General features: G+C 68.1%; 57 protein-coding genes (1 of these 57 running past the window's edge). 26 read left to right on the top strand and 31 right to left on the bottom strand.

All coding sequences use genetic code 11. From position 1 onward, the window contains the following. The 5 genes from FHR21_RS00285 to hisN all read right to left on the bottom strand — a co-directional run. Nucleotides 1-459, bottom strand: partial view of a helix-turn-helix domain-containing protein gene (locus FHR21_RS00285; RefSeq protein ID WP_184094161.1) — the 5' portion only. Its footprint begins 450 nt before the window's first position; only the first 459 of its 909 coding nucleotides appear in the window; the start codon lies at nt 457-459; its stop codon lies beyond the left edge, outside the window. 341 nt (nt 460-800) lie between these two features. Then, nucleotides 801-1,166: a 50S ribosomal protein L20 gene (rplT, locus tag FHR21_RS00280; protein ID WP_184094158.1), complete on the bottom strand. Its 366-nt coding sequence runs from the start codon at nt 1,164-1,166 to the stop codon at nt 801-803. Nucleotides 1,167-1,180: 14 nt separating this feature from the next. Next, entirely contained in the window at nt 1,181-1,384 is a 204-nt protein-coding gene (gene rpmI, locus FHR21_RS00275) for a 50S ribosomal protein L35 (RefSeq protein WP_089215951.1), read from the bottom strand. A 118-nt stretch (nt 1,385-1,502) separates the two neighbouring features. After that, nucleotides 1,503-1,853 (bottom strand): GFA family protein, encoded by a 351-nt coding sequence (locus tag FHR21_RS00270; RefSeq protein WP_184094155.1) that lies wholly within the window; start codon nt 1,851-1,853, stop codon nt 1,503-1,505. A gap of 11 nt (nt 1,854-1,864) precedes the next feature. Beyond that, nucleotides 1,865-2,662 carry a histidinol-phosphatase gene (gene hisN, locus FHR21_RS00265; protein ID WP_184094152.1) on the bottom strand — a complete coding sequence of 266 codons (798 nt, stop codon included), beginning with the start codon at nt 2,660-2,662 and terminating at the stop codon, nt 1,865-1,867. Nucleotides 2,663-2,781: 119 nt separating this feature from the next. Here hisN and FHR21_RS00260 point away from each other — a divergent pair, with 119 nt between their 5' ends. Beyond that, a complete protein-coding gene (locus FHR21_RS00260) occupies nt 2,782-3,324 on the top strand; it encodes a TetR/AcrR family transcriptional regulator (protein WP_184094149.1) in 543 nt (180 codons plus the stop codon). Between the two features lie 19 nt (nt 3,325-3,343). Here FHR21_RS00260 and FHR21_RS00255 read toward each other — a convergent pair whose 3' ends face one another. Then, complete coding sequence (locus FHR21_RS00255) at nt 3,344-4,279, bottom strand: ribose-phosphate pyrophosphokinase (protein WP_184094146.1); 936 nt, start codon at nt 4,277-4,279, stop codon at nt 3,344-3,346. Nucleotides 4,280-4,728: 449 nt separating this feature from the next. On the opposite strand from FHR21_RS00255, the gene FHR21_RS00250 reads away from it, so the two are divergent. The 6 genes from FHR21_RS00250 (at nt 4,729) to FHR21_RS00225 (ending at nt 12,223) form a co-directional block, all read left to right on the top strand. Further along, nucleotides 4,729-6,393 (top strand): NAD+ synthase, encoded by a 1,665-nt coding sequence (locus FHR21_RS00250; RefSeq protein WP_184094143.1) that lies wholly within the window; start codon nt 4,729-4,731, stop codon nt 6,391-6,393. Nucleotides 6,394-6,428: 35 nt separating this feature from the next. Then, entirely contained in the window at nt 6,429-7,739 is a 1,311-nt protein-coding gene (gene gltX, locus FHR21_RS00245; protein WP_184094140.1) for a glutamate--tRNA ligase, read from the top strand. A 434-nt stretch (nt 7,740-8,173) separates the two neighbouring features. Continuing rightward, on the top strand, nt 8,174-8,884 hold the full coding sequence (locus FHR21_RS00240) for an energy transducer TonB (RefSeq protein ID WP_184094137.1): 711 nt from the start codon (nt 8,174-8,176) through the stop codon (nt 8,882-8,884). A 345-nt stretch (nt 8,885-9,229) separates the two neighbouring features. After that, nucleotides 9,230-9,397, top strand: a complete 168-nt coding sequence (gene rpmG, locus FHR21_RS00235; RefSeq protein WP_003042331.1) for a 50S ribosomal protein L33 — start codon at nt 9,230-9,232, stop codon at nt 9,395-9,397. Between the two features lie 193 nt (nt 9,398-9,590). Beyond that, entirely contained in the window at nt 9,591-10,001 is a 411-nt protein-coding gene (gene msrB, locus FHR21_RS00230) for a peptide-methionine (R)-S-oxide reductase MsrB (protein ID WP_184094134.1), read from the top strand. Between the two features lie 53 nt (nt 10,002-10,054). Beyond that, on the top strand, nt 10,055-12,223 hold the full coding sequence (locus FHR21_RS00225) for a transglycosylase domain-containing protein (protein ID WP_184094131.1): 2,169 nt from the start codon (nt 10,055-10,057) through the stop codon (nt 12,221-12,223). 136 nt (nt 12,224-12,359) lie between these two features. Here the strand turns inward: FHR21_RS00225 and FHR21_RS00220 are convergent, their stop codons facing one another. From FHR21_RS00220 to FHR21_RS00210, 3 genes are read right to left on the bottom strand one after another with little or no spacing between them, the layout of a single operon-like run. Next, entirely contained in the window at nt 12,360-13,073 is a 714-nt protein-coding gene (locus FHR21_RS00220) for a M48 family metallopeptidase (protein WP_184094128.1), read from the bottom strand. A gap of 4 nt (nt 13,074-13,077) precedes the next feature. Then, nucleotides 13,078-13,524 carry a YcgN family cysteine cluster protein gene (locus FHR21_RS00215; protein WP_184094125.1) on the bottom strand — a complete coding sequence of 149 codons (447 nt, stop codon included), beginning with the start codon at nt 13,522-13,524 and terminating at the stop codon, nt 13,078-13,080. Further along, on the bottom strand, nt 13,512-14,153 hold the full coding sequence (locus FHR21_RS00210; protein WP_184094122.1) for an SCO family protein: 642 nt from the start codon (nt 14,151-14,153) through the stop codon (nt 13,512-13,514). Before FHR21_RS00210 ends, FHR21_RS00215 begins: the two co-directional genes overlap by 13 nt. Nucleotides 14,154-14,236: 83 nt before the next feature. Between FHR21_RS00210 and FHR21_RS00205 the strand changes: the two genes are divergently transcribed. The 4 genes from FHR21_RS00205 to FHR21_RS00190 are packed head-to-tail and all read left to right on the top strand — an operon-like array spanning nt 14,237 to nt 17,229. After that, complete coding sequence (locus FHR21_RS00205) at nt 14,237-14,854, top strand: ankyrin repeat domain-containing protein (protein ID WP_184094120.1); 618 nt, start codon at nt 14,237-14,239, stop codon at nt 14,852-14,854. Between the two features lie 56 nt (nt 14,855-14,910). After that, nucleotides 14,911-16,191 carry a 3,4-dihydroxy-2-butanone-4-phosphate synthase gene (gene ribB / locus FHR21_RS00200; protein WP_184094117.1) on the top strand — a complete coding sequence of 427 codons (1,281 nt, stop codon included), beginning with the start codon at nt 14,911-14,913 and terminating at the stop codon, nt 16,189-16,191. After that, the gene (gene ribH, locus FHR21_RS00195) at nt 16,191-16,616 is read left to right on the top strand and encodes a 6,7-dimethyl-8-ribityllumazine synthase (RefSeq protein ID WP_184094114.1); all 426 of its coding nucleotides are present in this window, start codon (nt 16,191-16,193) and stop codon (nt 16,614-16,616) included. The genes ribB and ribH overlap by 1 nt, the downstream gene beginning before the upstream one ends. Then, on the top strand, nt 16,609-17,229 hold the full coding sequence (locus tag FHR21_RS00190; protein WP_184094112.1) for a hypothetical protein: 621 nt from the start codon (nt 16,609-16,611) through the stop codon (nt 17,227-17,229). Before ribH ends, FHR21_RS00190 begins: the two co-directional genes overlap by 8 nt. Before the next feature lie 41 nt (nt 17,230-17,270). On the opposite strand, the gene FHR21_RS00185 is transcribed toward FHR21_RS00190, so the two are convergent. Beyond that, nucleotides 17,271-18,356 (bottom strand): alkene reductase, encoded by a 1,086-nt coding sequence (locus FHR21_RS00185; RefSeq protein ID WP_184094109.1) that lies wholly within the window; start codon nt 18,354-18,356, stop codon nt 17,271-17,273. 114 nt (nt 18,357-18,470) lie between these two features. Here FHR21_RS00185 and FHR21_RS00180 point away from each other — a divergent pair, with 114 nt between their 5' ends. The 6 genes from FHR21_RS00180 to FHR21_RS00155 all read left to right on the top strand — a co-directional run bounded on the left by FHR21_RS00180 (nt 18,471) and on the right by FHR21_RS00155 (nt 23,324). Next, nucleotides 18,471-19,382 (top strand): DMT family transporter, encoded by a 912-nt coding sequence (locus FHR21_RS00180; protein WP_184094106.1) that lies wholly within the window; start codon nt 18,471-18,473, stop codon nt 19,380-19,382. Nucleotides 19,383-19,387: 5 nt separating this feature from the next. Further along, on the top strand, nt 19,388-20,053 hold the full coding sequence (locus tag FHR21_RS00175; protein ID WP_420825257.1) for a COQ9 family protein: 666 nt from the start codon (nt 19,388-19,390) through the stop codon (nt 20,051-20,053). Between the two features lie 76 nt (nt 20,054-20,129). Then, nucleotides 20,130-20,399 carry a FeoA family protein gene (locus tag FHR21_RS00170; protein WP_184094100.1) on the top strand — a complete coding sequence of 90 codons (270 nt, stop codon included), beginning with the start codon at nt 20,130-20,132 and terminating at the stop codon, nt 20,397-20,399. Further along, nucleotides 20,396-22,267, top strand: a complete 1,872-nt coding sequence (feoB, locus tag FHR21_RS00165) for a ferrous iron transporter B (RefSeq protein ID WP_184094097.1) — start codon at nt 20,396-20,398, stop codon at nt 22,265-22,267. The genes FHR21_RS00170 and feoB overlap by 4 nt, the downstream gene beginning before the upstream one ends. 32 nt (nt 22,268-22,299) lie before the next feature. Then, complete coding sequence (gene ssb / locus FHR21_RS00160; protein ID WP_184094094.1) at nt 22,300-22,839, top strand: single-stranded DNA-binding protein; 540 nt, start codon at nt 22,300-22,302, stop codon at nt 22,837-22,839. Between the two features lie 11 nt (nt 22,840-22,850). Beyond that, on the top strand, nt 22,851-23,324 hold the full coding sequence (locus FHR21_RS00155) for an MmcB family DNA repair protein (protein ID WP_184094091.1): 474 nt from the start codon (nt 22,851-22,853) through the stop codon (nt 23,322-23,324). Nucleotides 23,325-23,467: 143 nt separating this feature from the next. Here the strand turns inward: FHR21_RS00155 and FHR21_RS00150 are convergent, their stop codons facing one another. The 5 genes from FHR21_RS00150 to FHR21_RS00130 all read right to left on the bottom strand — a co-directional run bounded on the left by FHR21_RS00150 (nt 23,468) and on the right by FHR21_RS00130 (nt 28,130). Beyond that, a complete protein-coding gene (locus tag FHR21_RS00150; protein WP_184094088.1) occupies nt 23,468-24,097 on the bottom strand; it encodes a riboflavin synthase in 630 nt (209 codons plus the stop codon). Nucleotides 24,098-24,102: 5 nt separating this feature from the next. Beyond that, nucleotides 24,103-25,047, bottom strand: coding sequence for a bifunctional diaminohydroxyphosphoribosylaminopyrimidine deaminase/5-amino-6-(5-phosphoribosylamino)uracil reductase RibD (ribD, locus tag FHR21_RS00145; protein WP_184095496.1), 945 nt, complete (start codon nt 25,045-25,047; stop codon nt 24,103-24,105). Nucleotides 25,048-25,076: 29 nt separating this feature from the next. Next, a complete protein-coding gene (locus tag FHR21_RS00140) occupies nt 25,077-25,553 on the bottom strand; it encodes a hypothetical protein (protein ID WP_246426980.1) in 477 nt (158 codons plus the stop codon). Between the two features lie 281 nt (nt 25,554-25,834). After that, nucleotides 25,835-26,296, bottom strand: coding sequence for an acyl-CoA thioesterase (locus FHR21_RS00135; protein ID WP_184094085.1), 462 nt, complete (start codon nt 26,294-26,296; stop codon nt 25,835-25,837). Between the two features lie 7 nt (nt 26,297-26,303). Next, on the bottom strand, nt 26,304-28,130 hold the full coding sequence (locus FHR21_RS00130) for an aminopeptidase P family protein (protein ID WP_184094081.1): 1,827 nt from the start codon (nt 28,128-28,130) through the stop codon (nt 26,304-26,306). A 150-nt stretch (nt 28,131-28,280) separates the two neighbouring features. Here FHR21_RS00130 and FHR21_RS00125 point away from each other — a divergent pair, with 150 nt between their 5' ends. Then, complete coding sequence (locus tag FHR21_RS00125) at nt 28,281-30,338, top strand: S9 family peptidase (protein ID WP_246426979.1); 2,058 nt, start codon at nt 28,281-28,283, stop codon at nt 30,336-30,338. Between the two features lie 187 nt (nt 30,339-30,525). Here FHR21_RS00125 and FHR21_RS00120 read toward each other — a convergent pair whose 3' ends face one another. The 6 genes from FHR21_RS00120 to FHR21_RS00095 form a co-directional block, all read right to left on the bottom strand. Next, entirely contained in the window at nt 30,526-31,137 is a 612-nt protein-coding gene (locus tag FHR21_RS00120; protein ID WP_184094078.1) for an HAD-IA family hydrolase, read from the bottom strand. A gap of 97 nt (nt 31,138-31,234) precedes the next feature. Continuing rightward, nucleotides 31,235-31,360 carry a type B 50S ribosomal protein L36 gene (gene ykgO / locus FHR21_RS00115; RefSeq protein WP_003046794.1) on the bottom strand — a complete coding sequence of 42 codons (126 nt, stop codon included), beginning with the start codon at nt 31,358-31,360 and terminating at the stop codon, nt 31,235-31,237. A 122-nt stretch (nt 31,361-31,482) separates the two neighbouring features. Beyond that, nucleotides 31,483-32,931: an RNA polymerase factor sigma-54 gene (rpoN, locus tag FHR21_RS00110; protein WP_184094074.1), complete on the bottom strand. Its 1,449-nt coding sequence runs from the start codon at nt 32,929-32,931 to the stop codon at nt 31,483-31,485. Nucleotides 32,932-32,945: 14 nt separating this feature from the next. Next, nucleotides 32,946-33,761, bottom strand: coding sequence for an LPS export ABC transporter ATP-binding protein (gene lptB / locus FHR21_RS00105; protein ID WP_184094071.1), 816 nt, complete (start codon nt 33,759-33,761; stop codon nt 32,946-32,948). A gap of 94 nt (nt 33,762-33,855) precedes the next feature. Continuing rightward, nucleotides 33,856-35,238, bottom strand: a complete 1,383-nt coding sequence (gene pgmG, locus FHR21_RS00100; protein ID WP_184094069.1) for a phosphoglucomutase/phosphomannomutase PgmG — start codon at nt 35,236-35,238, stop codon at nt 33,856-33,858. A gap of 31 nt (nt 35,239-35,269) precedes the next feature. Further along, nucleotides 35,270-36,091 carry a division plane positioning ATPase MipZ gene (locus tag FHR21_RS00095; RefSeq protein ID WP_246426978.1) on the bottom strand — a complete coding sequence of 274 codons (822 nt, stop codon included), beginning with the start codon at nt 36,089-36,091 and terminating at the stop codon, nt 35,270-35,272. Between the two features lie 83 nt (nt 36,092-36,174). Here FHR21_RS00095 and panC point away from each other — a divergent pair, with 83 nt between their 5' ends. Both panC and FHR21_RS00085 read left to right on the top strand, forming a co-directional pair. Further along, nucleotides 36,175-37,014 (top strand): pantoate--beta-alanine ligase, encoded by an 840-nt coding sequence (panC, locus tag FHR21_RS00090; RefSeq protein WP_184095487.1) that lies wholly within the window; start codon nt 36,175-36,177, stop codon nt 37,012-37,014. A 246-nt stretch (nt 37,015-37,260) separates the two neighbouring features. After that, the gene (locus FHR21_RS00085) at nt 37,261-37,575 is read left to right on the top strand and encodes a sel1 repeat family protein (protein WP_184094066.1); all 315 of its coding nucleotides are present in this window, start codon (nt 37,261-37,263) and stop codon (nt 37,573-37,575) included. Nucleotides 37,576-37,610: 35 nt separating this feature from the next. On the opposite strand, the gene FHR21_RS00080 is transcribed toward FHR21_RS00085, so the two are convergent. From FHR21_RS00080 to FHR21_RS00065, 4 genes are read right to left on the bottom strand one after another with little or no spacing between them, the layout of a single operon-like run. After that, on the bottom strand, nt 37,611-38,759 hold the full coding sequence (locus FHR21_RS00080; protein ID WP_184094063.1) for a GNAT family N-acetyltransferase: 1,149 nt from the start codon (nt 38,757-38,759) through the stop codon (nt 37,611-37,613). A gap of 8 nt (nt 38,760-38,767) precedes the next feature. Next, nucleotides 38,768-39,232: a RidA family protein gene (locus tag FHR21_RS00075; protein WP_184094060.1), complete on the bottom strand. Its 465-nt coding sequence runs from the start codon at nt 39,230-39,232 to the stop codon at nt 38,768-38,770. A 24-nt stretch (nt 39,233-39,256) separates the two neighbouring features. Continuing rightward, nucleotides 39,257-39,898 carry an HAD family hydrolase gene (locus FHR21_RS00070; RefSeq protein WP_184094057.1) on the bottom strand — a complete coding sequence of 214 codons (642 nt, stop codon included), beginning with the start codon at nt 39,896-39,898 and terminating at the stop codon, nt 39,257-39,259. Continuing rightward, nucleotides 39,895-40,203, bottom strand: a complete 309-nt coding sequence (locus FHR21_RS00065; RefSeq protein WP_184094054.1) for a DUF3572 domain-containing protein — start codon at nt 40,201-40,203, stop codon at nt 39,895-39,897. The genes FHR21_RS00070 and FHR21_RS00065 overlap by 4 nt, the downstream gene beginning before the upstream one ends. Before the next feature lie 53 nt (nt 40,204-40,256). Between FHR21_RS00065 and FHR21_RS00060 the strand changes: the two genes are divergently transcribed. Further along, on the top strand, nt 40,257-40,619 hold the full coding sequence (locus FHR21_RS00060; protein WP_184094051.1) for a response regulator: 363 nt from the start codon (nt 40,257-40,259) through the stop codon (nt 40,617-40,619). Between the two features lie 13 nt (nt 40,620-40,632). Here FHR21_RS00060 and FHR21_RS00055 read toward each other — a convergent pair whose 3' ends face one another. Then, nucleotides 40,633-41,295 carry a YggS family pyridoxal phosphate-dependent enzyme gene (locus FHR21_RS00055; RefSeq protein ID WP_184094048.1) on the bottom strand — a complete coding sequence of 221 codons (663 nt, stop codon included), beginning with the start codon at nt 41,293-41,295 and terminating at the stop codon, nt 40,633-40,635. Nucleotides 41,296-41,351: 56 nt separating this feature from the next. Between FHR21_RS00055 and FHR21_RS00050 the strand changes: the two genes are divergently transcribed. Further along, the gene (locus tag FHR21_RS00050; protein ID WP_184094045.1) at nt 41,352-41,978 is read left to right on the top strand and encodes a thiamine phosphate synthase; all 627 of its coding nucleotides are present in this window, start codon (nt 41,352-41,354) and stop codon (nt 41,976-41,978) included. On the opposite strand, the gene FHR21_RS00045 is transcribed toward FHR21_RS00050, so the two are convergent. Then, nucleotides 41,951-42,610, bottom strand: coding sequence for a hypothetical protein (locus FHR21_RS00045; RefSeq protein ID WP_338113048.1), 660 nt, complete (start codon nt 42,608-42,610; stop codon nt 41,951-41,953). The genes FHR21_RS00050 and FHR21_RS00045 overlap by 28 nt on opposite strands. 307 nt (nt 42,611-42,917) lie before the next feature. Here FHR21_RS00045 and FHR21_RS00040 point away from each other — a divergent pair, with 307 nt between their 5' ends. From FHR21_RS00040 to holA, 4 genes are read left to right on the top strand one after another with little or no spacing between them, the layout of a single operon-like run. After that, on the top strand, nt 42,918-43,379 hold the full coding sequence (locus FHR21_RS00040; RefSeq protein WP_184094039.1) for a DUF3576 domain-containing protein: 462 nt from the start codon (nt 42,918-42,920) through the stop codon (nt 43,377-43,379). 53 nt (nt 43,380-43,432) lie between these two features. Continuing rightward, nucleotides 43,433-45,997 carry a leucine--tRNA ligase gene (gene leuS / locus FHR21_RS00035; protein ID WP_184094036.1) on the top strand — a complete coding sequence of 855 codons (2,565 nt, stop codon included), beginning with the start codon at nt 43,433-43,435 and terminating at the stop codon, nt 45,995-45,997. A gap of 1 nt (nt 45,998) precedes the next feature. Then, a complete protein-coding gene (lptE, locus tag FHR21_RS00030) occupies nt 45,999-46,544 on the top strand; it encodes an LPS assembly lipoprotein LptE (RefSeq protein ID WP_184094033.1) in 546 nt (181 codons plus the stop codon). Further along, nucleotides 46,544-47,575: a DNA polymerase III subunit delta gene (holA, locus tag FHR21_RS00025; RefSeq protein WP_184094030.1), complete on the top strand. Its 1,032-nt coding sequence runs from the start codon at nt 46,544-46,546 to the stop codon at nt 47,573-47,575. The genes lptE and holA overlap by 1 nt, the downstream gene beginning before the upstream one ends. A 30-nt stretch (nt 47,576-47,605) precedes the next feature. On the opposite strand, the gene FHR21_RS00020 is transcribed toward holA, so the two are convergent. The 4 genes from FHR21_RS00020 to FHR21_RS00005 form a co-directional block, all read right to left on the bottom strand. Next, a complete protein-coding gene (locus FHR21_RS00020) occupies nt 47,606-49,420 on the bottom strand; it encodes a cation:proton antiporter (protein WP_184094027.1) in 1,815 nt (604 codons plus the stop codon). A gap of 105 nt (nt 49,421-49,525) precedes the next feature. Beyond that, nucleotides 49,526-52,363, bottom strand: coding sequence for a TonB-dependent receptor (locus FHR21_RS00015; protein WP_184094025.1), 2,838 nt, complete (start codon nt 52,361-52,363; stop codon nt 49,526-49,528). 161 nt (nt 52,364-52,524) lie between these two features. Further along, nucleotides 52,525-53,241, bottom strand: a complete 717-nt coding sequence (pdeM, locus tag FHR21_RS00010; protein ID WP_184094022.1) for a ligase-associated DNA damage response endonuclease PdeM — start codon at nt 53,239-53,241, stop codon at nt 52,525-52,527. Between the two features lie 58 nt (nt 53,242-53,299). Next, on the bottom strand, nt 53,300-54,364 hold the full coding sequence (locus FHR21_RS00005) for a retroviral-like aspartic protease family protein (protein ID WP_184094020.1): 1,065 nt from the start codon (nt 54,362-54,364) through the stop codon (nt 53,300-53,302). Between the last annotated feature and the right edge of the window lie 172 nt (nt 54,365-54,536).

Raw genomic sequence — 54,536 nt, 5'->3', positions numbered from 1 at the left:
GGCCGCCTCGGCATCCTCGATCGCGCGCAAGGCCTCTCCCAGCGGAGCGAGCGCGGCGAAGGCCGGATGCGCGGCGCCGTCGCAGAAGCGGTCGGCGAGCGCTTCCGCCGGAATCGGCACATAGCGGGCCCAGCCCGCCGGCAGGATGCCGATGCCCCAGGCCCGCATCGGGCCGGCGGCGAAATAGGTTGCGCGGCTGGTGGGGCCGGCGGCGATGAAAGCCGGCGCGGGCACGGGCGCCGCGTTACCGATCGCCGCCAGCGGCGCCTCGCCGGCGATGAAGCGCAGATTCGCCCATTCGGGATGCAGGACATCCTCGACCCGGGCGCCGGGCGGCGCGTCGATCTCGGTCAGATAGATGATGCTGGCGTAAGGGCGCAGCGCCGCGGACACCGGAAAGAAGCGCGTCGCCACGCGCGTCGCGGTGTCGGGCCCGCCGCTTCGATCCCCCACGGTCATCGCGCCGAGTCTGCAAGGCTTCGCGCAAAAAAACAACATGCTGGGATCGGCCGGTGTCGGCTTCTTACAATTTTTGTCATCGACATGACGCTATATGTCACCGTCTGTCGGTACCATCTTGTGCCACAGTGTGGGGACACTTCCGCCGGCCGTCAGCTTTCTGCGACCCACGGCTAACCGGTTCGGAGGGAGGGGACGGTGACTCCTTCGGATCACCGTCGAGACGGCGCGGGAGGCCTTGGCCGCCGGCGCCGTCTCTCTTTGCGGCCGGCCGGGCGGATACGAAAAAGGGCGGCGCTCCTTGCGGAGGCCGCCCCTTTGTCTGGTCGATGCCGGCGGCGTCAGGCGGCCTTGGGCAGCGCCTTCTTCGCCTGCTCGATGATCGAAGCGAACACGGCTCCCTCGTTCATCGCGAGGTCGGCCATCACCTTGCGGTCGAGTTCGATGCCGGCAAGCTTCACGCCGTGCATGAACTGCGAATAGGTCAGGCCCTCGGCGCGGACCGCGGCGTTGATGCGCTGGATCCACAGGGCGCGGAAATTCCGCTTCTTCACCTTGCGGTCGCGATAGGCGTATTGCCCGGCCTTCTCGACCGCCTGCTTGGCGATGCGAATGGTGTTCTTGCGGCGGCCGTAATAGCCCTTCGCCGCATCGAGGATGCGGTTGTGCTTGGCGCGCGTGGTCGTGCCGCGTTTGATACGGGACATGGGTCAGGCGCTCCTTACTTCAGGCCATAGGGCGCCCAGAGGCGCACATGGGCCGCGTCCGAATCGCTGAGCACGCTGGTGCCGCGGTTGGTGCGGATATATTTGGCGTTATGCGAAATCAGGCGGTGGCGCTTGCCGGCGACGCCGTGCTTCACCTTGCCCGAGGCGGTGAATTTGAAGCGTTTCTTCACACCGCTCTTGGTCTTGAGCTTGGGCATTTTCGTCTCCTTTGGAAGTCCGCTTTGGTATCGGCCTGGCAGCCCTTTCAGCCAGCCGACACAATCGGAAGGCGCGCGCCTAGCGGGATTCGCGCCGAAATGCAAGCGTGGCGGGAAATCAAAAGCTCGCGCCGTCGACCTTCTGGATCGTCAGCGCGTCGAGGTCGGCCGCGGGCACGCAGCGCAGGTTGACCGCCGCCATCTTCGATCCGTCGGGACCGGTGCCGACCGAAAAGCTCTGGCACCCGCATGTGTCGCAGAACTGATGGTCGATATTGTGCTTGTTGAACATGTACGACGTCAGCCGGTCGGCGCCGCCCGTCAGCCGGAATTGGTCGATCGGCACGAAGGTCAGTAGGAACCCCTTGCGCCGGCAGTGCGAGCAGTTGCAGCTCATCGCCGTGTCGGGAATGTCGCCTTCGACCGTATAGGTCACCGCGCCGCAATGGCAGCTTCCTTCATAGGCCATGATTCGCTCCTTCATCCATGGTGACAGGCCAGCCCGTCGATCACATCCTCGAGCCGCGCCGGATCGCCCAGGGCGATGACATGGCCCCCATTCTCCTTGGCGCTGTCGGCGTTCAGCGGCTCGCCGTTCCAGTCGCACATCGTCCCGCCCGCGCCCTCGACGATCGGCACGAGCGCGGCGAAATCATGGAGCTTCAGCCCCGCCTCGACCACCAGGTCGAGGTGCCCGCTCGCCAGCAGGCCGTAATTATAGCAGTCGCCGCCGAAGACCATGCGCTTGTGCGACGTCTGCGCCGCGAGCGCCATGAAATGCGTCCCGTCGTGATCGCTGAAATATTGCGGGCCCGTCGTTGCCAGCGTCGCGTCGGCGAGGCTGCGGCAGGTCCGCGTCGTCGCCGGTCGTCCGTTGAACAATGTCGGCTCGCCCGCCGCGCCCACCCAGCGCTCGCCGCTGATCGGCTGGTCGATGATGCCGAGCAGCGGCCAGCCGTCCTGCAGCAGCGCGATCAGCGTGCCGAAGATCGGGCGGCCGGCCATGAAGCTGACCGTGCCGTCGATCGGGTCGAGCACCCACTGCCGCGATGCGTCGGGGCGCTCGGTGCCATATTCCTCGCCGATGATGCCGTCGCGCGGCGCCTCGGCATCGAGCAGGCGGCGCATCGCCGCCTCGGCGGCGCGGTCGGCCTCGGTCACCGGCGAGGCGTCGGCCTTGGCCTCGTGCGAAAAGGCGGCGCGGAAAAAGGGACGGATGGCGGCGCCCGCCGCCTCGGCGAGGCGATTGGCAAGGGCGAGATCGGATTCGAGCGACATGGCGGCAGGGCTAGCGCAGCGCGGCGGCCCCCGCCAGCCTCGACCGCCGATTCGCGAAGCTGGAATGCCGATTTTACGACTTTTACAAATATCGAATAAATTGTAAAATCCGTCCTTGCATGGCCGATTTCTTTGCCCTCGATCCGATCGTCGCGACCTTTGCGCGCTATGGGCTGCGCCGGACGTCGATGAACGATGTCGCGCGCGCGCTCGGCGTGTCGCGGCAGTCGCTTTACAACCGCTTCGGATCGAAGGGCGCGCTTGCGGACTGGGCGGTGCAGGCACTGGTCGATCGATCGCTGGCCGAGGCGCTGCGCGCGATCGAGCAGCCGGCGCGCACCCTGCCCGACCGGCTGGCCGACGCGCTCGATGTCTGGGTCGGGCGCCACCGCGACGCGTTGCATGCCTCGCCGCACGGGGTCGAGATCGTGGCGGCGATGCAACTCCGTCCGTCCGAGGCGGTGCGCGCGGCCGAACGGCGGCTCGTCGCGGCGATGGCGGAGGCGATCCGGCTCAGCGGACCCGGTTCGGCGGTGCCGCGCGCGGGCAGCATGGCGCAGGCGCTGTGCTGGACGGCGCGCGGCCTTGTCCATGCGGTGCCCGACCATGCGAGCTTCCGCCGCCAGCTCGACCATATCGCGGGCGCGCTCGTCGCGCGCTGAACCGCCGCAAAGGACGCGATCAGTCGAAGAGCGAGGAGACGCTGGTCTCGTCGGCGATGCGCTTGATCGCCTCGCCGAGCAGCGGCGCGACGGTCAGGGCGCGGACCTTGGCGCTGTCGTTGACCGCGTCGGTGGGCTGGATCGAATCGGTGATGACCAGCTCGGTCAGCTCGCTCGCCTCGACCCGCGCGACCGCGCCGCCCGACAGCACGCCATGGGTGCAATAGGCGACGACCCCCTCGGCCCCTGCGGCCTTCAGCGCGGCGGCGGCGTTGCAGAGGGTGCCCGCCGAATCGACGATATCGTCGATCAGGATGCAGAAACGGCCCGCGACGTCGCCGATGATGTTCATCACCTCCGATTCGCCGGCGCGCTCGCGGCGCTTGTCGACGATGGCCAGCGGCGCGTTGTCGAGCCGCTTGGCGAGCGCACGCGCGCGCACCACGCCGCCGACGTCGGGCGACACGACCATCAGATTCTTGCCGCCGAAGCGCGCCTGGATGTCGGCGCTCATCACCGGCGCGGCATAGAGATTGTCGGTCGGGATATCGAAGAAGCCCTGGATCTGCCCGGCGTGCAGGTCGATCGCGAGGACGCGGTCGGCGCCCGAGGTGGTGATGAGGTTGGCGACCAGCTTGGCGGAGATCGGGGTGCGCGGGCCGGGCTTGCGGTCCTGTCGGGCATAGCCGAAATAGGGAACCACCGCGGTGATGCGCTTCGCCGAGGCGCGGCGCAGCGCGTCGGTGATGATGAGCAGTTCCATCAGATTGTCGTTCGCCGGGAAATTGGTCGGCTGGATGACGAACACGTCCTGCCCGCGGACATTCTCGTGAATCTCGACGAACACTTCCTCGTCGGCGAAGCGGCGCACGCTGGTGTCGGCGAGCGGCAGTTCCAGATAGTCGGCGATCGCACGGGCCAGCGGCAGGTTGCTGTTGCCGGAGATGAGTTTCATGGGGTGCGAAGCCCTTTCGCGCGGGGTGGGATTGCGGGTCCCTTAGCCAGCGGGGACGTGCAGGGGAAGGGGGTAAAGCCATCGCGGCTTTCGGAGCATGCCCTTTGGTTTCGCGCGAAGGCGCAAGGGCGCGAAGCGGGACTGACGAAGGAAGTCGGGTCGCGACCGAAGTCAGACCCTTTTTGTCTCGTCACCCTGAACTTGTTTCAGGGTCCATGGCCCACCCTTTCCTTGGGCGCAGCGCAGGGTGAGAGGTCCGGCCATGGATGCTGAAACAAGTTCAGCATGACGCGGCTGAGAGGCCGTTCCCGACCATTTTTCGGCTGTTCCTTCCCGATCTGGCCGTCATGACGGGAAACGAGCGATAGGCTGGGAATCTCCCCACCCCACAGCCGACCGCATATCGGTCTTCGGTTGAATTCGGGCCGGTTGCGCCTAAACCGCAAGACATGACCGAAACCCTCACCATCGTCCTCGCCCAGATGACGCAGGCGGTCGGCGACCTCGCCGCCAATGCCGACGCGATGCGCCGCATCCGGGCGCGGCACGTGGGCGCCGACCTGATCCTCTATCCCGAACTTCAGCTCATCGGCTATCCGCCCGAGGATCTGGTGCTCAAGCCAGCGCTGGCGGAGCGCGCCGCGGCGCTGCTCGCCGAACTGGCTGCGGAGACCGGCGACGGCGGACCGGCGATGCTGGTCGGGTCGGTCGAGCGCGACGCGGAGGGGCGGCTCTACAATATGGTTGCGCTGCTCGACGGCGGGCGGGTGGTCGCGACGCGGCGCAAGCATGAACTGCCCAATTACGGCACCTTCGACGAAAAGCGCGTCTTCGCCGCCGGGCCGCTGCCCGAGCCGGTCGAATGGCGCGGGGTCAGGCTGGGCCTGCCGATCTGCGAGGACGGCTGGTATCCCCATGTCTGCGCGCATCTGGCGGCCGAGGGGGCCGAGATGTTGCTGTCGGTCAACGGCAGCCCCTATGAGATCGACAAGGACGACCGGCGGCTGGGCCGGGTGTTCGCCGACCGGGTCGCCGAGACGCGGCTGCCGCTCGTCTATCTCAACCGCGTCGGCGGGCAGGACGAGCTGGTGTTCGACGGCTGCTCCTTCATTCTCGACGGCGACGGGCGCACCCTGCACCGGCTGGTCGACTGGGAGGAGGAGGAGCGCGTCACCCACTGGACGAAGGGCGCCGACGGCCGCTGGACCTGCGCGCCGGGGGCGATCGCCGAATGGGACGCGCACCCCGCCGACCTTTATCATGCGATGATGGTGGGGTTGCGCGACTATGTGGAGCGCAACCGCTTTCCCGGCGTCGTGCTCGGCCTGTCGGGGGGGATCGATTCGGCGATCTGCGCCGCGGTCGCCGCCGACGCGCTGGGCGCGGACAAGGTCTGGTGCGTGATGCTGCCGAGCCGCTTCACCAGCGACGAAAGTCTGGACGATGCGCGCGGCTGCGCCGGGATGATCGGCTGCCGGCTCGACACCATCCCGATCGTCCCGGCGGTCGAGGCGTTCGACGCGATGCTGTCGGACAGCTTCGCCGACAAGGGCGTCGACCTGACCGAGGAGAATATCCAGTCGCGCATCCGCGGCGTGACGCTGATGGCGCTCAGCAACAAATTCGGGCCGATGCTGCTGACCACCGGCAACAAGAGCGAGATGAGCGTCGGCTATGCGACCATCTATGGCGACATGGCGGGCGGCTATAATCCGCTGAAGGACGCCTATAAGACGACGGTGTTCGCGCTGGCGCGGTGGCGCAACGCGAACGTGCCGCGGCTGTCGCGCAACCCGGTGGCATCGGTCATGCCCGAACGCGTCATCGCCAAGCCGCCGAGCGCCGAACTGCGCCCCGACCAGAAGGACGAGGACAGCCTGCCGCCCTACGCGGATCTCGACCGGATGCTGCACATGCTGGTCGAGGAGGAGGCGAGCGTCGACGATGTCGTGGCGCGCTACGGCTTCGACCGCGACGCGGTGGCGCGGATCGAGCGGCTGCTGATGCTCGCTGAATACAAGCGCCGCCAGGCGCCGCCGGGGGTCAAGCTGTCGACCCGCAACTTCGGCCGCGACCGGCGCTATCCGATCACCCATGGGTTTCGGACGGGGTGACTCGCCTTCGTCGCGAATCACATTATAGCCGCGCCATGACCGTCACGACCCGTTTCGCCCCCGCGCCGACCGGCCATCTGCATGTCGGCAACGTCCGCACCGCGCTTCACAACTGGTTGTGGGCGCGCAAGCATGGCGGGCGTTTCCTGTTGCGGATCGACGACACCGACCGCGAGCGGTCGAGGGAGGAGCATGTCGCGGCCATCCGCGCCGATCTCGCGTGGCTCGGCCTCGATGTCGACGGCGAGGCACGGCAATCGGAGCGGTTCGCGCTTTATGAGGCCGAGTTCGCACGGCTGGAGGCGGCGGGGCGCGTCTATGCCTGTTACGAGACGCCCGAGGAGTTGGAGATCCGCCGCAAGATCCTGCTCTCGCGCGGGCTGCCCCCGGTCTATGAGCGCAAGGCGGAAGGCGCGCCGGTGCCCGCGGGCGTCGCGCCGCACTGGCGTTTCCGGCTCGACCATGACGCGCCGATCGTCTGGACTGACCTGATCCGCGGTCCGCAGCATTTCGATCCGAAGACGCTGTCCGATCCCGTGGTGCGGCGCGCCGACGGGAGCTGGCTCTATCTGCTGCCCAGCGTGATCGACGATATCGCGATGAGGATCAGCCATGTCGTGCGCGGCGAGGATCATGTGTCGAACACCGCGGCGCAGATCCAGATGTTCGCCGCGCTCGGCGCCGAGCCCCCGGAATTCGCGCATGAGGCGCTGCTGGTCGGGACCGAGGGCAAATTGTCGAAGCGGCTCGGCTCGCTCGGCATGGCGGACCTGCGGGCGGCGGGGATCGAGCCGGTCGCGCTCGCGGCGCTGCTCGCGCGGCTCGGGACCAGCGATCCGGTCGAGCCGGTGACCGGCCTCGCGCCGCTGATCGCGGGCGTCGATTTCGCGCGCTTCGGCCGCGCCCCGGCGCGCTTCGACGAGGCCGAACTCGCCTTGCTCAACCAGAAGGTCCTGCACCATACCGACTATCATGCGGTCGCGCCGCGCCTGCCCACAGCGATCGACGAAGCGCGCTGGAACGCGATTCGCCCGAACCTGACGACGGTCGCCGAGGCGGCCGAGTGGGCGCAGATATTCGATGGCCCGTTCGCCCCCCCCGACGCCGAAGCGGCCGACCGGCCGGTACTCGCCGCGGCGACGGCGGCGGTGGAATCGCTCGACTGGGACGCCGATCCGTGGGGCGCGCTGACCGACGCCGTGAAGGCGGCGACGGGGGCGAAGGGCCGCGCCTTGTTCCTGCCGCTGCGCCGCGCGCTCACCGGGCGCGACCACGGCCCCGACATGCGCGAACTGCTGCCGCTGATCGCGAAGGCGGAAGCGGTCGCGCGCCTGTCCGGCGGCTGAGTCTTTACGGGCCCTTGATCGCTGCACACTCTTTGTCACCCCGGACTTGATCCGGGGTCCCGCTTTTCGGGCGTCGCTGAGCGGGCCCCTGGATCAAGTCGGCGTTATACCCTTGAGACAAGTAACAAGGTGATCCCCGGCGAAAGCCGGGGTCCATGACAGGGAAGCGCGTGCTATCTGGACCCCGGCTTTCGCCGGGGATCACTCACTTGTCCGAAAGGGATAAGGGCCGATCGAGTCCGGGGCGACGATGCAGGAAAGGCCGCGCCTCCCCCTTCAACCCACGCCACTCTCCGGTCGCCTCCCCGATTGACAGTTCACGTAATGTTATATTATCACAAATCTTGGCCCGACCTCACGTTGCGCGGCACTTTCGCCAACTTCCGCGCGGCCGACGGCGACGGGGCGGGTCGTCACAGGCAAGGAGAGAGGCCATGACGCTGATACCCCTGATTTCCGCCCTCGCCGCGGCGCCCGAGCGGGCGACCGCCCGCGCCGGCGGCGGCTATGACCCCGGCGCCGGGCACCGGCCGGTCGCCGCGCTGTTCGCGGTGGGCCTGCCGACGGCGCTCGTCGTCGCGGTCGCGCTGTCGCCGATGATCGTCACGGACCCGCCGCAGATCGAATCGGCGCCTTGGACGTCGATCCTGCTGCCGAAGCCCAAGCCGGTCACACCCGAACCGCAGCCGCGCGCGGCGCCGCAGCCGACGAGCGCGCAGCCGACCGAGACGGTCGACACCCTGACGCCCGTGCCCCCCATCAGCGACAGCGTCGTCGCGAAGGGGCCGGTGGTGCTCGATCCGCTCCCCCTGCCGCCGGGACCGGCCGTGGAGATCGAACGACCCGCGCCGCCGAAGCTGGTGATGGCGCAGGTTGATCCGCGCTATGCGGGTCAGTTCCAGCCCGACTATCCGCTTCGCGAAGAGCGCGCGGGGATCGAGGGGAGCGTGACCGTGCGCGTGCTGATCGGCACCGACGGGCGGGTCAAGGCGGTCGAACTGGTGCGCGGCGACGGCCCTGCCTTCTTCGAGGCGACGAAGAAGCGCGCGCTGTCGAAATGGCGCTTCAAGCCGGCGACGCGCGGCGGGGTGGCCGAGGAAAGCTGGCGCGAAATGACCGTACGCTTTCAGCTTCGCGACGCCTGAGCGGGGAAGGGGCGAGGCGCCCGCCAGCACCTCGCCCTGACGGCCGGGCCGCGCGGTGGTGGTGCAATTCGGCTTTGGAAGGTTCGATGATCCTCCTCGTCACCCCGGATCGAGTCCGGGGTGACGGGACAGGGAAAAGCAGCCCCATCCTCCAAACCACATCGCCACAAGGCACGGCTTTCGCTTGACAGAAGCGCCGAATCCCGCCAAGGGCGCCCGGATACAGGAGGGCGGCGACCTGCGCGCGGCCCTCTTCCTTTTTTTACACCAACCGCCGGGGCCGAACCGCTCCGCCGCATCGGTCGGACGCCCGGCGGATGTGTCCATATTTCGAGGAACAGGGCCATGGCCAAGCCGACGACCGTCAAGATCAAGCTGGTGAGCACCGCCGATACGGGCTTTTTCTATGTCACCAAGAAGAACCCGCGCACGATGACCGAGAAGATGTCGGTGCGGAAATACGACCCGCGTGCGCGCAAGCATGTCGAGTTCAAGGAAGCCAAGATCAAGTGACGCCTGTCCCGCGCGGCGCCACCGCGCGGCCTTGAGGGTCCATCCGGCAACGACCGGGATCGAGGGGCGGCCGCCGGGCCGCCCTTTTTCGTGGGCGGCGGGTCGGCGCTTCCCCTTGCGATGACCGCGCTTCGGGCCGATATTGGGGCCAGACCGGCGCCGCCGCGCGCCGCATCCCCAGGAGACCACCGTCATGACCGATACCAGGACCCCCGAAACCGGCGCCGCGCTCGACCCGATGGCCCATCATGTGCTGCGGGAAGGCGGCACCGAACGCGCCTTCACCGGCAAATATGTCGATCACAAGGGCGACGGCGTCTATCGCTGCGCCGGCTGCGGCGCACCGCTGTTCGACAGCCGCACCAAATATGACAGCGGCTCGGGCTGGCCGAGCTATACCGCCCCCGCCAGCGAGGGCGCGGTCCGCGAAGTTCGCGACGCCAGCCACGGCATGGTCCGCACCGAAGTGCGCTGCGCCGCCTGCGAAGGCCATCTTGGCCATGTCTTTCCCGACGGGCCGGGACCGGCGGGGCTGCGCTTTTGCATCAACAGCGCGGCGCTTGACTTCGCCGGGCGCGGGCCGGAAGAGGCGGGCGAAGGCTGACCGGCTTTCGGGGCTGACGCAGACAGGGGCGCAGCGAGGGAAGGGAAACGGCATTGCGCCGCGAACGCAAGCAGACATCTTCGGGTAAATCGTCGGGAAAAAAGGGCGGCAGCGCGAGCGAGGCATCGCGCGTCCGCGTCTGGCTGCGCCGGATCGTCCGCTGGGGTCTCGGCCTCGCGCTGGTCGGCGCGGTGGCGATCGCGGTGGCGGTCGGCATCGCGGTACAGCGCATTCCCAGCTTCGAGGCGCTCAAGAAGTCGCCCGCCGGGCAGACGATCCGCATCCACGCCGCCGACGGCACCATCTTCCTGTCGCTGGGTCCCAATTACGGGCGCTGGCTGACGCTGCGCGAGACGCCGCAGGTCATGCAGGACGCGATGGTCGCGGTCGAGGACCGGCGGTTCCGCTATCATCCCGGCGTCGACCCGGTCGGCCTCGCGCGTGCCGGCGTCTTCGCGGTCGAGCATTATGGCACCGGGCGGCGCATGCAGGGCGCCTCGACGATCACCCAGCAGCTCGCGCGCAACATCTTTCTGTCGAACAGCTACACCTGGTCGCGCAAGCTGCGCGAGATGGTGCTCGCGCTGGCGCTCGAATGGAAATTCTCGAAGGACCAGATACTCGAACTCTATCTGAACAAGGTCTATTTCGGCGGCGGCAGCTATGGCATCGACGCCGCCTCGCGGCGCTTTTTCGGGCATAGCGCGACCGATATGTCGCTGTCGGAGGCGGCGGTGGTCGCCGGGCTGGTCAAGGCGCCGTCGCGCTATTCGCCCACCGCCGACGCGCAGGCGGCGCTGGGCCGCGCCGGGGTGGTGCTGAACACGATGGTCGACGCAGGCTTCGTCACCCGCTCGCAGGCCGACGCCGCCAAGCCCGCCGATGTCGAGCTGGCATCGGAAACGGGACAGAACAGCGCGCGCTATTTCACCGACTGGGCGCTGCCGCAGCTCGACATGCTGATCGACGAGGGCAATGAGCCGATCGACGTCTATACGACCCTCGATCTTGGCATGCAGCGCGCCGCGACCGCCGCGATCCAGGCTGACGCACCGCGCGGCGTGCAGGGCGCGCTCGTGTCGCTCGATCGCGACGGCGCGGTGCGCGCAATGGTCGGCGGCACCGATTATGTCGCGTCGAACTACAACCGCGCGACGCAGGCGGTGCGCCAGCCGGGGTCGGCGTGGAAGCTGTTCGTCTATATGGCCGCGCTCGAAGCCGGCTATAAGGTCGACGACGAGGTGATCGACGAACCGGTGACGATCGGCGGCTGGTCGCCTCGCAACTCGTCGGGCCGCTTCGCCGGGGCGATGAGCGTTCGCACCGCCTTCGCCTATTCGGTCAACACGATCGCCGCGAAGCTGGGCAGCGAGATCGGCTTTTCCTCGGTCGCCAACATGGCGCGGCGCTTCGGCATCACGACGCCGATCAACACCCACCCCTCGATGGTGCTCGGCAGCGCCGAGGTACGCGTGATCGACATGACCGCCGCCTTCGCCGCGGTCGCGCGCAAGGGGGTGTCGGTCCACCCCTATGGCATCACCAAGGTGACAACCGCCGAAGGACGGCTGCTCTATCAGCGCGAGCCCGACCGCGGACAGGTGCTGGTCGACGACTGGGTCGCCGCCGGCATCACCGACCTGCTCCAGACCGCGGTCAACACCGGTACCGGCCGCGCGGCGCAGATCGGGCGTCCGGTCGCGGGCAAGACCGGCACGACGTCGAGTAACAAGGACGGCTGGTTCCTCGGCTTTTCGAGCGGGCTGACGACGGGTGTGTGGATGGGCCGCGACGATGCGAAGCCGGTGGGCGGCTTGCAGGGCGGCCGAGCGCCGGCCCGCGCCTTCGCCGACTATATGCGCATCGCGGTCGCGCGCCGCCCAGTCGAACGCTTCGATACCGAGGTCGTGCTGCCCGAATGGCAACTCGAAGGCGACGATGACGCTTATTTCGGCGCGCCCGAGGATGGCGGACTGGTCGACGAAAACGGCATGCCCATCGAACTGCCCGGCGCTGCGGCCCCGCCCGAAGGCGGCGAACCGGTGCCGCCGCCGGTCGACGAGGGGCCGGTGCTCGACCAGCAATGGATCGAGGAACAGACCGGCCGCCGCGCGCCCGCCGAACCCGGCGCGGCGCCGAAGCAGACTTCTCCCGCCCCGCCGGTGATCCGCATCCCGCCCGCCCGGCCACAGCAGCGCAATGGGGCGAGCGAGGGGAATTAGAGCGCGGATAGGGTCGGATTGAAGCGCCATGAATACTCCGCGTGTCCCCGCGAAGGCGGGGATTCAGGGCGGCCTCGCACCACCCCTCTCTGGGTCCCCGCCTTCGCGGGGACACGCGCTTTTCAATCAAAGATGATCACGCCGAACCGCCGAACCGATAGCGGTGCAGGCCGCGCCCCTCGGCGCGCAGCCAGGCGCGCGCGGCGGCGACGTCGCCGTCGTGCAGTTCGTCGACGAGCGCGTGGAAGGCCGGGCCATGATCCATGTGGCGCAGATGCGCGACCTCATGCGCGACGGTGGCGCGGCGGACATGGTCGGGGGCCATGATGAGCCGCCAGCTATAGCGCAGGTCGCCGCCCGCGGTGCAGCTTCCCCAGCGGCTGCGCGGGTCGCCGACCCCGACGCGTCCGACGGTCAGGCCCGCCGCCGCGGCGAGCGCGCGGCTTTCGCGCTCCATGCGCTCGAGCGCCTGCGCCTTCAGCCAGCGTTCGATCCGGCGTCCGACCGTTTCGCTCGGCCCGCCGAGCCGCAGCGCGTCATCCTCCAGCCGGACTGCTCGCGGGCGTGCCGCATCCCAGTCGATCCGGCGCTCGATACCGAACAGGGGAATATGTGCGTCGGGGCCGACAGCGACTGGCGCCACCGCCTTGCCGAGTTGCGCGCGGAGCCAGTCCTGCTGTCCTGCCGCCCATTTCAGCGCCTTGGCGCGGTTGCCGCGACGGGGCAGTGTCAGCCGCAGCTCGGCGCGGGCGGCGTCGAAAACGAGGCGGTAGCGGCGCGCGCGCGCGTGGGGAACCAGCCGCACCGGCCATGCTTCCTCGCCGATCAGGATCTGCGGCGCCGCCGCCATCCGGTCAGACGACGCGCCGAACAAGATGATTCTCCAGCGGCCCGGCGAAATCCTCGCCGATCGTCCAGCCGACGATCGATTCGCCTGCGCGGTGCACTGCGTCGCGGTCGCCGCAGACCAGATAATGCCAGGCGGGCAGCGGCCGCCCCTCGGCGCGCAGGCGATAGGCGCAGCTTTGCGGCAGCCATTCGATATCGGCGACCTTGCCCTTGGTCAGCGTCAGGCAGTCGGGGACGTGGCGGCGGCGATGCTTGTAATCGCCGCAGCGCGCGGTTTTCAGGTCGAGCAGGCGGCAGGCGACGTTGGTCGGATAGATGCGGCCCGTATCCTCATCCTCCAGCTTGTGCAGGCAGCATTTGCCGCAGCCATCGCACAGCGCCTCCCACTGCCCGGCATCGAGGCTGGCCAGCGGCGCCTCCCAGAACGGGCGCGGGGGCGCTATTTCACCCATTTCGCCAGCTCGGCCGCGACCTTGTCGGGCGCGCCTTCGTCCGCGTCTGTCGTCGGATCGTCGACCGGCAGCATCGCGAGCGGCTTGTCGTCGGGACCCATCAGGAAGGCGATCTGGGTGTGCGCCATCAGATAGCGGTCGGGCGCCGAACCCTCGACCTTGTTGTAGACGACGACATATTCCTTCGCGACCGCCGCGATCTGTTCGGGGGTGCCGGTCAGGCCGAGCAGGCGCGGATGATAGCGGGCGACGAAGGGCCCCAGCGCCGCGGGTGTATCGCGCGCGGGGTCGATGGTGATGAAGAGCGGCTGCACCTTCGCGCCGCGCTCCGGTGCCGCCTTCTCGAAGAGCGACAGGCCGCGCATCAGTTTCTGCAGATCGACCGGGCAGATGTCGGGGCAGAAGCTGTAGCCGAAATAGACGATCCGGTATTTCCCGGCGAAGTCGGAGTCGCGGACGGTGCGGCCATTCTGGTCGGTCAGCGTGAAGGGGCCGCCGATGCGTGCGCCCTCGAGTGGCGGCCGGCTGTCCGGGGCGGGTGCGACGTCGCAGCCGCCGAGCGCGGCGGCTGTGGCGAGGAGCAGGCTTGCGCCCACGACGTTTCGGGCCATAATCGCGATATTCATCATCGGTCCAGCCTTGGTCGGGCAAGGTCCGAAAATCAACCTTTGTCGTCGCGCACCGCGGCGCATCTGACCGGGGGTCGTCAGCCATGTCTCGCCGCGCGGAATTTCGCCTCGCATCCTTCTCGCTGCTCGCTGCCGCGGCGGTCCTCGCCGCGCCGCCCGCCGCCGCGCAGTTCAGCGACGCCTACAGCTTCCTGCAGGCGGTCGAGAAACGCGACGGCGACAAGGTGACCTCGCTGCTCACGAACAGCGACACGCGCGTCATCAATACGCGCAACCTCGACACCGGCGAGACCGCGCTGGCGATCGTGGTCAAGCGGCGCGATCTGACCTGGCTCCGTTTCCTGCTCGGCAAGGATGCCGATCCGTCGATCGCCGACCGCCAGGGCATGACGCCGCTGATGCACGCCGCGATGATCGGCTTTGCCGATGGCGCCGACGTGCTGCTCGACCATGGCGCGCCGATCGACCAGGCCAACCGGCGTGGCGAGACCGCGCTGATCCTGGCGGTGCAGGCGCGCAACAGCGCGATGGTGCGGCTGCTCGTCAAGCGCGGCGCCAACCCCGACACCGCCGATCATATCGCGGGCCTGTCGGCACGCGACTATGCCAAGCGCAACGACCGGACCGGCCAATTGGCCGCGCTGCTCGATGCCAAGCCCGAGCGGGTGCGCGACACGGGGGCGGTCTTCGGACCCCAATAACGTTGTGATGTGATTCCTGTATTGACTATCACATTATGATGTGAAAATGACGTTGCATGTCCACGCAACTCATCGATCGCATCCGCGCCATCGTCGACGACGGAAGCATGTCCCGCTCGGGCCTCGCGCGCGCCGCGGGCCTTCACGCCAACAGTCTTCGCGACCTCGATTCGCCCGGCTGGAACCCGACCGCCGAAACGCTGCGCAAGCTGGAAAGCTGGCTCGCGCACGGCAGCGACCTGTCGCCGATGGCCAGCGCCGAGGAGATCATCGCCGAGGCGCGCAACGGCCGCATGGTCATCCTGGTCGACGACGAGGATCGCGAGAATGAGGGCGATCTGATTATTCCGGCGCAGATGGCGACCCCCGACGCGATCAACTTCATGGCGACCCACGGCCGGGGGCTGATCTGCCTGACCTTGACCAAGAGCCGCGTCGACCAGCTCGGGCTCGAACTGATGAGCCGCAACAACGGTACCCGCCACGGCACCGCCTTCACCACCTCGATCGAGGCGCGCGAGGGGGTCGATACCGGCATTTCGGCCGCTGACCGCGCGCGCACCGTGTCGGTTGCGATCGACGCGGCGAAGGGTCGCGACGACATCGTGACGCCGGGCCATGTCTTTCCGCTGATCGCGGTCGACGGCGGCGTGCTCGTCCGCGCCGGCCACACCGAAGCGGCGGTTGACATCGCGCGACTCGCCGGGCTCAACCCCTCGGGCGTGATCTGCGAGGTGATGAACGACGATGGGACGATGGCGCGGCTCGACGACCTCATCCCCTTCGCGCGGCGTCACGGGCTCAAGATCGGCACGATTGCCGACCTGATCGCCTATCGTCACCGCAACGACCGGCTGGTCGAATGCGTGTCGGACGAACCGTTCGAATCGGACTATGGCGGCGACTGGCGGCTCAAATCCTATCGCAACAAGACTGACGGCAGCGTCAATCTCGTGCTCCAGAAGGGCGCCGTCGATCCCCAGGGCGTGACGCTGGTGCGGATGCACGCGGTGTCTCTGTTCGACGATCTGATGGGTCGGCCGGGGCCGAAGAAACGCCGCCTGCAACGCTCGATGGCGGCGATCGGCGAAGCCGGCGCCGGCATCATCGTGATGCTGATGCGCCCGCTGCCCGGCTCGGCCGCGGCCGAGGCGGTCCCGCCCCCCGCAAAGGGCGGCATGGACCTGCGCACCTATGGCATCGGCGCCCAGATTCTCGCCGACCTGGGAGTTCACGCGATGGAATTGCTGACCCCGACGCACAGCAACATCGTCGGGCTCGAAGGCTATGGCCTGTCGATCGTCGGCGAGCGCGCGATCCCGGGCGAGGCGGCATAATGGCGCATGTCCTGATCGTCGAAGCGCGTTTCTATTCGCATCTCAACGACATGCTGCTCGATGGCGTGCGTCACGCGCTCGACGCGGAAGGGCACAGCCACGAGACGGTGACGGTGCCCGGCGCGCTCGAGGTGCCGGCGGCGATTTCGCTCGCGGCCGACACCGGACGCTATGACGCCTATGTCGCGCTCGGCGTGGTGATTCGCGGCGAAACCTATCACTTCGAGGTGGTGTCGAACGAAAGCGCGCGCGGCATCATGGCGTTGACCCTCGACGGACTCGCGATCGGCAACGGCATATTGACCGTCGAGGACGAGGATCAGGCGCTGGCGCGCGCCGACCGGACGCGGGGAGACAAGGGCGGCGGGGCTGCAAAGGCGGCGCTCGCGATGCTGGCGCTCAAGGAAACATTCGGCGTTGCCTGACCGCCCGCCGCCCAGCCGCTTCGCCGTGATCGAACGCGGCGGTCGGCTGGTGATCGTCGACCGGACGACCGGCAAGACACCGCCGTCGGCGGCCGAACGCATGGCGGAGCACGACCGCCGCATGGGGCTGGTGGCGGCGAACCGGCCCGAACCGGTCGCCCCCGCACCCGCCGTCACGGTTCCCGATGAGCCGGCGCCGGTGCCGACCTCCGTCCCGGCGCGCCGGGCGGCGTCCGGTCCGGCGAAGCGGCCGTGGGAAGGCGGCCAGCGGGTACCGGCGCCCCCATTGCCTCCGCCACCCGCTCCCGCGCCCGCCCGTATCCGCGAACGACCACCGCCGCAGGCGAGCGGCGATCGCAAGAGCTTCACCACCGGCAAATGGTGGGACGCGAAAGGCCCGCGCACTGTGGTGCTCGGCTCCGCCGGGCAGGCTGATCTGACCGGCGGCTTCATGATGCTGGTCTTCGGACTGGTGATCGCGGCGATCGTCGCCGCCTTCGTCGCGCTACCGCTGCTGTTCGTGGGCGGCTTTCTGCTGATCCGTTTCGGCGACCGGATCGTGGCGCCGATCGGAGCGCGAATCATCGACAAGGCTCTGGCGGTGCGGGATTAGTCTCATCGTCGCCCCTGCTTTCGCAGGGGCGACGAGGGTCATTATGCAGCGACCAGCGCCGGATAGTCGGTGTAGCCCTCCGCCCCCGGCGAATACCAGGTTTGCGGATTGTCGGCCGACCAGGCGGCGCCGGTGCGGATGCGCTCGACCAGGTCGGGGTTGCCGATGAAAGGGCGGCCGAAGCTGATCGCGTCGGCGACTCCGCTCGCTAGGTCCGCCTCGGCGCCGGCAACATCATAGTCGCTGTTGAGGATTAGCGGTCCCCGGAAGGCAGCGCGGATCGCGGGCGACTGCTTCGGCACGTCGGTGCGCCCGAAGGTGCCGTCGGGGCCAGGCTCGCGCAGTTCGAGAAAGGCGATGCCGAGCGCGTCGAGCGCGGCGGCGGCGGCGGGGAACAGCGTTTCGGGCGCGCTGTCGTCGACGCCCTGGCTGTCGCCATTGGGCGACAGGCGTACGCCGACGCGGTCCTTGCCCCAGACGCCGATCAGCGCTTCGGTCACCTCGCGTAGCAGGCGGATGCGGTTTTCGACCGGCCCGCCATAATCGTCGTCGCGTCCATTGCTGCCGTCGCGCAGAAACTGGTCGATCAGATAGCCATTGGCGCCGTGGAGCTGCACCCCGTCGAACCCGGCCCTCTTCGCATTTTCGGCGGCTTTCACATAATCGGCGATCACCCGTGGAATCTCGCCCAGCTCGAGCGGCCGCGCCACTTCATAGTCACGTCGGCCGACCGGCGTGTGCGCCTTGCCCGGTGCCTGGGTCGCCGATGCAGAGACGGGTGGCTTGCCGTCATTGAACACCGAATGGACGACGCGGCCCATGTGCCAGAGCTGGGCGACGATGCGGCCACCCTCTTGGTGGACGGCCTCGGTCACCGGCTTCCAGCCCTCGACCTGCGCATCGGTCCATAGGCCCGGCGCCGACGGCCAGCCAAGCCCTTCCTGCGAGATGCCCGTCGCCTCCGAGATGATCAGCCCGGCCGAGGCACGCTGGCGGTAATAATCGCGCGCCAGTTCGTTCGGCACAAAGTCGGGGCCGGCGCGGCCGCGCGTCAGCGGCGCCATGACGATGCGGTTCGGCGCGGCGATGGCGCCCAGCGTGATCGGATCGAGAAGCGATGCGGTCATAAATCCTCCAGCTTTCACTTTCTTCGCGACGCCTCGGTGGGCCGCCGCTATGGGCCCTTCGAGCTATGGACGCGCGGCGCCCGGAACAATAGTGGGTAGCAAAAGAAAATCTATATGACGGCGAAGACGGACGGCACGGGCGGCATAGGCGGGGCGGCGGCGCGTCGCGCCGGCTGGGTCTTTGCTGCGCTGCTCGGCGGCAATATCGTGCTGGCGGTGGGCGCGCCGCTGGTGCGGCTCGCCGATACCGGCCCGATCGCGACGGGCTTCTGGCGCATGGCGATCGCGCTGCCCTTCCTCGCGCTGCTCGGCTGGCGCGAGATGGGCGGGCGGATGCCGCCGCGCGCCGCGATCGGGGTGGCGATGGCGGCGGGCCTGTTCTTCGCGCTCGATCTCGCCGCGTGGCACATGGGAATCGTGCGGACCAAGGTCGCCAATGCGACGCTGTTCGGCAATTGCGCCAGCCTGCTTCTGGTATTGTGGGGCATCTTCCTCGCCCGCACCCTGCCGCGCGGGTGGCAGGCGCTCGCGGTGCTGCTCGCCTTCGCGGGGGCGGCGCTGCTGATGGGACAGAGCTATGAACTGGCGCCCGCCTATCTCGTCGGCGACCTGTTCAGCCTGCTCGCGGGCGTCTTCTACACCTTTTACGTCATCCTGATGCAGCGGGTACGCGGCGGGCTGGGGGCATGGACCACGCTCGGCCTGTCGTCGGCCGCGACGCTGCCGGTCCTGCTCGGCGCCGCCGTCGCGCTGGGCGAGGTCGTGATGCCGGTGGACTGGACCCCATTAGTCGCGCTCGCCCTGTCGAGCCAGGTCGTCGGCCAGGGGTTGCTGATCTGGGCGTTGCCGCGCTTCTCGCCGCTCGTCATCGGGCTGACCCTGCTCGTCCAGCCCGCCATCGCCGCGCTCGCCGGCTGGCTGATGTTCGGCGAGCGACTGGGCGCGATCGACCTGGCCGGGGGCCTGATGGTCGGCGCGGCGCTGGTGCTGATCCGGTTGCCGAGCCGGCGACAACGGCCTATCTGATGGCCATGGCCTCGATCCTGCCCGCCGACCCGACCCTCGACGAGATTCGCGCCGCGCTCGCGCCGCTGATCGCCGAGGGTGCCGCCTTCGATGGGTTCGGCGACGCCGCGCTCGTCGATGCGGCGACGCGGCTGGGCATCGACGCCGATGTCGCGCGGCTTGCCTTTCCGGGCGGCGGGCGCGATATGGTCGACGCCTGGTTCGCCGATATCGACGCGGCGATGGCGGGGCGCCGGCCCGCCGAAAAGCTAGCGACGCTCAAGATCCGCGGGCGGATCACGACACTGGTCGAGACGCGACTCGACCTGCTTGCGCGCCATCGCGAATCGTTGCGCCGCGCGCTGGCGCTGCTCGCGCTGCCGACGAACCTTCCCTTCGCGGCCCGACTCGGCTGGCGCAGCGCCGATTGCATGTGGCGTCTCGCGGGCGATACCGCGACCGACTATAATCACTACAGCAAGCGCACGATCCTCGGCACCGTCTATGGCTCGACGGTCGCGGTGTTCCTCGACGACGAAAGCGAGGATTTCGCCGACACACGGGCCTTTCTGGCGCGGCGGATCGACGCGGTCATGCGCTTTGAAGGCTGGAAGCACCGCCGCGCCGCGCGCCGCACCGAACGCCCGAGCCTCGCGCGCTTCGTCGGTCGGCTGCGTTATCCGGGACGCTGACGCCTTCCTTTTCGCGAAACGACTCTGCGAAAACTAGGGCTGGCCTTCTCGCGCTGTTATTGATAATCGCTCGCAAATGATCGCGAAGCTCGATTCCGCCCCGCTCGGCATGGCCGTGCGCATCGCCCGCATCGATTGGGACATCCTCTCGCACGACGAGGGGCGGCGGTTGCGCGAATTCGGGCTGATGGAGGGGGTCGAGGTCAAGCCGCTGCATCGCGGCAGCCTTTTCTCGCGCGAACCGCTGGCGCTCGGCATCGGACGGATGCAGGTGATCATCCGCGGACGCCAGGCCGCCGCGATCGCGGTCGAGCCCGTCGAGACGGAGCCCGCGGCAGCAGCATGACCGGCGCCATCCCGACCATCGTCCTCGTCGGCAACCCCAATGCCGGCAAATCGAGCCTGTTCAACGCGCTGACCGGCGCGCGGCAGAAGATCGCCAATTATCCGGGCGTCACGGTCGAGCGCAAGGCGGGTCACGCCAGCTTCGCCGACGGCCGGCCGGCGGCGCTGATCGACCTGCCGGGCAGTTACAGCCTGACCCCCGCCAGCCCCGATGAGGCGGTGACGCGCGACGTCGTTCTGGGCCGGCAGGCGGGTGAGCGGCGCCCCGACGCGCTGGTCGTCGTCGTCGACGCCGCCAATCTCGACAATCATCTCTGCTTCGCGCTCGAACTAATCGCGCTCGGCTTGCCGACGGTGATCGCGCTCAACATGGTCGACCTCGCGGAGCGCGACGGGCTGACGCTCGATGCCGAGCGGCTCGCAGCGGAGTTGGGCGTGCCGGTGGTGCCGACCGTCGCGGTGCGGAAGCGGGGGCTGACCGAGCTGCTCGCCGCGATCGACGGCGCGATCCTGTCGCACCAGACCCAGGCCGATGCGATTCCCGCTCCGCCGCCGACCGACGTCGCGCTCCACCAGCGCGCCCGCGCGATCGCGCGCGTGGCGACGCTGGCCGAAACGCCCGTGCGGCGCTGGACCCAGCGCGTCGATGCCGTCGTGCTGCATCCGGTCGCGGGTTTCCTGATCCTGCTCGCATTGATGTTCGTGATGTTCCAGGCGGTCTATGCCTGGTCGGAGGCGCCGATCGGCTGGATCGAGGACGGCATCGCCGCGCTCCAGGGCGTCGCCACCGACGCGCTGCCCGACGGGTTCCTGCGCGGGCTGATCGTCGAGGGACTGCTCGCTGGCGTCGGCGCGGTCGTCGTCTTCCTGCCGCAGATCCTGATCCTGTTCCTGTTCATCCTGCTACTCGAGGCGTCGGGCTATATGACCCGCGCCGCTTTCCTGATGGACGGGCTGATGGCGAAGGTCGGGCTGTCGGGGCGCGGCTTCATCCCGCTGTTATCGAGCTTCGCCTGCGCGGTGCCCGGCATCATGGCGACGCGCGCGATCCCCGATCCGAAGGACCGGCTGACGACGATCCTGATCGCGCCGCTGATGACCTGTTCGGCGCGGCTGCCCGTCTATACGCTGATCATCGGGGTCTTCATCCCCAACCGCGCCGTCGGCGGGTTGCCGGTCGGGCTTCAGGGGCTGGTGCTCTTCGGCCTCTATGTCGCGGGGATCGTCGGCGCGCTGATCGTCGCCTTCGTGCTGCGCCGGTCGGTGACCAAGGGCAGTGCCGCGGGCTTCATGATGGAAATGCCGCGCTATCAATGGCCGCGGCTGCGCGACGTCGCGATCAGCCTGTGGCAGCGCGCATGGATCTTCCTGCGCCGCGCCGGGACGATCATCGCCTTCACCACCGTCGTCCTGTGGCTGCTGCTGAGCTTTCCCAAGGCGCCGGCGGACAGCGAACTGCGCCAGGTCGATTACAGTGTCGCCGGCCGTATCGCGAGCGGGCTGGAGACTGTGGTGCGGCCGATCGGCTTCAACCACGACATTGCGCTTGCGCTGATCCCGGCGATGGCGGCGCGCGAGATCGCGGTGTCGGCTCTGGCGACCGCCAATGCGATCGACGCCGGCGACGACGAGGATCAGGTCGCGATGTCGCTTGGCGAGCGGCTGCAGGGGCGCTGGAGCCTCGCCACCGCGCTGGCCTTCCTCGCCTGGTTCGTTTTTGCGCCGCAGTGCATCTCGACCATCGCGATCACCCGGCGCGAGACCAACGGGTGGAAATGGCCGCTGTTCATGGTTGGCTATTTGTTCGCGCTCGCCTATGCCGCTGCTGGTATCACCTATTGGACGGCCGTCGCCTTCGGACTCGGCTGATCCCGGCAACATTCTAGCGGAGCGGAGCGGCGATGGCTGGCAGCGTCAACAAGGTTATTCTGATCGGCAATCTGGGCGCCGATCCCGAAATCAAATCCTTCCAGAACGGCGGCCGGATCGCCAATATCCGCATCGCGACGTCGGAAAGCTGGAAGGACCGGATGACCGGCGAGCGCAAGGAGCGCACCGAATGGCATAATGTCGTCATCAACGGCGACGGGCTGGTCGGGGTGGTCGAACGCTATCTGAAAAAGGGCAGCAAGGTTTACATCGAAGGCAGTCTTCGCACCCGCAAGTGGCAGGACCGCGACGGCAACGACCGCTACACGACCGAGGTGGTGATCGCGGGGATAGGCGGTGCTCTGACCATGCTTGACGGTGCGCCCGGCGGCGGTGGCGGCTCGCGCGGCGGTGGCGACTGGGGTGGCGGCTCGAGCTCTGGCGGCGGCTGGGATCAGGGCGGCGGTTCGGGCGGAAGCGCAGGCGGTGGCTGGAACCAGGGCGGTGGTGGTTCGAGCGGCGGCAGCCGTCCGCCCTTCGACGACGATCTGGACGACGACGTTCCCTTCTGAGGCCCCGATCCATGGCGGGTGACCTGCTGACCGCCGCCGATGTCGCGCGCGGCGTGTGCCGGCTGTTCGCGCAGGCGGGGCTGGTCGCGATTCCCGAGGTGCCGTTGCCCAACGGGCGACGCACTGATCTGACCGCGATCGACGCAAAGGGCCAGATCACCATCGTCGAGATCAAGGTCAGCCGCGCCGATCTGCACGGCGACGGCAAATGGCCCGACTATTGCGACTGGTGCGACCGCTTCTATTGGGCGCTCGCTGCGGGGCTCGACCCGGCGATTCTGGAGACCGATGGCTATCGGCCCGAAACCTCCGGCCTGATCGTCGCCGACCGCTATGGCGCGGCGGTGGTGCGCGAAGCGGCAAGCTGCCACCTCGCCCCCGCGCGGCGCAAGGCTGAACTGCTCCGCATCGGACGATTGGCGATGCGGCGGTCGATGCTGGCGGCCGATCCCGAACTCGCGGCGGGGTGGAGCGAGGGCGTCTAGATTATTTCACGCGAAGAGGCGGCGAAAGCGGTGGTGACACCGTTGAAAGCCTACGTCTAATTTTGCTTGCCTTGTCACCCCGGATCGAGTCCGGGGTGACGAGGAGGGTAAGCGCGAGATCTTCGTGCCCTCGGGCGGCCCGATTATCCCCGCACCTGCTGCATCCGCGCCAGATAGCGTGCGAGCACATCAATCTCCAGATTCACCGGCCGCCCCGGCGCCGCTTCGTCGAGCGTCGTCACCGTCTGGGTATGCGGAATGATATTCAGCGTGAAATGCGCGCCGCCGTCGGGCTGGTCGGTCACCTCGTTGACGGTCAGCGACACGCCGTCGAGCGTGATCGAGCCCTTGGGCGCGATGTGGGGGGCGAGGGCGGGGGGGGCTTCGACGGTCACCGTCAGGCTGTCGCCGGTGGGTTCGATCGAGACGATGCGCCCCACCGCGTCGACATGGCCGGTGACGATATGCCCGCCAAGCTCGTCGCCGACGCGGAGCGCGCGTTCGAGGTTGAGGCGCCGGCCGACGTCCCACATGCCCGGCGCGGTGCGCGCCAGCGTCTCGGCACTCGCATCGACCGCGAACCAGCCGGCAGGACCGTTGCTGGCTTCATCGACACCTTTGTCGACAACGGTCAGGCAGGCACCGGAACAGGCGATGGAAGCGCCCAGGTCGATGCCGCTCACGTCATAAGCGGTGCCGATGACGAGCCGCGTGTCGCCGCGATCCTCGCGCGCGCGGACGGTGCCGATGTCGGTGACGATTCCGGTGAACATCTTTGTTAATCCCTTCGCACCCGCTCGTAGACGTCGAGCCGGTCGCTGCCAAGCAGGCGGCTGTCGGCGAGGCGCCAGCGACCGTGGGCGTCGGCGAGATCGGTAAGGCCGATGTCGCCGAGCGCGAGCCGGCCGCCGCCGATCAGGATCGGCGCGCGGTAGAGGAGCAGCCGGTCGACGCGGTCGGCGGCGAGGAAAGCGGCCGCCGCGCCTGCGCCGCCTTCGACGAGCAGCGAATCGATGCCCGCGACCGCTTCGGGCGCCGCCACGGCGGTCCAGCCTTCGGGGGCCGCGCCGCGCGTGAGCAGGAAGCGGCGCGGGCTGCGGTCCTCGAGGCCGGGCAGCCGCACGTCGAGGCGCGGCGAATCAGCCACGAGCGTCCCGCGTCCGACGAGAATCCCCTCGTGCAGCGCGCGTTCGAGATGCGCGTGCGCGCGCGCGCGCGCGCCGGTGATCCAGCGGCTCGACCCGTCGGCCAGCGCGATGCAGCCGTCGAGCGAGGTCGCGAGCTTGAGCGTCACGAAGGGCGTTCCGCGCGTCGCGCGCGACCACCAGGGCGCCATTGCCCCGCGCGCGGCGTCGGCGCCCACGCCGGTCTCGACCGCGATTCCCGCGTCGCGCAATCGCGCGAGGCCGCGTCCGTCGGTGCGTGGATCGGGGTCCTGCAGGGCGACGACGACGCGCGAAACCCCCGCCGCGATCAGCGTGTCGGTGCAGCATGGGCCGCACGGGCTGGCGTGGGCACAGGGTTCGAGCGTGACATAGGCGGTCGCACCGCGCGCCGTCGAACCCGCAGCCGCGAGCGCCACCGCCTCGGCATGGGGGCGCCCGCCGGGCTGGGTCCAGCCGCGACCGACGACCCCGCCATCGGCTATGACCACGCAGCCGACATTGGGGTTGGGGGCGCTTCGGCCGCGACCGCGCCATGCCAGCGCGACGGCGGCGGCCATCCAGTCGGCATCGGTGGGCGGGCGCCGCATCAGGGGCGGGTTGGGCCTTCGGCGGCGGGCTTGGGCCCGCGCGCGGCGCGTTCGGCGAGGGTCGAGCGCTTTGGCGGTTCGGGCTTTTTCGCGATCAGCGTGTCGGCTTCCTTGCCCAGTGTTTCGCGCGTCACTTCGTCGGCCTTGCTCGAATCATAGGGCACCCCCATCATGTCGGCGAGCTTCTGATATTCGGCGCGGCGGCGCGCATTCTCGCGCGTTGTTTCCTTGGCGCGTGCGATCCAGTCGGCGCGCACCTCGGCCTCGCTGCGATCCGCTTTCCAATTTTCGAAATAGATGATCTGCGGCTTGGGTTTTTCATAGGGAATCAGATATTTGCCGAAGCCCCAGAAGACGACGAGCGCCAGCACGACCGCGACGCCCCAGCTTGTCCAGCGGTGCGGCCGCGGCTGGCGGATATAGTCCCAGAAATCGGACACGCCGCCGCCGACATCCCAGTTGTTGAGCATTCCCATAACCCCAATCTAGGCGATCCGGCCGGGATTTGCGAGGGGAAGTCGGTTGCGCCGGGCGGAAGTGGCCGCGCGATAGATTGCAAAAAATGCAATCTCAGATAGCCTTTTCGCAGTTGCACAATTCATTGTGCAGTGCAATATCGCACTTGCCTTTTAGGCATCCTCTCCCAAAAACTTTCAAGGGTCGCCCTCGGGCGGCCCTTTTTTTCGACCTTTTTGGTTGAGAGACCGCGTTCGAGGCGAAGCACCCTGGACTGGCGCGAATCGTCGGCTCTTGCGAATCAGTCTTGAATCGGCGTCCGTGTCTCGAATCGCCGGACTTCGGCGATGAAACTGCCTGGAAGCGGCGTTGGCTGGCCGCTGTCGCTGTCGATATGGGCATAGTCGATCTCGATGTCGGCCAGCCGCTCGCTACCCCGGAAAATCCCGCAATGGAGGGTGAAGCTCGTCCGTTCGAAACGGCTGATCCGCGCCGCGATGGTGATCAATTCGTCGAGCCGCGCCGGGGCGTGATAATCGATTTCGCAGTGGGTTTCGCGGATATCTGTGCCATATTGGTAAAAATAGGGGCCGGGCTGTCCCTCGCCGAGGGCACGGAAATATTCGGTCACGCCGATGTCGGCATAGGTCAGATAATGACCGTTGAAGACGATATTCTGCCCGTCGATCTCGCTGAAGCGCACGCGCACCGTCTCGCGAACGCGGAAATCGTCGAGCGGCACGCGGCTGCGATGATCCGCCATGCCGGGCTCAGGCGGCAAGTGCGGCGGGGGCGCGGTCGATCGGGGCGCAGGCGGCCGCGAGCCAGTCGCGCTCTGCCGCATCCATGCCCGGCGCCAGCTTCTCCTGCACCGCGGCGTGATAGGCGTCGAGCCAGTCGGCCTCGGCGGGCGAGAGCAGGGCGGCGTCGACCAGATCGCGCGCGATCGGCGCGAAGGTGATCGTCTCGAACCCCAGCATGGCCTCTTCGGCGCCCGCGATCGCCTGCGGCACGACGACCACCAGATTCTCGATCCGAATGCCGAAATGGCCCGCCTTGTAATAGCCGGGCTCGTTGGACAGGATCATGCCGGCGTGCAGCGGTTCCTCGGTCCCCGCCTGCCCGCCCGCCGGCTTGGCGATGCGCTGCGGCCCTTCGTGGACGGCCAGATAGGCGCCGACGCCGTGGCCGGTGCCATGGGCATAATCGACCCCGTCGGCCCACAGATACTGCCGCGCCAGAATGTCGAGCTGGCTGCCGCGGGTGCCGCTGGGGAAGCGTGCGGTGGCGAGCGCGATATGACCTTTCAGCACCTGGGTGAAGCGGCGGCGCATTTCGGCGGTCGGCTGGCCGATCGCGATGGTGCGGGTGATGTCAGTCGTGCCGTCGGCATATTGGCCACCCGAATCGACCAGATAGAGGGTGCCGGTCTCGATGGCGCGATTGGTCGTTTCGTCGACCTTGTAATGCGGCAGCGCGCCGTTGGGGCCGGCGGCCGAGATGGTGTCGAACGACAGGTCGACGAGCGCGCCGCTTTCGTCGCGGAATGCGCGCAGCTTCGCCGCGGCGGCCAGTTCGTCGAGCCCGCCCTGCGGCGCGAGCTCTTCCATCCATCTCAGGAAGCGCGCGACCGCGACGCCGTCGCGGACATGCGCAGCGCGGGTGCCGTCGAGCTCGGTGTCGTTCTTGATCGCCTTGGGCAGGACGGCAGGGTCGCGGTGGCGCGCGATCTGCGCACCCGCCGCTTCCAGCGCGGTGAAGATCGCCGCGACCGCGCGGTCGGGATCGACCGCGACCCTTTTGCCCGCAAGATCGGCAAGCGCCGCTTCGAACGCGTCGCGATCGTGGATGCGGACGCTGTTGCCGAGGTGCGCGCGCACCGCATCGGTGACCTTTTCGGGCGCGATGAACAGGTCGGCGGTCGCGTCGGCATGGAGGAGCGCGAAGGCGAGGCCGACCGGCGTGTGGCTGACGTCGGTGCCGCGGATGTTGAAGGTCCAGGCGATCGAATCGAGCGCGGTCATCACCGTCGTGTCGAGGCCCCTCGCCTTCAGCCAGTCGGCGATGATATCGCGCTTGTCGGCGGCGGACCGGCCCGCGAGTTCGATGTCGTGGATGCTCACCGGCGCGTCGCTCGGCGCTGGTTGGTCGTCCCACACCGCATCGACGGGATTGTCCGCTACCGCCACCAGTTCCGCGCCCTTGGCCGCGAGCGCGCGGGCGAGCCCCCGCGCCCAGTCGAGGCCGTGCAGCCATGGGTCATAGCCGATTGTCTGCCCCGCCGCGACGTTCGCGCCCAGCCATTCGGCGACGCTCGACTGCGGTACGCCGACATAGTCATAGAGCGTCCCGTCGACCTGATCGCGCACCTGCACCGTATAGCGGCCGTCGACGAAAATCGCCGCCTTGTCGGGCAGCACCGCCACGGTCCCCGCCGAACCGCCGAAGCCGGTGAGCCAGGCGAGCCGCTGCGCATAGGCGCCGACATATTCGCTCATATGCTCGTCGCTGATCGGGATCACGAAGCCGTCGAGGCCGCGCGCCGTCAGTTCGGCGCGCAAGCGGGCGAGGCGGTCGCTGTGCGAGGGGGTGGACATGCTTGCTTCCTTGTTCCTACATCGCCGCCGGTCCCGCCCTTCGGGCGGCGCAGCGGGAGTCGTTCCATGCGTGCTATTTGGATGGTCCTGGCCGCAATTGCCACCCCCGCTCTCGTTTCAGCCCAAGAGAAAGAGACAGATTTGACCCTTATGCCTTCCGCGCCCGTCGCCGAACAGCGGCTGCACGAGACGATGCTTCACGGCACGACCCTCTCCGACCCGTGGCACTGGCTGCGCGATACCAGCTATCCGGTCGTCGACGATCCCGACGTGCTCGCCTATGTGAAGGCCGAAAATGCGTGGTTCGAGGCGGCGATGAAGCCGCACGAGGGACTGGTCGAGACGCTGTTCCAGGAGATGAAGGGCCGCATCAAGGAAGAGGATGCGAGCGTGCCGCAGAAGGACGGCGATTTCGTCTATTGGGTCGAATATGAACAGGGCGCCGAGTACAAGAAATGGTATCGCCGGCCGGTCGCGGGCGGCGATGCGGCACTGATCCTCGACGAGGTCGTGCTCGCCGCGGGCAAGGAGTATTTCCGCCTGTCGGATCTGGCGGTCAGCCCCGACGGCCGGCTGATGGCTTATGCGGTCGACGACAATGGGTCGGAGCGGTTCGAGGTGCGCGTCCGCAATCTCGAGACCGGCGAGATGCTGCCCGACGTCATTCCGGGCACGCTGTCGTCGCTGGTGTGGACTGCGGGCAGCGACGCGCTGCTCTATGGCCTCGCGAACGAGAATTGGCGCACCGACAATGTCCGCCTGCACCGGCTCGGCACGCCGGTCACGGACGATAAATTGCTCTACAAGGAGCCCGACATCGGCTTCGGCGTCGGCATCGGCAAGACCGCGGCGGACAATTATATCGTCATCGCGACCGGGGATAACGAGACGAGCGAGGTCTATCTGCTCCCCGCCGACGATCCCGAGGCGACGCCGCTGCTCGTCGCGCCGCGGAAAAAGGGCCGCGAGTACAGCGTCGACGAGCGCGATGGCACGCTCTACATCCTGACCAACGACGATCATCCGAACTTCCGCGTCGCGACTGCCAGCCTCGCGGCGCCCGGCGAATGGACGACGCTGATCGCGGGTTCGGACCACAGCTATCTCACCGGCCTGTCGGTCTTCCGCGACTATTTTGTGCTCGAAAGCCGCGAGGACGGGCTCGATCAGGTCGACGTCCGCCGCTACGACGCGCCGCGGACGCCGGGACGGATCGCCTTTCCCGAGGCGACCTATGTCGCGGGGCTCGGCGACAATCCCGAATATCATCAGGACAAGGTCCGCATCGACTATGAATCGATGGTCACGCCCGATACCGTCTATGACTATGACGTCGCGAGCGGGACGCTGGAGGCGCTCAAGGTGCAGGAGATTCCGTCCGGTTACGATGCGTCGCAATATATAACCGAACGGGTTAGCTTGCCGTCGCGCGACGGGCAGACGATGATCCCCGCCTCGCTTGTCTACAAAAAGGGCACGCCGCGCGACGGCAGCGCGCCGCTGCACCTCTATGTCTATGGCAGCTATGGCTATCGCGTCGCGCCCGGCTTTTCGACGACGCGACTCAGCCTCGTCGACCGCGGCATGATCTATGCCATCGCGCATGTCCGCGGCGGCGACGATCTGGGGCGGGAATGGTATCTGGCGGGCAAGACCGACCGGCGCAAGAACACGTTCAACGACTTCATCGACGTCGCGAAGGGGCTGATTGCGAAAGGCTATACCAGCGCCGGCAAGATCTCGATCGAGGGCCGCTCGGCGGGCGGGCAGGTCATGGGGGCGGTGTATAACGCGGCGCCCGAGCTGTGGGGCGCGGTGCTCGCGGGGGTGCCCTTCGTCGATGTCATCAACACGATGATCGACGAGGAACTGCCGCTGACCCCCGGCGAATGGCCCGAATGGGGCAATCCGGTCACCGACAAGGCCGCGTTCGATTACATGCTGTCCTACAGCCCCTACGACAATGTGACCGCGCAGGCCTATCCGCCGATGCTGGTGTCGGCGGGCCTCAACGACCCGCGCGTCACCTATTGGGAACCGGCGAAATGGGTCGCCCGGCTACGCGCGGCGCGCACCAATGACGCCGCGCTGTTGCTGCGCACCAACATGGGTGCGGGCCACGCTGGCAAGTCGGGCCGCTGGGGCGCGCTGCGCGAGGATGCCGAGGAATATGCGTTCGTGCTAACCCAGCTTGGGGTAGAGAAATAGGGCTTTCGAAATTTTCACGCGAAGCCGCGAAGGCGCGAAGAGGCTGGTTCGGGCCGACAGACCCTTTTCCCATCAAGCCGCGCGGATGACCGCAACGCCGGAAGCAGAAGGCCGCTTCGCGGCAGGCACGACCTCTTCGCGCCTTCGCGGCTTCGCGTGAATCCCGAACAGCAGCAGCGCGGCGGGCCTATCCCGTCAGATAGCCCCGCGTCACCAGCTCGGTTTCCAGTCCCGCCGCATCGACAAAGCGGTGCGCCGCAATGCCGGCCGCTTCGGCACCGGCGACATTGGCGGGGTTGTCGTCGATGAACAGCGCGCCAGCGGGATCGATGCCGAAGCGCGCGGTCGCGAGCGCGTAGATCGCGGGATCGGGTTTCATCAGCCGCTCGGTGCCCGAGACGATGATGTCGCGGAAGCGGTCGAAGACCGGCTGGGTCGGGCGGAAGGCCTCCCAGAATTCACGCCCGAAATTGGTGATCGCGAACAGCGGTACGCCCCCGGCATCGAGCCGTGCGACAAGATCGAGGCTGCCGGGCACCGGGCCGGGGATCGTCTCGTTGAAGCGCGTTGCATAGGCGTCGATCAGCGCGCCATGCTCCGGGAATTCGGCCTTGCGTTCGGGCACCATCTCGGCGAGCGGGCGGCCGGCGTCGTGCTGGAAATGCCATTCGGGGGTGACGACATGGCCCACGAACCATTCGAGCTCGGCCGGGTCGTCGATCAGCTTGGCGAACAAGTGCCGGAGGTCCCAGTCGAACAACACCTTGCCGACGTCGAAGATCACGCTCTGCCGAATCATAAAGCCCCCGCGCACGCGAAAGCGCCGCCGGAAGCATCCGACGGCGTCACGCTGGCCTGCACTGCGCGCACGGGGCGGACACGCCCCGGCTGGGCCATCAGCCCTGGCGCGCCTTGAAGCGGCGGTTGGTCTTGTTGATCACATAGGTCCGGCCGCGGCGGCGAATCACGCGATTGTCCCGGTGGCGGTCCTTCAGCGACTTCAGGCTGTTGCGAATCTTCATGGTCTTTTCCGTAAAGGTCTGAGCGTTACTACGCGAAGGCGCGCACCTATGGCGAAGCCCGGAAAAAGTCAACCGTCGCCGCTGCGATAAAACACCGCCTTCGCGGTGAAGATGCGGATCGCCTATCCCGCCAGCGCCTTCTGCCGCCGGCGCTGCACCGACGAGCCATAGCCCATCGCCTCACGATATTTGACTATGGTACGTCTGGCGATGTCGTGGCCCTCGGCGGCGAGTTTCTGCGCGATCGTCTCGTCCGACAGGATTGCCCCCGCTTCCTCGGCGTCAATCAGCGCCCTGATCCGGCTCTTGACCGCCTCGGCCGACACCGCGCCGTCGCCGTCGGTCGCGGCGATGCCGGAGGAAAAGAAATATTTGAGCTCGAACAGCCCGCGCGCGCAGGAGAGATATTTGTTGCTGGTGACGCGGCTGACGGTCGATTCGTGCATGCCAATGGCCTCGGCGACCTGGCGCAGCGTCAACGGGCGCATCTGCGCGACGCCGTGAAGGAAAAAGCCTTCCTGCTGCTTGACGATTTCGCTCGCTACCTTGACGATCGTGCGCTGGCGCTGGTCGAGCGCACGCACCAGCCAATTGGCGCCGGCAAGCTGTTCGGACAGCCACGCCTTGCTCTTCGCCGCCGCGCCCCTGGCGAGTTCGGCATGATAGCGGCGGTTGACGAGCAGGCGGGGTAGGGTGGAGCCGTTGACCTCGACCGCCCAGCCCTTCGCTATGCGGCGCACGAACAGGTCGGGGACGACCGCCTGCGCCGCCGCGCCGCCGAAGCGCAGCCCCGGCTTGGGATCGTAGCCGCGCAGTTCGCGGATCATGTCGGCGAGATCCTCGTCGTCGACCCCGCAGATACGCTTGAGCTGCGGGAAAGCACCCTTGGCGACGAGGTCGAGATGCGCGATCATGCACGCCATCGCGGGGTCGTAGCGGTCGGCCTCGCGCGCCTGGATCGCGATGCACTCGGCAAGGTCGCGCGCGCCGACACCCGAAGGGTCGAAACCCTGGACGCCCGCCAGCACGGCCTCGACAAGCGCCAGCGGCACGCCGAGCCGCTGCGCGAGATCGGAGAGGTCGGCGCGCAGATAGCCCGCCTCGTCGATCAGCGCGACAATCTGTTCGGCGACCATCGCCTCGACGCCCGAGAAGCGTTCGCCGACCTGCGACAGCAGATGCTCGTGGAGCGTCTCCTCGCCCGCGGCGAAGCTGTCGAAATCGATGCCCTCGCCGTCGCCACCCGACAGGCCGACCGAATCGCTCGCGCTGTCGTGGTGGAAACGCTCCTCGGCGAAATCGACGTCGAGGTCGGTGCCCGCGTCGGAGGCGAGCGCGAGGTCGGGATCGGGCGCCTCGCCGGGCGCGGGCGCGTCCTCGCCGGGCTCGTCACCCTCGCCCTCGCGACCCGCGGGCGCCGCGTCGAGCAGCGGATTGCCTTCGAGCGCCTCGGCCAGATAGGCTTCGAGCTCGAGGTTCGACAGCGCCAGCAGCTTGATTGCCTGCTGAAGCTGCGGCGTCATCACCAGCGATTGCGACTGGCGGAGATCGAGGCGTGGACCCAGTGCCATCGCGCCTCAGCCCATCAGAGCGAGAAGCCCTCGCCGAGATAGAGCCGGCGTACCTCGGGATCGGCGACGAGCTCGGCGGGCGATCCGGCGAGCAGCACCTTGCCGTCGTAGATGATGCAGGCGCGGTCGACGAGGTCGAGCGTCTCGCGGACATTATGGTCGGTGATCAGCACCCCGATGCCGCGCGTCTTGAGGTCGGCGACGAGGTCGCGGATGTCGCTGATCGACAATGGATCGATGCCCGCGAAGGGCTCGTCGAGAAGCATGATCGACGGGTTCGCCGCCAGCGCGCGCGCGATCTCTGCCCGCCGCCGTTCGCCGCCCGACAGCGCCATCGCCGCCGAATCGCGCAGCCGCGTGAGGCCGAATTCGTCGAGCAGTTCGTCAAGCCGCCGTTCGCGCGCGATCCGGTCGGGCTCGGCGAGTTCGAGCACCGCGCCGATATTCTGCTCGACCGTCATGCCGCGAAAGATCGAGGTCTCCTGGGGCAGATAGCCGAGGCCGAGGATCGCGCGGCGATACATCGGCAAAGCCGTGATGTCGGCGCCGTCGAGCATGATGCGCCCCGCGTCGGGCTTCACCAGTCCCATGATCGAATAGAAGCAGGTCGTCTTGCCCGCGCCATTGGGGCCGAGTAGGCCGACGACCTCGCCCTTGCCGACAGACAGCGACACGTCGGAGAGGACGATCCGCTTGTCGTAGCTTTTGGCGATCGACACCACCGCGAGCCCGTTGCCCGCCGCGGCGTCCTGCTGGACATGCGCGGCATGCTCGGCGACCCCGTGATCGGAGCCGGTAGACAGCGTCGCCAGTTTCGGTTCGTCGGTCATAGGCGGGCGTTACCCGAGGAGCGGCGCCAGCGTCAATCTGGCAGGCTTTTTGCAGGCCGCTTTTCTCCTCCCGCTTGCGGGAAGGGAAATGCGATCAATGCCCTGCCGACGCTCCGCGCTTCACGTCCGATTGGGCGAGCTGGTCGTCGATCGCGGCGACGAGCCGGTCGAGCCCGGCCTCGTCCTTCGCCTCGGCGCGGGCGACGAGGACGTCCTGCGTGTTCGATGCGCGCAGCAGCCACCAGCCGTCGTCGGTCAGCACGCGTGCGCCGTCGGTCCGGTCGACCTTGGCGCCCGACGCCGCGAGGCGCGCGAGAACTTCGTCCACAATGGCGAATTTGCGCGACTCGTCGACCTGGAAGCGCAGTTCGGGCGTGTTGACCATCGGCGCCATCGCACCGCGCAACTCGGTCACGTTGCGGCCTAGCGTCTCCGCTGCCTCGATCAGCCGCACCGCGGCATAGGGCGCGTCGTCATAGCCGTAATAGCGGTCGGCGAAGAAGATATGGCCGCTCATCTCGCCGGCCAGCGGACTGCCCGTTTCCTTCATCTTCGCCTTGATCAGGCTGTGGCCGGTCTTCCACATCAGCGGATGGCCGCCCAGTTCGGCGACGCGGTCGAACAGCGCCTGGCTCGCCTTCACATCGGCGATGACCGTCGCGCCCGGCCGGTCCTTCAGCACCGCGGCGGCATAGATCTGCAAAAGCTGGTCGCCCCAGATTACCCGGCCCTGGCCGTCGATCGCGCCGATCCGATCGCCGTCTCCATCGAAAGCGACGCCGAAATCGAGATTCCTCTCCGCGACCAGTTTCTTGAGATCGGCCAGATTCGTCTCTTCGGTCGGATCGGGGTGATGGTTCGGAAAATGCCCGTCGACATCGGTGAAGAGAAGATGATGCTCGCCGGGCAGGCGCGCGGTGAGCTTTTCGATCACCGGCCCTGCGGCGCCGTTGCCCGCGTCCCAGCCGATGCGGCACGCGCCGCCGGCGAAGCCGTCGACCAGCCGGTCGACATAGGCGTCGACGATATCGACCTGCTCCGACGTGCCCTCGCCGCTCTCCCAGTCGCCGGCGGCAGCGAGTTCGCCGATCGCCAAGATGTCGGCGCCGAAGAAGGGGCGTCCCTGAAACACCATCTTGAAGCCATTATAGTCGGGGGGGTTGTGGCTGCCGGTTATCTGTATGCCGCCGTCGACCTTCTGCGTTGAGGCCGCATAATAGAGCATCGGGGTCGGCCCCATGCCGACGCGCAGCGCGTCGATGCCCGCGGCGTTCAGGCCCGCGACCAGTGCCGCCTCGAGCATCGGCGACGATAGCCGACCGTCATAGCCGACGGCGACGCGGCGGCCGCCGGCGCGGCGGATCAGCGTCGCGAAGCTGCGGCCGATCGCGTCCGCATCGGCTTCGGTCAGCGTGTCGCCGACGATGCCGCGGATGTCATATTCGCGCAGCATGGTCGGGTGGAAATCATGGGTCATCGGCATATCCTCAATGGGGAGAGAGGGATTTTCAGGCGGCGGCGAACAGGTCGCCATCGGGATGCAACCGCTCGCGCGCCGGAAGGTTCAATCCCCCCATGGCTTCGCGCAACTCCTGCCGCGCCACGACATGCCCCATTCCCATGCCGCCGAGATGCGCCTTGTCGAGCAGGGTGAGGCCGGCCGGGAACAGCTCGCGATAGATGACGCGTTCGCCGAGCCCCGGGATGACGCGAAAGCCGACGCGCCGGGACAACTGGGTCAGCGCTTCGCCGACGCGGCGCATATTGTGCGCATCGACATGCTGAAGGCGGTTGCGAAGGACGATCCAGTCGATCGTCCGCCCGTCGGCCTTGGCGCGCGTCTTGCGCGTGTCCCAGATCAGCTCCGAATAGAAGCTGGGGCGCGTGACCTGAAAGGTTTCGGGATCGACCTGTCCGATCAGGTCGAAATCGATGAAGCTGTCGTTGATCGGGGTAACGAGCGTGTCGGCGCGCGTCGCAAGGTGGCGCGCGAAGACATCGTCGCGCCCCGGCGTGTCGGCGATGAAATAGTCGGCGCCCTCGGTCAGGCGCGCGACCGCGACGTCGAGTTCGTCGACGGTCGTGCCCTCGAACACCTCGAAGCGCGGCATCGGCAGCGCGATGTCGCGGCGCTGCGCCGTGCTGGTGCGATTCTCCAGATAGCGATGGAAGGTGCGCTGGCGCGGGTCGAGGTCGAGCCCGGCGACGCGCCAGCCCTGGCTGGCGAGCGCCACCGCGAAATGTACCGCGCAGGTCGATTTGCCCGTGCCGCCCTTTTCATTGGCGAAGATGATGTGATGCGCGGCGGGCATCGACGTCTGGCTCGTCATGGGCGTTGCGATTTTCCTGTCGGCGCGGCATGGCAGCCGCATGGGGTGGCGTTTGCGCCGCCAATATCGGAGGGCAGGCGGGCGTGCAAATCATCCGTGATATCGCCACGCTTCACCGTGCCGTTTCGGCACTGAAGCAGGGTGGAAAAAGCGTCGTGCTCGTCCCGACCATGGGGGCGCTGCACGCCGGCCACCTGTCGCTCGTGCGCATGGCGCGCCGCGTCGCCGACCATGTCGTGGTATCGATCTTCGTCAATCCGACCCAGTTCGGCCCGAACGAGGATTTCGTCGCCTATCCGCGCGACGAGGCGCGCGACGCGGCGCTGCTGGTCGAGGAAAAGACGGCGCTGCTCTGGGCGCCCGATGTCGCCACCATGTATCCCACCGGACACGGCACCCATATCGAGGTCGCCGAGCTCGGCGCCGATTATTGCGGCGCCGCGCGGCCCGGCCATTTCGACGGGGTCGCGACCGTCGTCGCCAAGCTGTTCAACCAGGTGCGCCCCGACGTCGCGATCTTCGGCGAAAAGGACTGGCAGCAGCTAGCGATCATCCGCCGCATGGCGCGCGATCTCGATTTCGGCGTCGATATCCTGGGCGCGCCGATCGCGCGCGACGCCGACGGCCTCGCGCTGTCGTCGCGCAACGCCTATCTGTCGCCCGAGCAACGCGCCGCCGCGACCGCCTTTCCCAATGCGCTGAAAGCGGCGGCGGCGGCGATCGCGAGCGGCGCCGACGTCGGCGAAGCGCTTGCGAAGACCGAGGCCGCGATCGTCGCGGGCGGCTTCGACAGCGTCGATTATGTCGCACTCGCCGACGCGGACAGCCTCGAACGGCTAAACGTCTGGCGCGCGCCCGCGCGGCTCCTGGCGGCGGCGCGGATCGGCAAGACGCGGCTGATCGACAATCTGCCGGTTAAATAAAAGACTCCGTCATTGCGAGGAGCCGAAGGCGACGCGGCAATCTCCAGCCATCTTCTCGTCTTGCCGTTGGCTGGAGATTGTTTCGTCGCTCCGCTCCTCGCAATGACGGCGGCTCGAAAACCCGGGATTTTCCGCCCCTTTCGCACATTATCCCCAAAAATCCGCACCACAGTTAACGCTTTGTTGACCATAAACCGCAAGGGTCTGCCCGAAAGCCTCCTGTGGGGGGAGGCAAAGGGGGTTATCATGGCGAACAGTCTGAAGTCTGCCCAATATCTGATCGAAAGCCGGCTGCTCGACGCTGCGCGCGGCGACGCGGGGGCCTATTTCGATCTCGGCATCGCATTCTCGACCGGCTCCGGCGGAGTCGATGTCGATCTGATCCAGGCGCATAAATGGTTCAATCTCGCGGCGCTCGGTGGCAATGTCGAAGGCCAGCAATGTCGCGCCGACGTTGCCAGCGAAATGGGCCGCGACGAGATCGCCGAAGCCCAGCGCCAAGCCCGCGCCTGGCTCGACGAAACGGCGAGACGCCCGGCCGCCCGGCGCTTCGCGGCCTGATTTTCGGGTGAAATCTTTGCCGCTTCGGTCGCGGCTCAATCCTTCTGCCGGAAGGGCATATGGCCTTCGAGCCACTCCATTTCCTGCGCCTCGGCTCGGCGCTCGCGTTCCAGAAACTCCGCCACTGCACGCCGGAAGCCCGGATCGGCGATGAAATGCGCCGACCAGGTCGCGACCGGACCATAGCCGCGCGCGAGCTTGTGCCCGCCCTGCGCCCCCGCCTCGACACGGGCGAGGCCGCGCGCGATCGCGATATCGATCGCGCGATAATAGCAAAGCTCGAAATGCAGATAGGGGATATCGGCGACGCAGCCCCAATAGCGGCCATAGAGCGTGTCGGCACCCAGCAGGTGCATCGCTCCCGCGACCGGCTGTACCCCGTCCCATGCGATGACGAGGATGATGCGGTCGGCCATGCGCGCGCCCATCAGGTCGAATGCTTCGCGGGTCAGATAGGGATGCCCCCATTTGCGCGCGCCGGTGTCCTGGTAAAAGGCCCACATCGCGTCCCAATGCGCGGGCGCGATTTCGCTTCCGGTCACCTCCTCGATCCGCAGGTCCTCGACCGCGCGCGCGCGTTCCTTGCGAAGCTGCTTGCGCTTCGCCGAGGTCAGGGTGGCGAGGAAATCGTCGAAGCCCGCATAGCCCCGGTTGGCGAAATGGAACTGGACGTCGCGCCGCACCAGCCAGCCCGCCGCCTCGAACAGCGGCATCTGTTCGGGCGCGACGAAGGTCGCGTGCGCGGAGGACAGATTATTCTGCCGCACCACCGCTTCGGCGGCGCGGATCAGCAGCGCGGCATCCTCGGCCCCCCGCGCCAGCAGCCGCGGCCCCGGCACCGGGGTAAAGGGGGCCGCGATCTGCAGCTTCGGATAATAGGCACCGCCCGCGCGCTCCCACGCATCGGCCCAGCCGTGGTCGAAGACATATTCGCCCTGGCTGTGCGTCTTCAGATAAGCGGGCGCCGCCGCGACCAGTGCGCCCGCTCCATCCTCGACCAGCAGCGGCGCCGCCTGCCAGCCGGTGCCCGGCCCGACGCTACCCGATTCTTCGAGTAGCGCCAGAAAATCGTGTCCCACGAAGGGGTTGGCGCCGCCCGCCAGCGCGTCCCATGCCGCCGCCTCGACCGCGGCGACGCCGTCGCCGAGCCGGATCGTGCGGGTGGGTGGATCGGCCTCGGCCACTGGCTTCTCTAGGCGCGCTTCACCGCCACGATGGCGTCGATCTCGACCGCCGCGCCGAGCGGCAGCGCCGCGACGCCGACCGCGCTGCGCGCATGGCGGCCCGCCTCGCCGAACAATTGCTCCATCAGCTCCGATGCGCCGTTCGCCACTTTGGGCTGCGCGGTGAAGCCGGGGTCGCTGTTCACGAAGACGCCGAGCTTGACGATCCGCTCGACGCGCGACCAGTCGCCGCCCACCGCCTGGCCGACCTGCGCGACGAGCATCAGCGCGCAGCGGCGCGCGGCGTCATAGCCGGCCGCCTCGTCGGTGTCGGAGCCGAGCCGGCCGGTGACGACCTGCCCGTCACGGAACGGCAATTGCCCGCTGATGTGGAGCAGGCCGCCCTGTTCGACCACGGGCACATAGGCGGCGACCGGCGCGGCGGGCTTGGGAAGGTCGAGGCCGAGGGCGGCGAGCTTGGCGGCGATGTCCATGATGCGTCCTTATACCAATTGGGATTATGCGATTTCGGGGCTGGGGGCGGGGATGTTTTCGGTCAGCCGTGCAAGAATCCAATCCTCTGCGGCCGCCCAGTCGTCGATGCGCGCATGGGCGTGCGGCGCGGGAGCGATCTTGTCGGCGATCGCAGGTTCGCCCACCATGTGCAGGCGCCAGACCTCGGGCGCTTCGGCGGCGACCGAATGGTGGTGGCCGGCCAGATCGTCGATGAAGATGGCGACGCTCGGTTGCCGCTCGTCGAGCAGGCGGCGCACCGGTTCGCCCTTGCCGCCGCGGCTGCCGATCACCGGTGCGTCGAGCCCGAGCGCGGAAAGCTGCGCCGCGCGCGCCGCCTGATGGTCGGGGCCGACGTTGGTGAGGACGACGATGTCGGCATGGCGGGCGATCGCCGCCATCGCCGTCAATGCGCCGCGAATCGGCGTTTGCCGCGCCATCTCGGTGCGGAAAAAACCGTCGAGCAGCGGCCAGACCTCGGCGGCCTCCAGCGGCGTGCCGCATTCCTTGCGCTTGAGCGCGCCGGCGAAGCTCGCATCCTCCATGCGGAACAGCACGCCATGCTCGGCGTCGACCCACTGCGCGAAGGGCACGACCATGTGCATCAGCACCTCGTCGCAGTCGGTGATGACGAGGGGGCGGGTCATGCGGTCTGTCTTTCCGTTCCGTCGATGCGCTGCGCCGCGGCAGCGAGCGCCTCCGGCCTTATATCGAGTGCCGCCGCGCAGGCGACAAGGTCGGGCTCGTGCGCGGTCAGAAAGCCGAGCACCGCCCCTAGCGTCGTGCGCTGCCCAAGCGAGGCGCGCAGGCGCTCGGGCGTCAGCCCGGTCGTGCCCAGCAGCCGTTCGGCGCGTGGTTCGTCGGCCAATATCCAGCCGAGCGCCTGGAGCGCGAGCGCTTCGTCCGCTTCCTGCACTTCGAAAAACCCTTTCGAGGGAGGCAATTGTGTCATCGGGCCGATTCGCCTAAACGGGCGGCCGACGCAAGCGGGGAAAGCGGAAAATCATGGGCAAGACCATATTGGTGGTCGAGGACAATGAACTCAACCTTCGCCTCTTTTGCGACCTGCTCAACGCCCATGGCTATAGCGCGCATCCGGTGCGCGACGGCCGCGATGCACTGGCGAAAGCACGCGAGGTCGCGCCCGACCTCATCATCATGGACATCCAGCTTCCCCATGTCAGCGGGCTCGACCTGATCCGCCAGATGAAAACCGATCCCGCGCTGCGGCCGGTACCGATCATGGCGGTCACCGCCTATGCCGGCAAGGGCGACGAAGAGCAGATTCGCGCCGCGGGGGCCGAGGCCTATGTGTCGAAGCCGATTTCGGTGATCAAGTTCATCGAAAGCGTCGGCGCCTTCGCCTGAGGCGGGCGACGCCCTATCCCCGCGCGCCGAACAGCGCGGTGCCGATGCGGACATGGGTTGCGCCGAGCATCGCCGCCGTCTCGTAATCGACACTCATTCCCATCGAGCGCAGCGGCAGGCCGTGGCGCTCGGCCAGTTCGTCGAGCAGCGCAAAGTAAGGCGCGGGTTCGACCGCGGCGGGCGGGATCGCCATCAACCCCTCGATCGCCAGCCCCGCCGCCTTCGCCTCGTCCAGCAGCGCGGGCAGGTCGCATACCGGACAGCCGCCCTTCTGCGCCTCGTCGCCGACATTGACCTGGACGAAGAGGCGCGGCCGCTTTCCCAGCTTCTCGCAGGCGCGCGCGAGAGCGCGGACCAGCGAGGAACGGTCGACCGAATGGATCGCGTCGAACAGCGCCACCGCATCCTCGGCCTTGTTCGACTGGAGCTGGCCGATCAGGTGGAGGACGATATCGGGCGTCTCCTCGCGCAGCGCCGGCCATTTGGCTGCGGTCTCCTGCACGCGATTTTCGCCGAAATGCCGCTGGCCGGCAGCGATCAGCGGGCGGATCGCCGCCGCGTCGTGGGTCTTGGACACCGCGATCAGGCAGATGTCCTCGGCGCGCCGCTGCGCGCGCGCTGCCGCCTGCGCCATCGCGGCCTGCACTTCGGCCAGCCGGTCCGCCGCCTCGCTCATCTCGCCTCCCTTCCGCCCCCGTTGCGCGTTTCACGCCCGCGCCTATAGAAAGGGCGATGCGCCGACGCCACCCCCTCCCCGATTGCTGGCTGGTCAGTGACGAGCGGTCGCCGGTGCCGGCCGCGGTGCTGGCGGCGCGGCTGCCGCCGGGCAGCGGGGTCGTGCTGCGCCATGACGGGCTCGCGGCGGGGCCGCGCTGGCGGCTCTTTCGCCGTCTCGCCCGGATCGCGGCGGCGCGGCGGCTGACGCTGTTGCTGGCGGATGAGCCGGCGCGGGCGAAGCGGTGGGGCGCCGACGGGGTTCATCTGCGACAGCACCGCGCCGGGCGCGCGGGGCAGGCAAGGCGCCTCGACCTGGCGGTGACGATGCCGGTGCATGATGCACGCGAGGCGCGGCGGGCGCGCCGCGCTGGCGCCGATGCCGTCTTCGTCTCGCCGCTCCACCCGACCCGCTCGCATCCCGGCGCCGCTCCGCTGGGCACCGCTGCCTGGCTGCGCCTCGCCCGGCAGGCGCGTGGCGACCGCGCCGTCGCGCTTGGCGGTATGACTCCGGCGCGCGCGCGCGCGCTCGCCCGTGCGGGCATGGGCAGCCGAATCAGGCCGGGCTGGGCGGCGATCGATGCGTGGACGGAAAAAGCGGCGAAGCGCCGGCAGCGTCAGAAGCGGAACTGCGTCCCGACATAGACCGCCTGGCTGTCGCGGCGCGCGTCGGTGAGCGGCTCGAGCCGGTCGTCGGCCTTGTAGCGCACGCCGGCGGTGACATCGAGGTTGCGCGTGATGCGATAGCTGCTGACCACGTCGACCGACTGGTTGCCGCCCGGCGCGGTGATTCGGTCGGTTGCCCCGGTGGGGTCGCTCGGCCGGCTGATCATGCGCGTGGCGAAGCGGGAGGGCTTCTCTTCCACCTCGGGCGCCTTGGCGACGGGCAGGTTGCGGATATCCGTGCCGCGCGGCAGTTGCGGGGTGGCGAATTTCTGGAAGCCGACCGACGCGCCCAGATCATAGGCGACCGGCGTGATCGCGACCGGCGTGGTGCGGCCCTGCGTCAGCGCGGCGGTGCGGGCGGCGCTCGAGGCGTCGTCGCGCTTGCGAATCACGACGGTGATCGCGCGATTCTTGCGGCTTTCCTCGTTGACCGCGGGCGTAAAGCTGAAATTGCGCCGCGCCTCTTCGGACATCGCCGAATAGCGCGCGAGCAGCCGCGGGTCGCCAGAGGCCGGCGTGAACTGGCCGAGCAGGGTTTCGGACAGCGAAAGATCGCGCAGGCTGTCGGAACGGGTCATCGCGGCGAGCGCCGGCGGCAGGACGAGCGACACCGCCGCCAAAGCGACGATGCTTCCCCGCCAAAACTGTCGCGGCCTTTGCGCCATGATATTGCGACTCCAACCCCAGATGGATCGACAGATAAGCGCTCTTGTCAGATAATTCCAGTGATTCACGCGCGGGAGAAACAAGAGGTCCCGCTTTTCATCGATCTGTTGCCCGATCACCACAGTCCTCGGCGCGGCGAATCGCCTATTGCCGCGCTTGCCGGACGGCGGCAAGGGCGGTAGAGACGCTGGCAATTCGCAGCCCGCGCAGCCCGGCCCGTCCGCCGCGAGCGCCCAGGATAAGGTATTCGGCATGTCCCAGCTTTCCCGTCCCGTCTCGCCCGGCCGCCACCCGGTCGCGCTGGCGCTGCTCGGCGTCGCCGCGCTCGGCCTTGCCGGCTGCGGCGGCAAGGAACGGCCGCGCGCGGACCTCGCGGCCTCGCAGGTCACGACGATCGGCGTGAACAGCTATTTGTGGCGGGCCTCGCTCGACGCCCTTTCCTTCATGCCGCTGCTTCAGGCGGATTCGTCGGGCGGGGTCATCATCACCGACTGGTATGCGAACCCGCAGAACCCCGGCGAGCGGATGAAGGTGACCGTGTCGATCCTCGACCAGGATCTGCGTGCCGACGCGCTGCGCGTCGCCGCCTCGCGCCAGGTGTCGCAGGGCGGCGCCTGGGTCGACGCTCCGGTGCAGGCGGCGACGGTACAGAAGCTGGAGGAAGTGATCCTCACCCGCGCCCGCGACCTGCGCCGCAGCGCCATCGAGGGCTGAATCCCAGGGCGCGCCCTCGCGCCCGACCAGACAGACAACGGGGTAAGACAGGAATGACCCGCGAAACGCGCTTTGGCGCCCTGGCTGCCGATGCCCGCTGGCAGGCGGCATGGGAGTCCGCGAACAGCTTCGCCACGACCGAGACCGGCGACGCCAAGGACAGTGGACGGCCCAAGGCCTATATCCTCGAGATGTTCCCCTATCCCTCGGGGCGCATCCACATGGGGCATGTCCGAAACTATGCGATGGGCGACGTGCTCGCGCGCTTCAAGCGGATGACCGGGCACGATGTCCTCCACCCGATGGGCTGGGACGCCTTCGGCATGCCGGCCGAAAATGCGGCGATGGAAAAGGGCGTCCATCCGAACGGCTGGACGCGCGCTAATATCGACGCGATGCGGGGGCAGTTGAAGCGGCTCGGCCTCGCGATCGACTGGACCCGCGAGCTCGCGACCTGCGACGCCGACTATTACGGGCAGGAGCAGGCGCTGTTCCTCGACCTGTTCGCCGCGGGGCTCGTCACGCGCAAGGAAAGCTACGTCAACTGGGACCCGGTCGACATGACGGTGCTCGCCAACGAGCAGGTGATCGACGGCCGTGGCTGGCGCTCGGGCGCGCTGGTCGAGAAGAAGAAATTGTCGCAGTGGTTCCTCAAGATCACCGACTTCGCCGACGAGCTGCTCGAAGGGCTGAAGAGCCTCGACCAGTGGCCCGACAAGGTGCGGCTGATGCAGGAAAACTGGATCGGCAAGTCGCAGGGGCTGGAATTCTCGTTCCGCCTCGCCGGCGGCGCGCCGGGCTTCGACGTATTCACGACGCGGCCCGACACGCTTTACGGCGCGAGCTTCGCGGCGATCTCGCCCGACCATCCGCTCGCCGAGAGGCTGGCGAAGGATTCGCCCGAGCTCGCGGTCTTCATCGCCGAATGCCGCCGTCAGGGCACGTCGGCGGAGCAATTGGAAACCGCGGAGAAGCTGGGCTTCGACACCGGCCTTGCGGTCGAGCATCCGCTCGATCCCGACTGGCATCTGCCGGTCTGGGTCGTCAACTATGTGCTGATGGACTATGGCACCGGTGCGATCTTCGGCTGTCCGGCGCACGACCAGCGCGACCTCGATTTCGCGCGCAAATATGACCTCGCGGTCCACCGCGTCATTGCCGACGGCGACGAGGACGGACAGGTCTTCCACGGCGACGAGGCCTATGTCGGCACCGGCCGCCTTGTGAACAGTCATTTCCTGAACGGCATGGGCATCGACGAGGCCAAGGCGGCCGTCATCGCCCGCGCCGAGCATGAAGGCTGGGGCAAGGGCACGACGGTGTGGCGCCTGCGCGACTGGGGCGTCTCGCGCCAGCGCTATTGGGGCACGCCGATCCCCTTCATCCATTGCCCGGCGTGCGGGCTGGTGCCGGTGCCGAAGGGCCAGCTCCCGATCGTGCTGCCCGAGGATGCCGATTTCTCGGTCCCCGGCAATCCGCTCGACCGGCATCCGACATGGAAGCATACAAGCTGTCCGTCGTGCGGCGGCGAGGCATTGCGCGAGACCGACACGCTCGACACTTTCGTCGATTCTTCGTGGTATTTCCTGCGTTTCGCCAGCGCGCCCGCCGACAAGCCGTTCGACCCGGCGGTGATCGCGCGCTGGCTGCCGGTTGATCAATATATCGGCGGCATCGAGCATGCGATCCTTCACCTGCTCTACGCGCGTTTCTGGACGCGCGCGCTGCAGCGGATCGGCATGGTCGACATCAAGGAGCCCTTCGCCAGCCTGTTCACGCAGGGCATGGTGACGCACGAAACCTATTCACGCGCGCAGGGCGAGGGACTGCCCCCGCTCTATTTCACCCCCGACGAGGTGACGCGCACCGCCGAGGGCGCGACGCTCGACGCCGACGGCGCGCCGGTCGAGGTCGGCCGCGTCATCAAGATGTCGAAATCGAAGAAGAATGTCGTCGATCCCGACGCCATCCTCGACCAGTATGGCGCCGACGCGGCGCGCTGGTTCATGCTCTCCGACAGCCCGCCCGAGCGCGACCTGCCGTGGAGCGAGGCGGGGATCGAGGGCGCGTGGCGCTTCGTCCAGCGCCTGTGGCGCCTGTTCGGCGAGAGTGAAAATACCGGCGACGGCGGCGAGGACATCGCGCTGGCCCGCAAGCTCCACCGCGCGATCGCCGTGGTTGCCGCCGACATCGAGGCGCTGGGCTTCAACAAGGCGGTCGCCAAGATCCACGCGCTGGCCAATGATATCGAGAAGGCGGAGCCGTCGGCGACCCGCGCCGAGGCATGCGCCACGCTGATCCTGCTCGTCGCGCCGATGATGCCGCATCTTGCCGAAGAGGCGTGGGCGGGGCTTCCCGACGCGCGGCGGACCACGGATCTCGTGGCCGACGCCGCGTGGCCCGCCGTGAATCCGGCACTGCTCGCCGACGACGAGGTGACGATCGTGATCCAGGTCGCGGGCAAGCGCCGCGACGAAATCACGCTCGCCAAGGGGCTGGACAAGGAGGCGGTCGAGGCTGCGGCGCTCGCGCGGCCGCGCATCGCCGAACTGCTTGGCGGCGCAGCACCGAAGAAGGTGATTGTGGTCCCCGACCGTCTGGTCAATATTGTCCCCTAAGATGCGCGCGCTCCTTATCTCCTGCCTCGTCGCCCTGTCGCTGCCGCTCGCCGGCTGCGGGCTGCGGCCGCTCTATGCGAATGGCGCGCAGGGCGGGGTGGCGACGATGCTCGCCGATATCGACGTCGCGCCGATCGAGGGCCATGCCGGCTGGCTTGTCCGCAACGCGTTGCGCGACCGTTTCGTCGCGGCGCGGGGCGGGCGCGGCGCGGGCAATCGCTACCGTCTCGACGTGCGGCTCGAGGACAGCATCACCGGCTTCGGCGTCCGCTCGGACGATGCGATCACGCGCGAGCGGCGGACGCTACGCGCGCGCTATCAGCTCGTCGACGGGCAGAACGGGCAGGTGCTGCTCGATGCGACCGCGGCGCAGGACGCCGGCATCGACGTCGTCGGCAGCGAATATGCGACGATCGCGGCCGAGAATACGGCGCTCGAACGGCTGGCCTCGGGCATCGCCGACCAGATCGTCGCGCGGCTCGCCGTCTATGCGGATCGCGGCGGCCCCGCCTCGGCGCCCGGCGCCGCGCCGCCCGCGACCCCCTGATGAAATCGGTCAAGCCCGCCGAACTCGACCGCCAGTCCCGACTCGACCCCGCGGTCCGCCTGACCCTGCTGACCGGTCCCGACGAAGCGACGATGCACGCCGTCGCGGCGCGGCTGATCGGGCTCGCCGGGCCGGAGGCCGAGCGGCTCGACCTCGCCTCGCCGCAGCTTGCGCAGGACGGCGCGCTGCTTGCGGCCGAGGCGGCGTCGCTGTCGCTGTTCGCGAGCGCGCGGGTGATCCGGCTCGAGATCGCGGGCAGCGGCGACGACTGCCTCGCCGCGGTCGAGGCGCTGCTGTCCGCCGACACGGCGGTCAACCCGGTGATCGCGACCGGCGCCTCGGTGACCGCGCGGTCGAAGCTGGTGAAGCTGATCGAAGGGTCGAACCATGCGGTCGCCGCGATCTGCTACCAGCCCGACCGCCGCGCGCTGGTCGGCATCGCGATGGCGGCGGCCGAGGAACAGGGGCTGCGGCTCGCCAATGCCGAGGCGCAATTGCTCGTCGACCTCATCTCGGGCGACCAGGCGCTGATGCGGCGCGAGATCGAGAAGATCGCCCTCTATCTCGACGCGGCGGCGGACCGGCAGCGGCAGGTCACGGCCGCCGACATCGCCGCGCTCGGTGCCGCGACGCACGAGGAGGATGTCAGCGCGTGCCTCAATGTCGCGCTGGGCGGCAAGGTGCAGGAACTGCCCGAGATGCTGGCCAGGGCCGCCGCGATCGGCGTTGCGGAGATCCGCATCATCCGCGCGCTGGCGATTCGCGCGATGCAGCTCGCGCGGCTGCGCGCCGAGGTCGATGCCGGCGCCCACCCCGCGACGGTCGTGTCGGCACGCAGCAGCGGCGTGTTCTGGAAGGAGCAGAGCGCGGTGACGGCGCAGCTCCACATCTGGGATTCGGTGCGCGTTGCGCGGCTGATGAGCCGGCTGCTCGATTGCGAGCGCGCGCTCAAGGCGTCGGGGACGGCGGGCGCGGTGCTGTTCCGCAAGCTGATGACCGATATCGCGCATCAGGCGGCGCGGGCGCGCTAGGCCCATCTCTTCCCGCCGCGGGAAGAAGGATCAGGACGCCTCGCGCGCTTCCATCCGGGCCTGCGGGTCGTCGGGCGGGACGAAGCTCCAGATCGTGTCGCCGGCATCGACGCCCGGCCGGTGCTGGACCGAAAAGACGGCGAGGTCGCCCGAGGCGCGCACCACCGCCAGGCTGTCGCCGCCGGTCGCCTTCATCCGCGCGACATAATCGGCATAGGGGAATTTCTCCGTGATCTTCGTCCGGCTGAAGGTCCAGCCGGCCTGGAGCCGGTCGAGCTGCTCCTCGATCGGCGTGCCTGCCAGCGTCAGGACGCGCCCGCGGCGCTGGCTGCCCGGCCGCGCCTCGCCCACGATCCGGCTGACCCGGCCGTGGCCGACCTCGGGCGCCAGTTCGCTGCACACGAGCGCGTTATAGGCGTCGTTGTCGGTCGCCGCGATCAGTTGCTGATACTGCCCCATGTCGAGATGGTCGTCGTGCGTCTCGTCCAATATGTCGCCATGATGGACGGGCAGGCCGGCGCGCCGCGCCTGGCGCAGCGCGAGCGGGCTGGTGTCGGCGATCAGCACGTCGCGGCCCTGATCCTTGACGAAGCGGGCGAAGGCGATCGCCCAGGCGTTCGCGCCGACGAACAGCACCCCGTCGCCCTTGCCGCGGTCGAGCCCCAGCCAGCGTGCGAAGGGCTGGGCGGTGAAGCCGTGCGCGAAGATCGTCGCGATCACCACCGCGAAGGACAAAGGCACCAGCGCCTCGGCCCCCGGCACGCCGTAATCGGACAGGCGCAGCGCGAACAGGCCGGTCACCGCCGCGGCGACGATGCCGCGCGGCGCGATCCACGCGACGAACAATCGCTCCCTGAACGGGATGCGGGTGAAGAGCAGCGCGAGCATGATGGTCAGCGGCCGGACGACGAACAGCAGCAGGACGAGGAAGATCACGAAACGCGCCTGGAAATTGGTGACGACCGTCCAGTCGAGCGTCGCCGACAGGATGATGAAGACGCCCGAGACGAGGAGGACGGTCAGATCCTCCTTGAAGCGCATCAGCATATGGCTCGAATCGGTTTCGCGATTGGCCATCACCACCCCCATGACGGTGACGGTGATCAGCCCGGTTTCGTGCATGATCAGGTCGGCGCAGACGAAGGCGGCGATGACCGTGGTCAGCAGCACCGGCGCCTTCAGATATTCGGGAATCCAGCCGCGCACGAAGGCGCTGGTCAGCGCGAAGGCGGCACCGCCGCCGATCAGCGTCGCGAGCAGGCTGGCCGCGACGACGTCGGTGACGATGGCGACGCTGTTCGCCTGCGCCCCGCCGTGGGTGATATAGGCATAGATGCCAACCGCGAGCAGCGCCCCGATCGGGTCGTTCACGATCGCTTCCCATTTCAGCATATGCTTGACGCGCGGGGTGATGTTCAGCGTGCGGAGCAGCGGCACGACCACCGTCGGACCGGTCACCACCATGATGCCGCCGAACAACGCCGCGATCTCCAGCGGCAGGCCGGCGCCGTAATAGGCGGCGGCGGTGCCGAGCGCCCAGCCCACGGGCACGCCGACGAAGACGAGCATGAACACCGCGACGCCGGCATGGCGCAACTCGCGGAATTTCAGCGTCAGCCCGCCCTCGAACAGGATCACCGCGACCGCCAGCTTGATGAAGGGTTCGCGCAGCGCCCCGAAATCCTGCTCGGGATGGATCAGGCCGAGCACCGGGCCGGCGAGAATGCCGGCGATCAGCATCAGCGCGATCGCCGGACGCCCGGTGCGCCAGGCGATCCACTGCGCGCCGATACCGATGACGCCGATCAGGGCGATTTTGACGAGCAGGGAGTCGATCGCGAACATCGCATCAAGCCTATGGCGCGACAGGGAAAATGTCAGTCAAAAAAAGAAACCGCCCGCTCCCCTTGCGGCGAGCGGGCGGCCTTGTCTTTCAGCTTCGATGCGCGATCAGAACTTGCCGCGCAGCGTCACGCCATAAGTCCGCGGTTCGGCGAGGAACTGCGAGAAGATCTGGCGTCCGCCCGGATATTGCGGGTCGGCGAAGGCGGTGCCGGCCGATGTCGCGCCTTCCTGGAAGGGCGAGTTGAACGCGACCTGCGCATATTGCTTGTTGAACAGATTCTGCGCCCACAGCTCGAGCGCCCAGCGCTCGTCGGGACCGCGCACGCCGACGCGCGCGTTGACGATCGCATAGCCGTCCTGCTCCTTTTGCGGGAAGAGGTCGGAGCCGGTGTTATAGTCGCTCGACATGCGGCCATCGAGATAGACGAGACCGGTCATCCCGCCGCTGCCGATATCGGGCGTCCAGGCGATGCTGCCGGTCGCGACCAGTTCGGGCGCGTTCGACATATTGTCGCCGGGCAGCTTGCGCAGCGCCTGGTCGAGCGGTGCACCGCTGCTGTCGCCGACCAGATTGTCGCGATATTTGGTCCGCGCATAGGTCACGCCCGCGGTCATGCGGAAGCTGCGTGCCGGAACCAGCGAAGCCTCCAGCTCGAAGCCCTGCGTCCGCACGCCCCAGCTCACATCGTCGGCGGGACAGGCGCCCGTCGTCGCCGCGGCGGCATTGTAATTGGGGGCGCCGGTGAACTTGCTCTGGTCGCGATCGGCCCCGCCGAGGTCGCTCGTGCAGCCGTTGAGCGTCTGGACGATATAGGTCGACCCGTTGAAGGTATTGAGCTGGAAATTCTTGAAGTCCGACCGGAAGAAGGTCAGCCCCATGCTGAACGGCCCGGTCGCATATTTGGCGCCCAGCTCATAGCTGTTCACCAGCTCGGGATCGAACTGCAGATTGCTGACCAGCGCCTGCGCGCCCGCCTGCCCGCCGAACGGCACGATCGGCGATTTCAGCGCCGAGCGGTCGAGGTTGAACCCGCCCGCCTTGTAGCCGCGCGCATAGCTGGCATAGACGAGCAGCTCGGGGATCGGTTTCCACGACAGGATCGCGGTGCCGGTGAACTCGTCCTCGCTGCGCTGGTCGGCGATCGACACGCCGTCGAGCTCGGCGGTCGCATTGCCCTGACAGCCGAGGCCGATCAGCGCGCCGGCGAGCGCCTTTGCCGTCGCGTTCGACGTCGGGCTCACCAGATCGTCGAGCACCAGCCCCTGGATCTGGGGGCAGATGACATTGTCGTTGGTGAAGTCGGCGCGGAACTTCTTCTTGTCCTTCGTGTAGCGCAGGCCGAAAGTGAAATCGATCGTGTCGGTGACATGAAAGATGTTGTGGGTGAACAGCGCCCAGTTGCGATCGTGCTGATAATAGCGGTCGTTGATGCTGCCGCGATCGTTGAGCCCGTCGAGCAGATTGAACGCCGCGAGGATGTCGGTCCCCGACGCGCCGCTCGCGCCGCCGATCGTCAGCGGTCCCGCACCGGGGGTGGCGCAGAGCGGGTCGGCCGGCGAATAGAGGAAATTGAGCCCGCTGCCCGAGATGATGCGGCAACTCGCGAAACGGCCGTAATCATTGCCGAAGCGCAGATTGTCGCGAACGGTCAGCCGCTCGTCGGCATAGAAGCCGCCGACCAGCCAGTCGAGCTTGCCGTCGAACGCCTCGCCCTGCAGGCGCAGTTCCTGGGTGAAGGTATGGAACTGGCGATAGGCGTCGGGATCGTCGGCGCGATAGAGGATATCGACCGTGCCGTAATCGAGATCGCCGGCCTGGCTCGACCGATATTCGCGATAGCCGGTGATCGAGGTCAGCTTGGCGCCGCCGAAATCATAGTCGATCTGGCCCGAAAAGCCGTAATCCTTGGTCTTGCCGGCATAGCTGCGGCCCGGGGTGACCGAGATGTCGCGGCTGTAGCCCTGGCTGAAGGCGCTGGGGTCCTGCCCCATGTCGGTGAGCACCTGGATGATGCTGTTCTCATTGTCGCCGATCGGTGTGCCCGGCGGATAGGGCAGGCTCGACGGATTGTTGAGGCCGCCGATATAGGGATTGACGCTGTTGTCGACATAGATGGCGGCGCAGCAGCGCTCGTCGCGGAAGGTATAGTCGGCGATCAGGCGCACCGACAGCGCGTCGGTCGGCTCGAACAGCAATTGCCCGCGCAGGAAATAGCGGTCGCGGTTGTTGATGTCGGTATTGTTGGCCGTGTCCTGATAGAAGCCGTCGCGCTTGACCCACACGCCGTCGAGCCGTGCGGCGAGCGTGTCGCTGATCGGACCGGTGACGCCGCCGGCGAGGCGCCAATAGTCGTAATTGCCATAGGTGATCTCGCCGGTGCCGCCGAATTCGAACGCGGGCTTCTTCGAATAGATGCTGATCAGGCCGGCCGACGAATTGCGGCCGCCGAGCGTGCCCTGCGGGCCGCGCTGCACCTCGACGCGGTCGATCTCGCCCAGTTCGTTGAGGCCGATGCCGGAGCGCGAGCGATAGACGCCGTCGATGAAGACGGGGACCGAGCTTTCGAGGCCGGGATTGTCGCCGACGGTGCCGATGCCGCGGATGCGCGCCGAGCCGTTGGCTTCCGATCCGGTAGACGAAACGAGCAGCGACGGGGCGACCTGGTTGAGCTGGCGGATGTCGTTGGCGCCGCTGTTCTGCATCGCCTCGGCCCCGACCGCCGAAATGGCGACGGGAACGTCGGACAGCGCCTGCGCGCGGCCCTGCGCGGTGACGATGATGATGCCGCTGTCGTCATAGGGGTTGGCCTGCGGCGCTGCGGTATCGGTCGGCTCTGCCGCGGTGTCCTGCGCAAAGGCGGGGGCGGCCAGAGCGGCGGCTGCGAACGACGCGCCAAGCGCGCTCGTCCGCAGCAGACGGGGGATAAGAAGGGACGGTTTCATTTCGGGCACTCCTCTCAACACTTCGTTGTTTTCGTTGCACCGCGAATCATATCGGACTTGCTCCGCCTTTCCAGCCGGAGCGGGCCAATGCCGCCAATGTTTGGGCCGAGTGATGCAATTAAGTCACAGGCGGAAAAGATGGGAAAACGGACGGATATCCGTCAGCCAAAGGCGCGAACCGCTCTTGCCGTAGCGTCACGGCCGCCCCCGGAGTCGCAGGCGAAACGCAGCAGCCGGCCTTCGGCAACCAGCATCGCGTCATAGGCCCCGGAAAAATTCGCGCCGATCGGGGCGGCGGCGACGTCGAGCCCGCCGGTCAGGCTGCCGAAGGCGGGCAGGATCAGCCGCCGTGCGTCGCCGGCGAAGCAGGGGCGCGAAACGCTTCGCCCGCGCAGCGTCAGCCGCAGCTTGGGATGAAAATGCCCCGATATCTCGGGCCGGGGCTCGTCCGCGCGGCACTGGTGGCGCAGGACGATGCCGTCGACGACCATCTCCTCGGCGACCGTGCCGCCCCAGGCGCCGCCGGCGAGTCCGTCGTGATTGCCCGCGATCCAGACGATGCGCGTCGCCGCGGCCTGGGCATGGAGCCGTGCCGCGACGGCGGGAACGATGCGCGCCGCCGCTTCGCGGTCGTGAAAACTGTCGCCGAGGCACCAGACAGCTTGCGCCCCCATTTCGTCCGCAAGCCGCGCCAGCCGGTCGAGCGTGTCGTGGCTGTCATAAGGCGGCAGCGGCTGGCCCGCCGCGGCATAGAAGCTCGCCTTCTCGAGATGGAGATCGGCGACGATCAGCGCCCGGTGTCGCGGCCAATAGAGCGCGCGCTCGGCCAGCGGGACGAAGGACTGGCCCGCGAAGGAAAGAAGGGGCGCCGGCGGCATGGCGCCGCTATGGACCGCGCTAGTCCCCGCAGCAAGACGCTCGGGCGCGACGGCGCCGTCAGGTGCCGCGCATCCAGCCCGCATCGGCGTAGCGCCGCCCGGTTTCGCGATGCGCGCCGCTCGGCATGTCGAGGACGACGCGCTTGTTGGGGAAATCGATCTCGACCCGGTCGAACAGCGACAGGCTGTCCATGCCGAGCAGCAGCGCCGGGCGCTCGTCGAGGCCGAGCGCCTCGAACGCCTTCGAATCGGCGAAGGAAATGGGCAGGTCGTTGATGTTGATGCCCTCGATCTCGATCGTCTTGATCGAGGTGCGCATCGCGGGCACGTCCTCGCCGGTGATCGCGCCGAGCACGGCGGGGTAAAAGGCGGTCGAATTCTGCCGCCGCGACGCGATCAGCTTCATCAGAGCCGGATTGCCAACGCTCGATTGGGCGCCGGTATCGACGACGACGTCGATGCGGCGGCCGTCGATGCGGGCGTCGGAGAGGATCAGGCGGCCGGCGCTGTTGCGCGCGGTGACGACGATCGCGTCGCGATCGCGGATCAGCCGCCGCGCGTGGCGACGGCTGGGCAATATGTCGATCTTTTCGCTCCGGAAATCGATGAGCAGGCGCCGATCCTCGAGCATGTCGACGCCGATCAGCCCCGCCGCGCCGATATGCCGCCCTGCAAAGGCGGGCGCGTCGAAGGGGGTCAGGCTGAGATCGGTCATGTTGAGCGAGGCGATGCGGAAGCTCGGCGCCAGCGCCGTGCTGGTGCCGATCGTCGCCATCCGCAGCTTTTCGCTCCGCCCGAGATCGAGGCGATCGGCCAGTTCGCGCGCGATGACCGTCCGCTCGGCGCCGGTGTCGACGAGGAAGGAAAAGGGGCCCTGGCCCTCGACCATGACCTGCACCGCCATCCGCCGCGTCGCATCGAGGTCGAAGGGCTGGACGAAGGGGGCGGCGTTCTCGAGATTCTCGCCCAGAAGCCCGGGGTCGGCGACCGGAGCCGCATCGGGCGTGGACGCCTCGCGCGCGGGCGGCGGCGCGGGGGCGACCGGCCCCGGCGTTGCGCCGGCGAGCAGCGGTGCGGCGAGCAGCAAGGACCAAAGCGGCGACCGGACGGCAATCGGCGTCATATCGGCATCCCCTATCTCTTTTGCCCGCAAAATACGCCCGATCGGGCCGCGCGGCAAGCCGGGGTTGGGTCCTGACCCTAGGTTTCGTTTACATTCAGGATTCCCATTGGCGTAGGATTGTGATTCAAGCTGCTGGCTGTTTGGAGGTCGGCATGGATGGAGCGACAGGAAG

This window comes from Sphingopyxis panaciterrulae, from assembly GCF_014199295.1.
GTDB lineage: Bacteria > Pseudomonadota > Alphaproteobacteria > Sphingomonadales > Sphingomonadaceae > Sphingopyxis > Sphingopyxis panaciterrulae.
The sequence above is the reverse complement of the archived record's forward strand: the minus strand, read 5'-3'. Positions and strand labels throughout refer to the sequence as shown.

Excerpts from the sequence above, each read along its gene's own strand:
- rplT (WP_184094158.1), bottom strand. The coding sequence starts at position 1,166 with ATGTCCCGTATCAAACGCGGCACGACCACGCGCGCCAAGCACAACCGC.
- rpmI (WP_089215951.1), bottom strand. The coding sequence starts at position 1,384 with ATGCCCAAGCTCAAGACCAAGAGCGGTGTGAAGAAACGCTTCAAATTC.
- FHR21_RS00270 (WP_184094155.1), bottom strand. The coding sequence starts at position 1,853 with ATGGCCTATGAAGGAAGCTGCCATTGCGGCGCGGTGACCTATACGGTC.
- hisN (WP_184094152.1), bottom strand. The coding sequence starts at position 2,662 with ATGTCGCTCGAATCCGATCTCGCCCTTGCCAATCGCCTCGCCGAGGCG.
- FHR21_RS00260 (WP_184094149.1), top strand. The coding sequence starts at position 2,782 with ATGGCCGATTTCTTTGCCCTCGATCCGATCGTCGCGACCTTTGCGCGC.
- FHR21_RS00255 (WP_184094146.1), bottom strand. The coding sequence starts at position 4,279 with ATGAAACTCATCTCCGGCAACAGCAACCTGCCGCTGGCCCGTGCGATC.
- FHR21_RS00250 (WP_184094143.1), top strand. The coding sequence starts at position 4,729 with ATGACCGAAACCCTCACCATCGTCCTCGCCCAGATGACGCAGGCGGTC.
- gltX (WP_184094140.1), top strand. The coding sequence starts at position 6,429 with ATGACCGTCACGACCCGTTTCGCCCCCGCGCCGACCGGCCATCTGCAT.
- FHR21_RS00240 (WP_184094137.1), top strand. The coding sequence starts at position 8,174 with ATGACGCTGATACCCCTGATTTCCGCCCTCGCCGCGGCGCCCGAGCGG.
- rpmG (WP_003042331.1), top strand. The coding sequence starts at position 9,230 with ATGGCCAAGCCGACGACCGTCAAGATCAAGCTGGTGAGCACCGCCGAT.
- msrB (WP_184094134.1), top strand. The coding sequence starts at position 9,591 with ATGACCGATACCAGGACCCCCGAAACCGGCGCCGCGCTCGACCCGATG.
- FHR21_RS00220 (WP_184094128.1), bottom strand. The coding sequence starts at position 13,073 with ATGGCGGCGGCGCCGCAGATCCTGATCGGCGAGGAAGCATGGCCGGTG.
- FHR21_RS00215 (WP_184094125.1), bottom strand. The coding sequence starts at position 13,524 with ATGGGTGAAATAGCGCCCCCGCGCCCGTTCTGGGAGGCGCCGCTGGCC.
- FHR21_RS00210 (WP_184094122.1), bottom strand. The coding sequence starts at position 14,153 with ATGATGAATATCGCGATTATGGCCCGAAACGTCGTGGGCGCAAGCCTG.
- FHR21_RS00205 (WP_184094120.1), top strand. The coding sequence starts at position 14,237 with ATGTCTCGCCGCGCGGAATTTCGCCTCGCATCCTTCTCGCTGCTCGCT.
- ribB (WP_184094117.1), top strand. The coding sequence starts at position 14,911 with ATGTCCACGCAACTCATCGATCGCATCCGCGCCATCGTCGACGACGGA.
- ribH (WP_184094114.1), top strand. The coding sequence starts at position 16,191 with ATGGCGCATGTCCTGATCGTCGAAGCGCGTTTCTATTCGCATCTCAAC.
- FHR21_RS00185 (WP_184094109.1), bottom strand. The coding sequence starts at position 18,356 with ATGACCGCATCGCTTCTCGATCCGATCACGCTGGGCGCCATCGCCGCG.
- FHR21_RS00180 (WP_184094106.1), top strand. The coding sequence starts at position 18,471 with ATGACGGCGAAGACGGACGGCACGGGCGGCATAGGCGGGGCGGCGGCG.
- FHR21_RS00175 (WP_420825257.1), top strand. The coding sequence starts at position 19,388 with ATGGCCTCGATCCTGCCCGCCGACCCGACCCTCGACGAGATTCGCGCC.
- FHR21_RS00170 (WP_184094100.1), top strand. The coding sequence starts at position 20,130 with ATGATCGCGAAGCTCGATTCCGCCCCGCTCGGCATGGCCGTGCGCATC.
- feoB (WP_184094097.1), top strand. The coding sequence starts at position 20,396 with ATGACCGGCGCCATCCCGACCATCGTCCTCGTCGGCAACCCCAATGCC.
- ssb (WP_184094094.1), top strand. The coding sequence starts at position 22,300 with ATGGCTGGCAGCGTCAACAAGGTTATTCTGATCGGCAATCTGGGCGCC.
- FHR21_RS00155 (WP_184094091.1), top strand. The coding sequence starts at position 22,851 with ATGGCGGGTGACCTGCTGACCGCCGCCGATGTCGCGCGCGGCGTGTGC.
- FHR21_RS00150 (WP_184094088.1), bottom strand. The coding sequence starts at position 24,097 with ATGTTCACCGGAATCGTCACCGACATCGGCACCGTCCGCGCGCGCGAG.
- ribD (WP_184095496.1), bottom strand. The coding sequence starts at position 25,047 with ATGGCCGCCGCCGTCGCGCTGGCATGGCGCGGTCGCGGCCGAAGCGCC.
- FHR21_RS00140 (WP_246426980.1), bottom strand. The coding sequence starts at position 25,553 with ATGGGAATGCTCAACAACTGGGATGTCGGCGGCGGCGTGTCCGATTTC.
- FHR21_RS00135 (WP_184094085.1), bottom strand. The coding sequence starts at position 26,296 with ATGGCGGATCATCGCAGCCGCGTGCCGCTCGACGATTTCCGCGTTCGC.
- FHR21_RS00130 (WP_184094081.1), bottom strand. The coding sequence starts at position 28,130 with ATGTCCACCCCCTCGCACAGCGACCGCCTCGCCCGCTTGCGCGCCGAA.
- FHR21_RS00125 (WP_246426979.1), top strand. The coding sequence starts at position 28,281 with ATGCCTTCCGCGCCCGTCGCCGAACAGCGGCTGCACGAGACGATGCTT.
- FHR21_RS00120 (WP_184094078.1), bottom strand. The coding sequence starts at position 31,137 with ATGATTCGGCAGAGCGTGATCTTCGACGTCGGCAAGGTGTTGTTCGAC.
- ykgO (WP_003046794.1), bottom strand. The coding sequence starts at position 31,360 with ATGAAGATTCGCAACAGCCTGAAGTCGCTGAAGGACCGCCACCGGGAC.
- rpoN (WP_184094074.1), bottom strand. The coding sequence starts at position 32,931 with ATGGCACTGGGTCCACGCCTCGATCTCCGCCAGTCGCAATCGCTGGTG.
- lptB (WP_184094071.1), bottom strand. The coding sequence starts at position 33,761 with ATGACCGACGAACCGAAACTGGCGACGCTGTCTACCGGCTCCGATCAC.
- pgmG (WP_184094069.1), bottom strand. The coding sequence starts at position 35,238 with ATGACCCATGATTTCCACCCGACCATGCTGCGCGAATATGACATCCGC.
- FHR21_RS00095 (WP_246426978.1), bottom strand. The coding sequence starts at position 36,091 with ATGACGAGCCAGACGTCGATGCCCGCCGCGCATCACATCATCTTCGCC.
- FHR21_RS00085 (WP_184094066.1), top strand. The coding sequence starts at position 37,261 with ATGGCGAACAGTCTGAAGTCTGCCCAATATCTGATCGAAAGCCGGCTG.
- FHR21_RS00075 (WP_184094060.1), bottom strand. The coding sequence starts at position 39,232 with ATGGACATCGCCGCCAAGCTCGCCGCCCTCGGCCTCGACCTTCCCAAG.
- FHR21_RS00070 (WP_184094057.1), bottom strand. The coding sequence starts at position 39,898 with ATGACCCGCCCCCTCGTCATCACCGACTGCGACGAGGTGCTGATGCAC.
- FHR21_RS00065 (WP_184094054.1), bottom strand. The coding sequence starts at position 40,203 with ATGACACAATTGCCTCCCTCGAAAGGGTTTTTCGAAGTGCAGGAAGCG.
- FHR21_RS00060 (WP_184094051.1), top strand. The coding sequence starts at position 40,257 with ATGGGCAAGACCATATTGGTGGTCGAGGACAATGAACTCAACCTTCGC.
- FHR21_RS00055 (WP_184094048.1), bottom strand. The coding sequence starts at position 41,295 with ATGAGCGAGGCGGCGGACCGGCTGGCCGAAGTGCAGGCCGCGATGGCG.
- FHR21_RS00050 (WP_184094045.1), top strand. The coding sequence starts at position 41,352 with ATGCGCCGACGCCACCCCCTCCCCGATTGCTGGCTGGTCAGTGACGAG.
- FHR21_RS00040 (WP_184094039.1), top strand. The coding sequence starts at position 42,918 with ATGTCCCAGCTTTCCCGTCCCGTCTCGCCCGGCCGCCACCCGGTCGCG.
- leuS (WP_184094036.1), top strand. The coding sequence starts at position 43,433 with ATGACCCGCGAAACGCGCTTTGGCGCCCTGGCTGCCGATGCCCGCTGG.
- lptE (WP_184094033.1), top strand. The coding sequence starts at position 45,999 with ATGCGCGCGCTCCTTATCTCCTGCCTCGTCGCCCTGTCGCTGCCGCTC.
- holA (WP_184094030.1), top strand. The coding sequence starts at position 46,544 with ATGAAATCGGTCAAGCCCGCCGAACTCGACCGCCAGTCCCGACTCGAC.
- FHR21_RS00020 (WP_184094027.1), bottom strand. The coding sequence starts at position 49,420 with ATGTTCGCGATCGACTCCCTGCTCGTCAAAATCGCCCTGATCGGCGTC.
- FHR21_RS00015 (WP_184094025.1), bottom strand. The coding sequence starts at position 52,363 with ATGAAACCGTCCCTTCTTATCCCCCGTCTGCTGCGGACGAGCGCGCTT.
- pdeM (WP_184094022.1), bottom strand. The coding sequence starts at position 53,241 with ATGCCGCCGGCGCCCCTTCTTTCCTTCGCGGGCCAGTCCTTCGTCCCG.
- FHR21_RS00005 (WP_184094020.1), bottom strand. The coding sequence starts at position 54,364 with ATGACGCCGATTGCCGTCCGGTCGCCGCTTTGGTCCTTGCTGCTCGCC.